Origin of the sequence: Gordonia sihwensis NBRC 108236 (assembly GCF_000333035.1) — a bacterium.
GTDB lineage: Bacteria > Actinomycetota > Actinomycetes > Mycobacteriales > Mycobacteriaceae > Gordonia > Gordonia sihwensis.
Genome location: NZ_BANU01000016.1, coordinates 57,672 through 115,342, shown reverse-complemented (window position 1 = coordinate 115,342; position 57,671 = coordinate 57,672). Strand labels below are relative to the sequence as shown.

51 protein-coding genes and 2 tRNA genes (1 of these 53 only partly in view) are annotated in these 57,671 nt (G+C 67.2%); 20 read left to right on the top strand and 33 right to left on the bottom strand.

The window, feature by feature from the left end:
- Positions 1–17: 17 nt before the first annotated feature.
- The 12 genes from GSI01S_RS11735 to dnaA form a co-directional block, all read right to left on the bottom strand.
- A complete protein-coding gene (locus GSI01S_RS11735) occupies positions 18–593 on the bottom strand; it encodes a dihydrofolate reductase family protein (protein ID WP_006896777.1) in 576 nt (191 codons plus the stop codon).
- Between the two features lie 97 nt (positions 594–690).
- Positions 691–1,032: a hypothetical protein gene (locus GSI01S_RS11730; RefSeq protein ID WP_006896776.1), complete on the bottom strand. Its 342-nt coding sequence runs from the start codon at positions 1,030–1,032 to the stop codon at positions 691–693.
- Between the two features lie 121 nt (positions 1,033–1,153).
- Positions 1,154–1,226: transfer RNA gene (locus GSI01S_RS11725), tRNA-Ala, on the bottom strand.
- A gap of 26 nt (positions 1,227–1,252) precedes the next feature.
- Positions 1,253–1,329 (bottom strand) — tRNA-Ile (locus tag GSI01S_RS11720).
- Positions 1,330–1,390: 61 nt separating this feature from the next.
- Positions 1,391–2,305 carry a DUF3566 domain-containing protein gene (locus GSI01S_RS11715; RefSeq protein WP_006896775.1) on the bottom strand — a complete coding sequence of 305 codons (915 nt, stop codon included), beginning with the start codon at positions 2,303–2,305 and terminating at the stop codon, positions 1,391–1,393.
- A 53-nt stretch (positions 2,306–2,358) separates the two neighbouring features.
- Positions 2,359–4,857 (bottom strand): DNA gyrase subunit A, encoded by a 2,499-nt coding sequence (gyrA, locus tag GSI01S_RS11710; protein ID WP_006896774.1) that lies wholly within the window; start codon positions 4,855–4,857, stop codon positions 2,359–2,361.
- Positions 4,858–4,948: 91 nt separating this feature from the next.
- On the bottom strand, positions 4,949–7,003 hold the full coding sequence (gyrB, locus tag GSI01S_RS11705) for a DNA topoisomerase (ATP-hydrolyzing) subunit B (RefSeq protein WP_006896773.1): 2,055 nt from the start codon (positions 7,001–7,003) through the stop codon (positions 4,949–4,951).
- A gap of 184 nt (positions 7,004–7,187) precedes the next feature.
- Positions 7,188–7,739 (bottom strand): DUF721 family protein, encoded by a 552-nt coding sequence (locus GSI01S_RS11700; protein ID WP_006896772.1) that lies wholly within the window; start codon positions 7,737–7,739, stop codon positions 7,188–7,190.
- The gene (gene recF / locus GSI01S_RS11695; protein ID WP_006896771.1) at positions 7,732–8,982 is read right to left on the bottom strand and encodes a DNA replication/repair protein RecF; all 1,251 of its coding nucleotides are present in this window, start codon (positions 8,980–8,982) and stop codon (positions 7,732–7,734) included. The genes GSI01S_RS11700 and recF overlap by 8 nt, the downstream gene beginning before the upstream one ends.
- 18 nt (positions 8,983–9,000) lie before the next feature.
- Complete coding sequence (gnd, locus tag GSI01S_RS11690; protein ID WP_006896770.1) at positions 9,001–9,969, bottom strand: phosphogluconate dehydrogenase (NAD(+)-dependent, decarboxylating); 969 nt, start codon at positions 9,967–9,969, stop codon at positions 9,001–9,003.
- A gap of 41 nt (positions 9,970–10,010) precedes the next feature.
- Entirely contained in the window at positions 10,011–11,213 is a 1,203-nt protein-coding gene (gene dnaN / locus GSI01S_RS11685; protein WP_006896769.1) for a DNA polymerase III subunit beta, read from the bottom strand.
- A 549-nt stretch (positions 11,214–11,762) separates the two neighbouring features.
- Positions 11,763–13,382, bottom strand: a complete 1,620-nt coding sequence (gene dnaA / locus GSI01S_RS11680) for a chromosomal replication initiator protein DnaA (protein WP_006896768.1) — start codon at positions 13,380–13,382, stop codon at positions 11,763–11,765.
- Between the two features lie 309 nt (positions 13,383–13,691).
- Here dnaA and rpmH point away from each other — a divergent pair, with 309 nt between their 5' ends.
- The 9 genes from rpmH (at position 13,692) to GSI01S_RS11640 (ending at position 20,680) form a co-directional block, all read left to right on the top strand.
- Positions 13,692–13,835, top strand: a complete 144-nt coding sequence (gene rpmH / locus GSI01S_RS11675) for a 50S ribosomal protein L34 (RefSeq protein ID WP_006896767.1) — start codon at positions 13,692–13,694, stop codon at positions 13,833–13,835.
- 25 nt (positions 13,836–13,860) lie between these two features.
- Positions 13,861–14,283: a ribonuclease P protein component gene (gene rnpA, locus GSI01S_RS11670; RefSeq protein ID WP_006896766.1), complete on the top strand. Its 423-nt coding sequence runs from the start codon at positions 13,861–13,863 to the stop codon at positions 14,281–14,283.
- Positions 14,280–14,597: a membrane protein insertion efficiency factor YidD gene (gene yidD / locus GSI01S_RS19825; RefSeq protein WP_006896765.1), complete on the top strand. Its 318-nt coding sequence runs from the start codon at positions 14,280–14,282 to the stop codon at positions 14,595–14,597. The genes rnpA and yidD overlap by 4 nt, the downstream gene beginning before the upstream one ends.
- A gap of 3 nt (positions 14,598–14,600) precedes the next feature.
- The gene (yidC, locus tag GSI01S_RS11665) at positions 14,601–15,776 is read left to right on the top strand and encodes a membrane protein insertase YidC (protein ID WP_006896764.1); all 1,176 of its coding nucleotides are present in this window, start codon (positions 14,601–14,603) and stop codon (positions 15,774–15,776) included.
- A gap of 45 nt (positions 15,777–15,821) precedes the next feature.
- Positions 15,822–16,376 (top strand): Jag family protein, encoded by a 555-nt coding sequence (locus GSI01S_RS11660; protein WP_006896763.1) that lies wholly within the window; start codon positions 15,822–15,824, stop codon positions 16,374–16,376.
- Positions 16,377–17,004: 628 nt separating this feature from the next.
- A complete protein-coding gene (rsmG, locus tag GSI01S_RS11655; RefSeq protein WP_006896762.1) occupies positions 17,005–17,709 on the top strand; it encodes a 16S rRNA (guanine(527)-N(7))-methyltransferase RsmG in 705 nt (234 codons plus the stop codon).
- Positions 17,709–18,725 carry a ParA family protein gene (locus tag GSI01S_RS11650; protein ID WP_006896761.1) on the top strand — a complete coding sequence of 339 codons (1,017 nt, stop codon included), beginning with the start codon at positions 17,709–17,711 and terminating at the stop codon, positions 18,723–18,725. Before rsmG ends, GSI01S_RS11650 begins: the two co-directional genes overlap by 1 nt.
- The gene (locus GSI01S_RS11645) at positions 18,722–19,807 is read left to right on the top strand and encodes a ParB/RepB/Spo0J family partition protein (RefSeq protein WP_006896760.1); all 1,086 of its coding nucleotides are present in this window, start codon (positions 18,722–18,724) and stop codon (positions 19,805–19,807) included. The genes GSI01S_RS11650 and GSI01S_RS11645 overlap by 4 nt, the downstream gene beginning before the upstream one ends.
- Before the next feature lie 111 nt (positions 19,808–19,918).
- Positions 19,919–20,680, top strand: a complete 762-nt coding sequence (locus GSI01S_RS11640) for a hypothetical protein (RefSeq protein WP_006896759.1) — start codon at positions 19,919–19,921, stop codon at positions 20,678–20,680.
- On the opposite strand, the gene GSI01S_RS11635 is transcribed toward GSI01S_RS11640, so the two are convergent.
- From GSI01S_RS11635 to sigM, 5 genes are all read right to left on the bottom strand, one after another.
- Positions 20,635–21,786, bottom strand: a complete 1,152-nt coding sequence (locus GSI01S_RS11635; RefSeq protein ID WP_006896758.1) for an N-acetylmuramoyl-L-alanine amidase — start codon at positions 21,784–21,786, stop codon at positions 20,635–20,637. The two genes, GSI01S_RS11640 and GSI01S_RS11635, sit on opposite strands and share 46 nt — an antisense overlap.
- Positions 21,787–21,949: 163 nt before the next feature.
- On the bottom strand, positions 21,950–22,285 hold the full coding sequence (gene trxA, locus GSI01S_RS11630) for a thioredoxin (protein ID WP_006896757.1): 336 nt from the start codon (positions 22,283–22,285) through the stop codon (positions 21,950–21,952).
- 48 nt (positions 22,286–22,333) lie between these two features.
- Positions 22,334–23,278 carry a thioredoxin-disulfide reductase gene (gene trxB / locus GSI01S_RS11625; protein WP_006896756.1) on the bottom strand — a complete coding sequence of 315 codons (945 nt, stop codon included), beginning with the start codon at positions 23,276–23,278 and terminating at the stop codon, positions 22,334–22,336.
- 154 nt (positions 23,279–23,432) lie between these two features.
- On the bottom strand, positions 23,433–23,708 hold the full coding sequence (locus tag GSI01S_RS11620) for an RsmA family anti-sigma factor (protein ID WP_101841504.1): 276 nt from the start codon (positions 23,706–23,708) through the stop codon (positions 23,433–23,435).
- A gap of 105 nt (positions 23,709–23,813) precedes the next feature.
- Positions 23,814–24,377 (bottom strand): RNA polymerase sigma factor SigM, encoded by a 564-nt coding sequence (sigM, locus tag GSI01S_RS11615; protein WP_006896754.1) that lies wholly within the window; start codon positions 24,375–24,377, stop codon positions 23,814–23,816.
- A gap of 179 nt (positions 24,378–24,556) precedes the next feature.
- Between sigM and GSI01S_RS11610 the strand changes: the two genes are divergently transcribed.
- Positions 24,557–24,877, top strand: coding sequence for a hypothetical protein (locus GSI01S_RS11610; RefSeq protein WP_006896753.1), 321 nt, complete (start codon positions 24,557–24,559; stop codon positions 24,875–24,877).
- A 27-nt stretch (positions 24,878–24,904) separates the two neighbouring features.
- On the opposite strand, the gene GSI01S_RS11605 is transcribed toward GSI01S_RS11610, so the two are convergent.
- Complete coding sequence (locus GSI01S_RS11605) at positions 24,905–25,594, bottom strand: TetR/AcrR family transcriptional regulator (protein WP_006896752.1); 690 nt, start codon at positions 25,592–25,594, stop codon at positions 24,905–24,907.
- Positions 25,595–25,715: 121 nt separating this feature from the next.
- On the opposite strand from GSI01S_RS11605, the gene GSI01S_RS11600 reads away from it, so the two are divergent.
- The gene (locus GSI01S_RS11600) at positions 25,716–26,603 is read left to right on the top strand and encodes a sterol desaturase family protein (protein WP_006896751.1); all 888 of its coding nucleotides are present in this window, start codon (positions 25,716–25,718) and stop codon (positions 26,601–26,603) included.
- A gap of 4 nt (positions 26,604–26,607) precedes the next feature.
- Here GSI01S_RS11600 and murJ read toward each other — a convergent pair whose 3' ends face one another.
- Genes murJ through GSI01S_RS11585 form a run of 3 tightly spaced genes read right to left on the bottom strand, consistent with a single transcriptional unit; the run spans position 26,608 to position 33,969 of the window.
- Positions 26,608–30,258 carry a murein biosynthesis integral membrane protein MurJ gene (gene murJ, locus GSI01S_RS11595; RefSeq protein ID WP_006896750.1) on the bottom strand — a complete coding sequence of 1,217 codons (3,651 nt, stop codon included), beginning with the start codon at positions 30,256–30,258 and terminating at the stop codon, positions 26,608–26,610.
- On the bottom strand, positions 30,255–32,885 hold the full coding sequence (locus GSI01S_RS11590; protein ID WP_174302290.1) for a DUF6049 family protein: 2,631 nt from the start codon (positions 32,883–32,885) through the stop codon (positions 30,255–30,257). Before GSI01S_RS11590 ends, murJ begins: the two co-directional genes overlap by 4 nt.
- Complete coding sequence (locus GSI01S_RS11585) at positions 32,875–33,969, bottom strand: NUDIX hydrolase (protein WP_006896748.1); 1,095 nt, start codon at positions 33,967–33,969, stop codon at positions 32,875–32,877. Before GSI01S_RS11585 ends, GSI01S_RS11590 begins: the two co-directional genes overlap by 11 nt.
- A gap of 104 nt (positions 33,970–34,073) precedes the next feature.
- On the opposite strand from GSI01S_RS11585, the gene GSI01S_RS11580 reads away from it, so the two are divergent.
- From GSI01S_RS11580 to GSI01S_RS11565, 4 genes are all read left to right on the top strand, one after another.
- Positions 34,074–35,525 (top strand): CCA tRNA nucleotidyltransferase, encoded by a 1,452-nt coding sequence (locus GSI01S_RS11580; protein WP_006896747.1) that lies wholly within the window; start codon positions 34,074–34,076, stop codon positions 35,523–35,525.
- Between the two features lie 32 nt (positions 35,526–35,557).
- Positions 35,558–36,649 carry an aminotransferase class V-fold PLP-dependent enzyme gene (locus tag GSI01S_RS11575; protein WP_006896746.1) on the top strand — a complete coding sequence of 364 codons (1,092 nt, stop codon included), beginning with the start codon at positions 35,558–35,560 and terminating at the stop codon, positions 36,647–36,649.
- A 56-nt stretch (positions 36,650–36,705) separates the two neighbouring features.
- The gene (locus GSI01S_RS11570; RefSeq protein WP_006896745.1) at positions 36,706–37,341 is read left to right on the top strand and encodes a DedA family protein; all 636 of its coding nucleotides are present in this window, start codon (positions 36,706–36,708) and stop codon (positions 37,339–37,341) included.
- Between the two features lie 293 nt (positions 37,342–37,634).
- Positions 37,635–38,780 carry an MBL fold metallo-hydrolase gene (locus tag GSI01S_RS11565; RefSeq protein WP_039867563.1) on the top strand — a complete coding sequence of 382 codons (1,146 nt, stop codon included), beginning with the start codon at positions 37,635–37,637 and terminating at the stop codon, positions 38,778–38,780.
- Between the two features lie 13 nt (positions 38,781–38,793).
- Here GSI01S_RS11565 and GSI01S_RS11560 read toward each other — a convergent pair whose 3' ends face one another.
- Positions 38,794–39,384: a YqgE/AlgH family protein gene (locus GSI01S_RS11560; protein WP_006896743.1), complete on the bottom strand. Its 591-nt coding sequence runs from the start codon at positions 39,382–39,384 to the stop codon at positions 38,794–38,796.
- A gap of 70 nt (positions 39,385–39,454) precedes the next feature.
- On the opposite strand from GSI01S_RS11560, the gene GSI01S_RS11555 reads away from it, so the two are divergent.
- Positions 39,455–40,753, top strand: coding sequence for an MFS transporter (locus tag GSI01S_RS11555; protein WP_101841505.1), 1,299 nt, complete (start codon positions 39,455–39,457; stop codon positions 40,751–40,753).
- Here the strand turns inward: GSI01S_RS11555 and GSI01S_RS11550 are convergent.
- From GSI01S_RS11550 to GSI01S_RS11540, 3 genes are read right to left on the bottom strand one after another with little or no spacing between them, the layout of a single operon-like run.
- Positions 40,696–41,157, bottom strand: coding sequence for a hypothetical protein (locus GSI01S_RS11550; RefSeq protein WP_006896741.1), 462 nt, complete (start codon positions 41,155–41,157; stop codon positions 40,696–40,698). The genes GSI01S_RS11555 and GSI01S_RS11550 overlap by 58 nt on opposite strands.
- A 47-nt stretch (positions 41,158–41,204) precedes the next feature.
- Complete coding sequence (locus tag GSI01S_RS11545; RefSeq protein ID WP_006896740.1) at positions 41,205–42,191, bottom strand: bile acid:sodium symporter family protein; 987 nt, start codon at positions 42,189–42,191, stop codon at positions 41,205–41,207.
- Positions 42,192–42,195: 4 nt separating this feature from the next.
- The gene (locus tag GSI01S_RS11540; protein WP_006896739.1) at positions 42,196–42,714 is read right to left on the bottom strand and encodes an SdpI family protein; all 519 of its coding nucleotides are present in this window, start codon (positions 42,712–42,714) and stop codon (positions 42,196–42,198) included.
- 128 nt (positions 42,715–42,842) lie between these two features.
- Here GSI01S_RS11540 and leuS point away from each other — a divergent pair, with 128 nt between their 5' ends.
- Positions 42,843–45,710 (top strand): leucine--tRNA ligase, encoded by a 2,868-nt coding sequence (gene leuS / locus GSI01S_RS11535; RefSeq protein WP_006896738.1) that lies wholly within the window; start codon positions 42,843–42,845, stop codon positions 45,708–45,710.
- 13 nt (positions 45,711–45,723) lie between these two features.
- Here leuS and GSI01S_RS11530 read toward each other — a convergent pair whose 3' ends face one another.
- The gene (locus tag GSI01S_RS11530) at positions 45,724–46,779 is read right to left on the bottom strand and encodes a DUF2804 family protein (RefSeq protein WP_006896737.1); all 1,056 of its coding nucleotides are present in this window, start codon (positions 46,777–46,779) and stop codon (positions 45,724–45,726) included.
- 67 nt (positions 46,780–46,846) lie between these two features.
- On the bottom strand, positions 46,847–49,000 hold the full coding sequence (locus GSI01S_RS11525) for an FUSC family protein (RefSeq protein ID WP_006896736.1): 2,154 nt from the start codon (positions 48,998–49,000) through the stop codon (positions 46,847–46,849).
- Positions 49,001–49,071: 71 nt separating this feature from the next.
- Here GSI01S_RS11525 and GSI01S_RS11520 point away from each other — a divergent pair, with 71 nt between their 5' ends.
- Positions 49,072–50,262: an acyl-CoA dehydrogenase family protein gene (locus tag GSI01S_RS11520; RefSeq protein ID WP_006896735.1), complete on the top strand. Its 1,191-nt coding sequence runs from the start codon at positions 49,072–49,074 to the stop codon at positions 50,260–50,262.
- A 23-nt stretch (positions 50,263–50,285) separates the two neighbouring features.
- On the opposite strand, the gene GSI01S_RS11515 is transcribed toward GSI01S_RS11520, so the two are convergent.
- On the bottom strand, positions 50,286–50,627 hold the full coding sequence (locus GSI01S_RS11515; protein ID WP_006896734.1) for a YnfA family protein: 342 nt from the start codon (positions 50,625–50,627) through the stop codon (positions 50,286–50,288).
- A gap of 134 nt (positions 50,628–50,761) precedes the next feature.
- Between GSI01S_RS11515 and GSI01S_RS11510 the strand changes: the two genes are divergently transcribed.
- Positions 50,762–51,157, top strand: coding sequence for a nuclear transport factor 2 family protein (locus GSI01S_RS11510; RefSeq protein WP_006896733.1), 396 nt, complete (start codon positions 50,762–50,764; stop codon positions 51,155–51,157).
- A 23-nt stretch (positions 51,158–51,180) separates the two neighbouring features.
- On the opposite strand, the gene GSI01S_RS11505 is transcribed toward GSI01S_RS11510, so the two are convergent.
- From GSI01S_RS11505 to GSI01S_RS11490, 4 genes are all read right to left on the bottom strand, one after another.
- Entirely contained in the window at positions 51,181–51,867 is a 687-nt protein-coding gene (locus tag GSI01S_RS11505; protein WP_006896732.1) for an SDR family oxidoreductase, read from the bottom strand.
- Positions 51,868–51,912: 45 nt separating this feature from the next.
- Positions 51,913–53,151: an MFS transporter gene (locus GSI01S_RS11500; RefSeq protein WP_006896731.1), complete on the bottom strand. Its 1,239-nt coding sequence runs from the start codon at positions 53,149–53,151 to the stop codon at positions 51,913–51,915.
- A complete protein-coding gene (locus GSI01S_RS11495; RefSeq protein ID WP_006896730.1) occupies positions 53,148–53,588 on the bottom strand; it encodes a MarR family winged helix-turn-helix transcriptional regulator in 441 nt (146 codons plus the stop codon). Before GSI01S_RS11495 ends, GSI01S_RS11500 begins: the two co-directional genes overlap by 4 nt.
- 147 nt (positions 53,589–53,735) lie before the next feature.
- Complete coding sequence (locus GSI01S_RS11490) at positions 53,736–55,760, bottom strand: TPM domain-containing protein (protein ID WP_006896729.1); 2,025 nt, start codon at positions 55,758–55,760, stop codon at positions 53,736–53,738.
- A 53-nt stretch (positions 55,761–55,813) separates the two neighbouring features.
- Here GSI01S_RS11490 and GSI01S_RS11485 point away from each other — a divergent pair, with 53 nt between their 5' ends.
- Positions 55,814–57,223: a phytoene desaturase family protein gene (locus GSI01S_RS11485; RefSeq protein ID WP_006896728.1), complete on the top strand. Its 1,410-nt coding sequence runs from the start codon at positions 55,814–55,816 to the stop codon at positions 57,221–57,223.
- 27 nt (positions 57,224–57,250) lie between these two features.
- Here GSI01S_RS11485 and GSI01S_RS11480 read toward each other — a convergent pair whose 3' ends face one another.
- Positions 57,251–57,671, bottom strand: the end of a protein-coding gene (locus GSI01S_RS11480; RefSeq protein WP_006896727.1) for a hypothetical protein. It continues 1,232 nt past the right edge of the window; 421 of the gene's 1,653 nt are visible here — the last part of the coding sequence; the start codon falls outside the window, past its right edge; its stop codon occupies positions 57,251–57,253.

Genomic DNA, 57,671 nt, shown 5'->3' with positions numbered 1-57,671 from the left:
GACTGAGGAGCGCGTCTCTACTGTCCGCCCGGATTCTCAACACGCCGGTAGCGCAAAGCCATCGCCCCCGACCGGAACTCCTCACGGTGCACCAGCTCGAGTCGGATGCGCTCGCGCAGACCCGACAGCAATGTCGGCCCGTGCCCGGCCAGGACCGGCTGGACGATGAACTCGTACTCGTCGATGAGGCCCGAGTCGGCCAAGGCCAGCGGGAGCGTCACTCCGCCGACCCACAGTCCCCCGCCAGGTTCCTGTTTGAGCCGCCGAACCGCTTCCCCGACATCTCCCGACACCAACTCCGCATTCCAGTCGACGGTGGCCAGGGTGCTCGACACCACGTACTTCTTCGCCCCGTCGATCGCCTCCGCGAACGGAACCTCCCACTGTTCCATCCAGTCCGGCCATACGCCGGTCGGCGGTCTCCGCCACGCCGACTCCATCATCTGATACGTCACCCGGCCGAGGAGCAGAGCATCGGCTCTCGCCATCTCGGCTGTCCAGTAGGCCATCGACTCCTCGTCCGGCGCGATCCCCGCCTCGTGATGACAGCACCCGTCGAGCGTCACGTTGATCGAGTATCGGAGTGGTCGCATCGCTCTCTCCTCAGCTCGTGAAGTTCCAGCTCAGTGCAGCGTACGACGGATCACCGGTCGGGAGACGGTCGACGGTGACAATGCGGCGGGAACTCGACTAGATCTCGGTGAGCACTTCTCCGGCAGGGAATGGGAGTGTGAATTCGTCGCCGACGTCACCGATGGCGTCGGAGACCGCGGTGGTGACAATGACGCGATCCGAGTAGAGCTGCCGGATCCGCACCGTGTATCCGCGGTAGTGAAACCGGTTGCGCAGGAACCCCAGCCCGCGCTCTTCGAGTGCTTCCTCGGCTGCGGACCAATCGGCCACTGGCTCCAGCGGCCGGCCCAGACGGTCGAACGGAATCAGGTCGGGCGCCTGAGACTCGAGGTCGATCCATCCGACGACTTCTCCGTCCTCACGACGGTGTGGGATCCAGTGACTGGGGATGGCGCTCATGGCTTCGCACGCTACCCGGGAGGTTGGCCATTCTTGGTGGTGTGGTGCCTCGGAATGTGCCCGAGGACGGAAAAGAGCTACCCCTCGTGAGAGGGAGTAGCTCTGACTTCTGTCGAAATTGTGGAGCCTAGGAGATTCGAACTCCTGACATCCGCCTTGCAAAGGCGGCGCTCTACCAACTGAGCTAAGGCCCCGTGCCGGGTCACCGGCCGGTGAATTCTGGTGGGCCTAGGAGGACTTGAACCTCCGACCTCTTCGTTATCAGCGAAGCGCTCTAACCGCCTGAGCTATAGGCCCTTGAACCGAGAATGAAGATTACCCGAACCGCGATACATCTCCAAAACGGCTGGTCACAGCGCTAGTCAAGATCCGCGAGCGTCACCTCGACACCACCGACCATGTCCGCGCACACGTTGTAGATGTAGGCCGAGATGGTGGCGAGGGCTGTGAGAAGAATCGCAGCGACGACACCGAAGAGCGCACTGAACATGAATACCTGGCCGCCGCTGATCAAGTCCTGACCGCTGGTGCTGCCGTCCGCACTGACGAGCGTGCCGAAGGAACTGTTGATCTGATCCCAGATGCCCATGCCGCCCAGCACGCCGTAGAGGATGGCGACGGCGATCATCCAGATGAAGAACCCCGCGACCGAGAGGACCCCGGTCACCTTGAACACCGACCACGGGTCGACGCGGCGGATCTGAACCGCGGCGCGCAGCGGCGTGCCGACGGCCCGGGCAGGGATCGTCTGACTCGCGGCGCGGGCGATGGCCTGTTCCTTCGCCTGCTCGGTGTGATGAATGGAGTCCAGATCGGGCAGCTCGTCCTTCGGTGCGAGATCCTCGCGCGGAATGTTCCGCGTCTCCGACTCGACGAAGGGGGCGGGCTTGGCCGCTCCCGCAGCAGCCGGAGCGGCCGGGGCCTGCGGCTTGGCACCCGGCTGGTTCGCACCCGGCTGGGCGCCGGCCGGCGGTCCCGCAGGACCGGGCTTTCCGGGCTGAGGCGTCGGCCCCTGCTGAGCCTTGACCGCCGGCATCGGACCGGAGGGCGGACTCGACGGGACCGGTGGCTTCGACTCCGTCCGCGGGGAAGCACCCGAGACAACGCCGCGCGGGGGCGGACCGCCGGGACGGTCGTCGCCGACCGTCCCGGCGGCCTTGGCCATCTCCCCCGCGGTCAGCCCGGTCGCGGCGGAGGTCTCCGCACGCTTCCACGGCGGGGGCACGACCCCGCGTTCGACGTTCTTGTCGTCCGGCTGATTCGGTGTGCTCACAGGCGATTCCTCACTGAACGGGTACTACCCCAAACCCTAACCGCTGAGATGGGCTAGTTGTCGTCTGCCGCGCCCTCGTCCTCATCGGGCTCGTCCGCATTGCGCGCGATCGCGATGAGGTTGTCGCCCTCGGACAGATTCATCAGGCGCACGCCCTTGGTCTGCCTGCCGGCCTTTCGGACCTGCTTGGCCTTGGTCCGGATCACGCCTCCGCTGGAGGTGATCGCGTAGATCTCGCTGTCGAGATCGACGACGAGAGCACCCACCAGGTCGCCGCGCTTGGGATCGTGCTGGATCGTCAGCACGCCCTTGCCGCCGCGGCCCTGCGCCGAATACTCCTCGATGTCGGTCCGCTTGGCGTAGCCGCCCGACGTCGCGACCAGCAGGAAGGTGTCGGGCCGGACGACGGTGAGGCTGAGCAGCTCATCGTCGGCATTGAACCGCATACCCTGCACGCCCGAGGTCTGACGTCCCATCGGCCGCAGCGTCTCGTCGTCCGCGGTGAAGCGGATCGACTGACCCTTCTTCGACACCAGCAGCAGGTCGTCGTCGGCGCTGCACAGCCGCGCGCCGACCAGCTCGTCGTCGCCCCGTAGATTGATCGCCGCGATGCCGCCGGAGCGGTTGGAATCGAAGGCGTCCAGCCGCGACTTCTTGACCAGTCCGTTGCGGGTGGCGAGCACCAGGTACGGCGCGTCGTCGTAGCCGGAGATCCGGATCACCTGCGCGATCCGCTCCTCCGGCTGGAAGGCCAGCAGGTTCGCGACGTGCTGGCCGCGGGCGGTGCGGTTGGCCTCCGGCAGTTCGTAGGCCTTGGCGCGGTAGACGCGACCCTTGGTGGTGAAGAACAGCAGCCAGTCGTGGGTGCTCGAGACGAAGAAGTGGGCGACGATGTCGTCCTGCTTCAATCCGGCGCCCTGGACTCCCTTGCCTCCGCGCTTCTGGCTGCGGTAGAGATCGGTCTTGGTGCGCTTGGCGTACCCGGTCTCGGTGATCGTGACGACGACGTCCTCGCGGGCGATCAGGTCCTCGTCGGTCACATCGCCCTCGGCCGGAATGATCCGGGTGCGGCGATCGTCGCCGTACTTGTCGACGACCTCCTTGAGTTCGTCCCTGACGATGGCGCGCTGGCGTTCCGGGCGGGCCAGGATGTCCTTCAGGTCGGCGATCTCGCGCTCGATCTCGGCGAGTTCGTCGATGATCTTCTGCCGCTCGAGAGCCGAGAGTCGACGCAGCTGCATGGCCAGAATCGCATCGGCCTGGATCTCGTCGATGTCGAGCAGATCCATCAGGCCGGTCCGTGCCGCCTCGGTGTTGGCCGACGCGCGGATGAGGGCGATGACCTCGTCGAGCGCGTCGAGCGCCTTCACCAGGCCGCGCAGGATGTGTGCGCGCTCCTCGGCCTTGCGCAGCCGGTACCGGGTGCGCCGGATGATGACGTCGATCTGATGCGCCACGTAGAGGCGGATCATCTGGTCGAGCCGCAGGGTGCGCGGCACACCGTCGACGATCGACAGCATGTTGGCGCCGAAGTTGGTCTGCAGCTGGCTGTGCTTGTACAGGTTGTTGAGCACCACGCGAGCCACGCCGTCACGTCGCAGGGTGATGACGATGCGCAGGCCGGCACGATCGGACGACTGATCCTCGATCTTGCTGATGCCCTTGAGCTTGCCGTCGTTGACCTGCTCGGCGATCGAACTGATCAGATTGTCCGGGTTCACCTGGTACGGGAGCTCGGTGACGACCAGCTGAGTGGTGCCCTTGACCTCCTCGATGTCGACCACCGAGCGCATCCGAATGCTGCCGCGGCCGGTCATGTAGGCATCGCGGATGCCCTGGCTGCCGACGATCAGTCCGGCGGTCGGGAAGTCCGGCCCCTTGACGGCCTCCATGCAGGCGGCGAGCGTCGCCTCCTCGTCGGCCTCCGGGTTCTCCAACGCCCAGAACACGGCGTCCGCGACCTCGCGCAGATTGTGCGGCGGGATGTTGGTCGCCATACCGACCGCGATGCCGCCGGAACCGTTGATCAGCAGATTCGGGACGCGCGACGGCAGCACCGTCGGCTCCTGCGTCTTGCCGTCGTAGTTCGGGATGAAGTCGACGGTCTCCTCGGTGATGTCGCGCAGCATCTCCATGGCCAGCGGAGTGAGTCGGGCCTCGGTGTATCGCATGGCGGCGGCGCCGTCGTTGCCTCGCGAACCGAAGTTGCCCTGACCGTCGATGAGCGGGTACCGCATCGACCACGGCTGCGCCAGACGCACCAGCGCGTCGTAGATCGAGCTGTCGCCGTGCGGATGGTAGTTACCCATCGTCTCCGACACCGGGCGGGCCGACTTCACGTAGCCGCGGTCGGGACGGAAACCGGCGTCGAATGATGCGTACAGAAGCCGGCGGTGCACCGGCTTGAGGCCGTCGCGGACCTCCGGCAGGGCGCGTCCGACGATCACGCTCATGGCGTAGTCGATGTAGCTGTTCTGCATCTCCTGCCCGAGATCGACGGGCTCGATGCGGTCCCCGCCGTTGTTCTCTGGCAGATCAGTTTCGTCGCTCATGAATCACTTTCCTGCGGCCAACGCCGCGTGCTGGCATCGGGTGCGGTCCCCGGCACTGCCGGGATCCGCGGAGTCGAAGTCGGTGGACGGATCAGACGTCGAGGAAGCGAACGTCCTTGGCGTTGCGCGCGATGAAGGTGCGGCGTGCCACCACGTCCTCGCCCATGAGGATCGAGAACAGTTCGTCGGCGGCAGCGGCGTCGTCGAGGGTGACCTGCTTGAGGACGCGGACCTCCGGATCCATCGTGGTCTCCCACAGCTCGCTGGCGTTCATCTCGCCCAGACCCTTGTAACGCTGGATGCCGTCGTCCGGGTTGATCTTCTTGCCCGCGGCGCGGCCGGCCTCGAGCAGCGCGTCGCGCTCGCGGTCGTTGTACGCGAACTCCGGCTCGGCGCCCTTCTGCCACTTGAGCTTGTACAGCGGGGGCATCGCGAGGAAGACGTGTCCCTGTTCGATCAACGGCCGCATGAAGCGGAACAGCAGCGTGAGCAGCAGCGTCGCGATGTGCTGACCGTCGACGTCGGCGTCGGCCATCAGCACGATCTTGTGATAGCGCAGCTTGCTGATGTCGAACTCATCGTGGATGCCGGTGCCGAAGGCGGTGATGATCGACTGGACTTCGGCGTTCTTGAGAACGCGGTCGATGCGGGCCTTCTCGACGTTGATGATCTTGCCTCGCAGCGGCAGGATCGCCTGGTACATCGAGTCGCGGCCCGACTTGGCGGAACCGCCCGCGGAGTCGCCCTCCACGATGTAGACCTCGCACTTGCTGGGGTCGTTGCTGCGGCAGTCGGCGAGCTTGCCGGGCAGGCCGCCGATGTCGGTCGCGGTCTTGCGGCGGACGAGCTCACGTGCGCGACGCGCCGCGAGTCGGGCCTGCTGCGAATCCGCGGCCTTGCGGATGATGGTCTTGGCCTCGGCCGGGTTCGCGTCGAACCACATCGCCAGGTGCTCGTTGCACGTCTTCTGGACGAAGCTCTTGACCTCGGTGTTACCGAGCTTGGTCTTGGTCTGGCCCTCGAACTGCGGGTCGGCCACCTTGACGGAGATGACGGCGGCCAGACCCTCTCGGATGTCGTCGCCGGAGAGCTTGCCGTCCTTCTCCTTGATGAGCTTCTTGTCGATCGCATAGCGATTGACCGTGCTGGTCAGCGCCGCGCGGAAGCCCTCTTCGTGAGTACCGCCCTCAGCGGTGTTGATGGTGTTGGCGAAGGTGTGGACCGACTCCGCGTATCCCTCGTTCCACTGCATCGCGATCTCGACCTCGTGGCCCTCACCCTTGGCGGTGAAGCCGACGACGGTCTTGTGGATCGGGGCCTTGGTGCGGCTGTTGAGGTGCTTGATGTAGTCGATGAGGCCGTCCGGGTAGTGGTACGTCCGCGTCTTGACCTTGGCGATGGCCGTAGCCTTCTGCTCTTCGGTCTTGATGCTGGCGTCGCCGTCCTCCGACTCCTCCACCTCTGCCTCGAGCACGGCCTCGTGGACCCGCTCGTCGGTCAGGGTGATGGTGAGGCCCTTGTTCAGGAAGGCCATCTCCTGGAGCCGCCGGGCGATCGTCTCGATGTTGTACTCGGTGGTCTCGAAGATCTTCCCGTCGGCCCAGAAGGAGACGCTGGTCCCGGTGCCGGACGCGGCCTCGCCCTCGACGAGCGGACCCGGCTCGGCGTTGGTGTACGTCTGCCGCCACACCGAACCGTTGCGCTTGATCTCCAGCTCGACCTTGGTGGAGAGCGCGTTGACCACCGAGATGCCGACGCCGTGCAGACCGCCCGACACCGCGTATGAATCGGAGTCGAACTTACCGCCGGCGTGCAGCTGGGTCATGATGACCTCCACCGCGGGCACACCCGTCGCATGCATGCCGACGGGCATGCCACGACCGTCGTCCACGACGCGGATGCCGCCGTCGGCCAGCAGGGTCACGTCGACGCGGGTGGCGTAGCCGGCCATCGCCTCGTCGACCGAGTTGTCGACGACTTCCCAGATCAGGTGGTGCAGACCGCGCTCACCGGTGGAACCGATGTACATGCCGGGACGCTTGCGGACAGCTTCCAGACCCTCGAGGATGCTGATCGAGTCGGCACCGTATTCGCTCGGCTTTGACTTGCCTGACTTCTTAGGTGCGTTGCCGCTGGTGTCTGCCACTCCGGTCAGCTCCCATTCGTGTTGGGGACAGTTACCGACCAGTGTACTTGGTAATCAACCCAGAGCCGCGTTTACCACGCCCCAGTAGCGACGGAGACCGACGAACTTGGTTCAAGCCGGGACCGATCATGGGTCGATCCGGTTTGAAGCCTCTCGTGTCGAAATCGGGCGATCGTTGCGCGGCTCAGCCGTACGTGTCGCGCGGACCGCGTCCGGAGATGTGCCGCGGCCCCTTCCGCCAGGACGGCGCCTGGGGGCCGGTGATCCGCAGACTCGTCACCATTCCGTGGCCGATCACCTTCGCGATCTTCGCGATGATCTGACCCTGCATGTACCGCAGCTGTGTGGCCCACGCCGTCGACTCGGCCCTGACGTGCAGGACGGTTCCCTCGAGCCTCGTCGGGTCGGCGTGGGAGGCGATGTCGTCGCCGACGATCGACGGCCACATGCCGAACAGCGCGCCCTCGGAGATGCGGGACTCCCAGCCGTGCTGCTTGGCGACCCTGCCGACCATGCTTCCCAGCGGTTGCGGGTCACGGGGGTCCGGACCTGCTCCTGACCAGCGCCGACGCGATCGATCACTGGTCCGGCGCCTGCTTCTGATGGGTGCTGACCGTCCCATGCCGACGGGTTTGCCCTGAGCGCGGGCCAGCGCCCGGGCCTCTTCCAGAGCAGCCCTCGCGAGGTCGTACCCCGACAGCCCCTCCGGCTGCACAGTGGGTTTCTCGTCAGTCATCATCACTCCCCTCGTCCGGAGCGGTATCCGCGCCGGACGCCCCGGCCGAGGTCGGTCCCCCTTCGGGCGCGTCGTCGGCGGTCACCACCGAGTGCCTGCGACCATCATCGTCGGTGACTCCGACACAGATCCGGCGTCCGCCGATCGATTCGGGGATGTCGTCGGCGACGGCGGCGGTGATCAGCAGCTGATCGGCGCCGGAGGTGAACTCGGCCAGCAGTCTGCGCCGGGTGACGTCGAGTTCGGCGAAGACGTCGTCGAGCATGATGATCGGTTCGACGCCGTCGGCCCGCAGCAGTTCGACACTGCCGAGCCGCAGCGACAGCGCGAACGACCAGCTCTCGCCGTGGCTGGCGAAACCCTTCGCGGGTTCGTCGCCGAGACCGAGCAGGAGGTCGTCGCGGTGCGGTCCCACCAGGCACATCCCCCGCTCGATCTCCTTGCTGCGCAGTTCGGCGAGACGCTCGGCGAGAATGTCGCGGATCGCGGGCACCGCGTCGTCACCGCCTGGGCTGGCGTCGACGGCGGCGCCGGCGGCGGACCGGTACGAGATGTGCGCGGGCCTCGAGTGCGGCGCGATCGACGAGTAGGCCTCGGTGACGAACGGGGCGAGCTGCCGCACCACCGCGATGCGGGAGGCGGTGACCTGCGCACCCGTCTCGGCGAGTTGGGCGTCCCACACGTCCAGGGTGCCGAGCACCGAATCGGCCTGTGACCCGCCCCGGCGCATCGCCGCACTCGCAGTCTTGAGCAGCGCGGATCGCTGTCGGAGAACCCGGTCGTAGTCGGCCTTCGCGCCCGCCGCGAGCGGTCGCAGCTGCGCCACCAGTTCGTCGATGAAGCGGCGACGCTCCCCCGGTTCGCCGCGCACGAGTGCGAGGTCCTCGGGTGCGAACAGCACCGCACGCAGGATTCCGAGCACTTCGCGGGTGCGCCGAACCGGTCGCGTGTTGATCGTCGCCTTGTTGGCGCCCTGGGCCGGGATCGTCAGCTCGACGGTGAGTTCGCGGCCGTCGTTCTCCACCGTTGCTGTCACCCGAGCCGCCTCGGCGTCGGTTCGCACCAGCGGAGCGTCCGACGAGACCCGATGCGAGCGCAGGGTCGCGACATAGAACAGCGATTCGAGGAGATTGGTCTTGCCGAAACCGTTGCGACCGACGAAGACCGTGGTCCCGGGCGACAACGTGAACTGCGCGTGCGGCCAGGACCGGAAGTCGCGCAGAGTCAGCTCGCGAACGAACAACGAACCGCTACCTCGCCGTCACGAGTTCGGCGTTGCGGTCTCGTCGATGCTCTGACCACCGGTCTCGTCGGAGCTCTGACCAGCGGTCTCGCCGACGCTCTGACCAGCGGTGTCGATCATCGCGTGGCCGCCGAACTGGTTCCGCAGAGCCGAGACGGCCTTCAGCGCCGGCGACTCGTCCTGCCGGGAGGCGAATCGGGCGAAGAGTGCCGCGGAGATCACATTCGCGGGCACCGCATGCCTGATCGCCTCCTCCACCGTCCAGCGACCTTCGCCGGAATCAGTGGTGTAATCCGAGATCCCGGCGAGGCCGGGATCGGCGTCCAGCGCCCGGACCAGCAGTTCCAGCAGCCACGACCGCACCACCGTGCCCTGGGTCCAGGCCCGGAGCGTGCCCGTCACATCTTCGATCAGCGGCTCGGCATCGAGCAGTTCGTACCCCTCGGCGTAGGCGTGCATCAGCCCGTACTCGACGCCGTTGTGCACCATTTTCGCGTAGTGACCGGCGCCGACGGGGCCGGCGTGCACGAAGCCGTCTTCACGCTCTCCATCCGGACGGAGAGCGTCGAAGATCGGCATCACCGTCTCGACGTCGGCCTTTGAGCCGCCGACCATGAGACCGTAGCCGTTCTCGAGACCCCACACGCCACCCGAGACTCCGCAGTCGAGGTACCCGATACCACGCTCGGCGAGCAGATCCGCGTGGGGCCGATCGTCGGAGTAGTGCGAGTTGCCGCCGTCGATGACGATGTCGCCCGGAGCGAGAAGATCGGCGAGAGCGGCGACGTTCTGCCTGGTGATGTCCCCGGCGGGAACCATCAGCCACACCGCGCGCGGAGTCGACAACGCGCCGACCATCGCCTCGAGGCTCTCCGCGTCCGACACCTCGGGCCGCGGGTCGTAGCCGACTACCTCGTGTCCGGCGGCCCTCAGTCGGGTGCGCATGTTGGCGCCCATCTTGCCGAGTCCTACGAGTCCGAGTTGCATGGCGTCCTCTCCGGGAAGGAATTCAGGTCGGCTGCAGAGGCTCAGCCCGGGAGACGGACCGGCATCAGCAGATAGCTGAATTCGCTCGCCGACGCGGCGTAAGCACCCGACTCGTCGGCGGCCGGCTCGTCACCGGAAGACGGCCGCAGCACCGCCGGGCGGATCGCCGCACGACGCTGGCCCGAGCCGTCCGGTTCCGGGTTGGTGAACCCGAACTCCACCGTGTCGGTGCCGATCGCCGCCAGTCCGTCGAGCAGATAGTGGGGGTTGAACGCGATGATGATCGGTTCGCCGTAGAACTGGACAGGCAGCTCTTCCTCGGCCTTTCCGGCTTCGTCGCCGCCCGCGGTGAGCAGCACCGAGTCGCTGGAGAAGTCGAGCCGCACCTGGGCGCCGCGTTCGGCCACCAGTGAGACGCGCTTGATGGATTCGATCAGCGGGGCGCTCTCGACCACCGCGATCGAGGTGTGGTTGGCCGGAAACAGCTGGCGGAACTTCGGGAACTCCGCGTCCAGGAGCCGGGTGGTGGTCTTCTTCGCGTTGTTGGTGATGCCGAGCATCCCCTCGGAGCCGATCGCGTTCACGGCGCCGAACGCGAGTTCGACGTTGCCGGTGGCGTCGGCGCCGGCCGACTTCGCGGCTTCGGAGAGGGTCTTGGCGGGAACGAGCGCCGCACCGGCCGCACTCGCATCCGCCGGGTTCCACTGCAGCTCGCGGACCGCGAGCCGGAAGCGGTCGGTGGCCGCGAGAACCACTTTGTCGCCGTCGATCTCGACGCGAACACCGGTCAGCATCGGCAGGGTGTCGTCCTTGCCCGCGGCCACGGCCACCTGCGAGACCGCTTCGGAGAACAGCTCTGCAGGAACCGATCCGGTGTTCTGCGGCACTTCGGGCAGCTCGGGGTAGTCCTCGACCGGCATCGTCGGCAGCGAGAACTTGGCACTGCCGCAGCTGATCGCGACGCGGCTGCCGTCGATCGTGACGTCGACCGGCTTGTTGGGCAGCGCCTTGGTGATGTCGGCGAGCAGCCGGCCCGAAACCAGGGCTTTTCCGCCTTCGGCGACTTCGGCCGAGATGGTCTGGGTGGCCGAGACCTCGTAGTCGAAACCGGCTACCTGGAGTCCGTGCTCGTCCGCGGTCAGAACGACGCAGCCGAGAACAGGGACGGGCGGCCGGGAAGGCAGGCTCCGGGCCACCCACGCGACAGCATCGGCGAACTCGTCACGCACGACACGAAACTTCATCGGTGGTGTAACCCCTTCTCGACATGCCGGGTCTGGCGCAGGGTGCAGCAGGGCCCGGCGGTGGTTGGTCGCAGAACCCCACTGTAGAGCGCTTCGGCCTCGGATGCGGAACCGGATCGATAACTCGGTCGCGACTTCGGAGCGTCCGGCGAAGCGGACGCGGTCGCGCGGTCGCCGCAGGCTGTTTATGCACACAGCTTCTTTTAAAAGATGTTCTTCAAAGAAGAAATCTTCTTAGTAATAGGCGGTGTGAGTTCTGTGGGTAACAGCTCGTCTGTGCTGGTCACGGCCTCCGACGAGGTGTGGACTCCCGGTGGACGACGGCGGTGGATGAATCGGGGCGGTTGTGGACGGATCGAACTGTTCAACCGACACGCACCTGTTGTCCACAGAAATCGCCCCTGTTGTCACCAGATCATCCACACGTGCGACGCACGCGCGTCCTGGGCTTTTCCATGGGGTCCCCCTCGCGGAGGAATCGTGAAAAAAGTCGGCGGCGGACTCGTCAGAGTCTGCCGCCGACGTCGAGAGTGCGCGCCAGTGTGCCGATCAGCGGTTCGCGCGCTGCTTGATGCGCGCGGTCAACTCCTGCACTTGGTCGTAGATGTTGCGGTTCTCATGCATCTCCTTGCGGATCTTCTTGTCCGCATGCATCACCGTGGTGTGGTCGCGATCGAAGGTCTCACCGATCTTCGGCAACGACAGATCCGTCAGCTCACGGCACAGATACATCGAGATCTGCCGCGGCAGCGTCAGTGCACGGACCTTGCTCGGACCGCAGAGATCGTCGATCGAGAGATCGTAGAAGTCCGCGGTCACCGCCACGATGCTCGCGGCGCTCACGTCCATCGGACCCGAGTCAGGGATCAGCGCCTTGAGCACCACCTCTGCCAGGGTGATGTCGAGTTCTGTGTTGTTGAGCGAGGCGAACGCGGTCACTCGGATGAGGGCGCCCTCCAACTCGCGGATGTTGCGCTCGATCTTCGACGCGATCAGTTCGAGGACGTCGTCCGGTGCCGCGAGCTTGTCCATCTGGGCCTTCTTGCGGAGGATCGCGATGCGCGTCTCCAGGTCAGGTGGCTGGACGTCGGTGATGAGGCCCCACTCGAACCGGGTGCGGAGCCGGTCCTCGAGTGTCGCGAGCTGCTTGGGCGGCCGGTCGGAGGAGACGACGATCTGCTTGTTCGCGTTGTGCAGCGTGTTGAACGTATGGAAGAACTCCTCCTGGATGCCTTCCTTGCCCTCCAGGAACTGGATGTCGTCGATCAACAGCATGTCGATGTCGCGGTACCTGCGCTTGAAGGCGACGCGGCGGTCGTCTCGCAGGGAGTTGATGAAGTCGTTGGTGAACTCCTCGGTCGACACGTACTTCACGCGCATGCCGGGGAAGAGTCGTTGCGAGTAGTGGCCCGCGGCGTGCAGCAGGTGGGTCTTGCCCAGGCCGGACTCGCCCCAGATGAACATCGGGTTGTAGGCGCGCGCCGGATTCTCGGCCACGGCCACGGCCGAGGCGTGTGCGAATCGATTCGACGCGCCGATGACGAAGGTGTCGAAGGTGTACTTCGGATGCAGTGAGGTGGTGCCGTTGTCCGGTGCGCTCGTCTCTCGCTGCTCGAAGTAGTTCGACCACTCGCGCGGTTCCACCGGACGCGACGGCGGCGCCGACTGCGGGTAGTTCAGCGCAGCGAGCTGCTCGTCGGACGGGATCGCGGGACTCGCGGGATAGGTCGGTGTCGGGATCGCTGGGCCGGCGGCGTTCGCGGCGTCGTACGGGGAGCTCGGAACGAATGGTTCCGGTGTGACGTTTGTTGCACCTGTGGCGCCTGAGTGTGGATGAGTATCCCCAGCCGCTTCCGCACCATCCACGGGCTGGGGAGAGATCTCCTCCGGCTCGGCGACGCGGACCGCGATGTCGACGCTCTGGCCGAGGTGTCGACTGAGTGTGAGGCGCACCGCGTCGCGCAGATTCCGTTCGATCTGCTCCTGCACGAGCGTGTTGGGGACGGCCAGCAGTGCGAATCCTTCGATCATCGTCAGCGGCTGGACCAGCGACAACCAGGCTCGTTGCTGTCGGGTGAGCGGCTCCACCTCGGCCGGACCGGTGTTGGCCGACAGATCAGCGACGACTGCGTTCCAGATGTCGGAGAATGACTCCCGGTCGCCGGCCACTGGCTCCCCCTCGTTTGGTCGAATCGGATCGTTTCAGACCTAGAGGGTGCCACGAACGCGGGTCTCGGCGCGAGTTGTCCACAAAGTTGTCCACACCTGTGGATTGTTCTGTGAACAAATCCCACAGGTGTAATTCGGGTCTGGAGATATCTGCAGGTAACCCGTCGTTTGATTTGGTTTCCGGGGGCCAGTACCCTCGAAAGGTCGCCTGTACATGGACTGCGGTAACGCGCGCTCATCACGAGCTCGGCCCCGGCCGATCCATGAGGGGCCGAAGACCGCCTGCAGTTCCAACACGAGGAGTTTCCAGTGGCCAAGGGGAAGCGCACCTTCCAGCCGAACAACCGTCGTCGCGCTCGCGTGCACGGCTTCCGTCTGCGTATGCGGACTCGCGCCGGTCGCGCCATCGTGAACGCACGTCGTTCCAAGGGCCGCGCCAAGCTGACCGCCTGAGTCGCGAATCCGGCCCGGGCAATCGGTGTCGGCCGACTCGGCGCGGATTTCTAGGAAGTCCGATTTCACCCGCACACTCTCCAAGGGTGTGCGGGTTTCGGCACGTGATCTGACAGTTCACGTGGCGCCGGTCGCACCGGCGTGGCCGGACGGGAGTGGATTGCGCCCGGACGTGGCCCTGCACGGTGGGCCGTGGCTCGGCCTGATCATCTCGAAGAAGGTCGGTAACGCCGTGATCCGTCACAGGACCGCACGACGACTTCGTCGTGCCTTCGCCGAGAGTGCGCCCTCGGTGCTCCCGCCGGAGACCTTCGTTGTACTGCGAGCGCACCCCGGGATCGTGGATCGTTCGAGTTCCGAACTGGCCGAGACGCTGCGCGGCGCGTTCGCCCACCGCAAGGTGGCCGCTGCCTGTGCGCGTGCGGACCGGGGAACGGTCGTCCCATGAGTCTCGGACAGCGGCTCTATCGTCTCCCGCGGGCGAGCTTGATCTTCGTCATCGAGCTCTACCGGACGTGGATCTCGCCGACTCGAATGCCCACCTGTCGGTTCGAACCCACCTGCAGCGGCTACGCCGTCGAAGCGCTCGACAGACACGGATTCGTGTGGGGCTCGGTACTCGCGACGTGGCGCCTGCTGAAGTGCGGCCCGTGGCACAAGCCCGGTTACGACCCGGTCCCCGAACGAGGACCTGTGGAGTGGCTGCGCAGCAAGACTTCAAACAGTGGTGCCACCGCACCAACTTCAGATAGGGGTAAGTGAGCCGTGCTCAACTTCATCTACTACCCGGTGTCCTGGATCATGTGGGTCTGGCACTGGCTGTTCGACAGCATCATGCCGAACTCCCCCGGCTGGGACGGAATAGCGTGGGCCCTGTCGGTGGTGTTCCTGGTCTTCACCCTCCGCGCGATTCTGTACAAGCCGTTCGTCAAGCAGATCCGCACGACGAAGCAGATGCAGGAAATCAACCCGCAGATGCAGGCGATTCGCAAGAAGTACGCCAACGACCGGGTCAAGATGACCGAGGAGATGCAGAAGCTCCAAAAGGAGCACGGCTTCAATCCACTCCTCGGGTGTCTGCCGATGTTCATGCAGATCCCGGTCTTCATCGGTCTGTTCCACGTGTTGCGTTCGTTCAACCGGATGGGTGCGGGCACCTCGATGCCGATCGGCGGTTCGGCCAGCGGCGGCATGACTGCCGAGCAGACCCGCAATACCGCCAACTACGTCTTCAGTGCCGACCAGGTGCAGAACTTCCTGGATGCGCGACTGTTCGGTGTTCCGCTCTCGTCGTATATCACCGAACCGGTCGACCAGTTCAAGGCGTTCGTCGATCCTGGCCAGCCCATCGACTTCTCGCGCTGGCAGATCGCCGCCGTGGTGATCCCGCTGATGATCGTGGCCTCGATCGCCACGCATATGAACTCGCGGGCCTCGGTCGCGCGGCAGAGTGCTGAGGCGATGGACAATCCTCAGACACGGATCATGAACAAGCTCGCACTGTACGTCTTCCCGCTGGGCATTCTGGTCACTGGTCCGTTCTTCCCGGTCGCCATCCTCCTGTACTGGGTCAGCAACAACCTCTGGACCTACGGCCAGCAGCACATCGTCTTCGGACGCATCGCACGTGAAGAAGAAGAGGCGAAGGCCGCGAAGGAAGAGCGGCTCAGGGCCGCAGCACCGAAGCCCGGCGCCCGACCCGACAAGACGAAGAGGGCACCGACCACGGTTGCGGTCGTCGACGGTGAAGTGGACGACGCGTCAGATGAGACGAAGTCCGCCGGCGGCAAGAAGTCGAGTCCAGCCAAGCGCCAGGGCACGACCAAGCCGGCGGCCAACAAGCCGTCTCCCGGGCAGAAGCCGAGTCAAGCGAAGCCGGGCGGAGCCAGGAAATCCGGCAGCAAGCGCAATAAGAAGAAGGGTCGGCCCGGCGGCCGTTGACGGCGCCGCGACTCATTCAGACGTTTCCATTAAGTGAGGTAGAAGATGACGGACCAGACTGTGTCGAGTGACGACACTGAACAGGTCGATCCTGTGGAGCCCATCGAGCAGGACGCTGATCTCGACGAGATCGATGAAGAGGATCAGTTGGTCGAGGAGGGCGAGATCGCCGGCGACTATCTCGAGCAGTTGCTCGACATTCTCGACTTCGACGGCGACATCGATCTCGACGTCGACGGTGACCGAGCGATCGTCAGCATCGACGGCGGCAAGGACCTGACCAAGCTCGTCGGTCGCAACGGCGAGGTGCTCGACGCACTCCAAGAGCTGACGCGACTGGCTGTGCAGCAGTCGACCGGTGACCGCAGCCGCTTGATGCTCGACATCAGCCGCTGGCGTGCTGATCGCCGCGACCGTCTCGCTCGCATCGGCAACGAGGTCGCCGAGCGTGTGCGGGATTCGGGCGAGAGTGAGTCGCTCGACCCGATGACTCCCTTCGAGCGGAAGATCGTGCACGACGCCGTCGCCGCGGTTGACGGAGTTTACAGCGAGAGTGAGGGGGCGGAGCCGAACCGCCGTGTGGTCGTCATCAAGGAATGACGACTCCCCTGATCCGGGGTTAGCCCCGATTGGATATCCGCAGACGATCCCCGCAACGCTCTGACAACAGGGTGTCGCGGGGATCGTCTTTTCGACACAGTGACTTTATGGGTCCAGGGTCTAAGGCCTTGTCTGAAGCTCTTCCATTCGGTTGTTTTGACTTACGTCAGTGTGGTTCTCCGGGTCGGCGTCATCAGATGCTCTGAGCGCGTTTCACGTGAAACCCGCGCCCGCGTCCGACTGTCCAGCTCGATCAGCGCTGTTCGCGGCTGGCCCTGTGTTTCACGTGAAACAAGACCAGGAGTGGAAGCTCCGGTCGACGGGTGGCGTCAGGTTGTGGGTTAGATCGGCAATCTGTGGAAATCGGTTCCCGACGTCGGGTGGCGGGTCGGTGCGGACTAAACTGAATGAGGCTGTCCGGCTACGGTGCGAAGTCTGTTCTCAGACGTGTGCTTGCCCTGAGCGTGTCCGCTCCCCTAGCAGGGTGGCCGGTAGTTGTCTCGATCGTGGATCTGCTGCGTGCTTCAGGATCGCGGCTCGCGAGCGGAGCGGGTTTCACGTGAAACCACTCAACCGATCGGGCACCACAACGGCCGTGTTCCACGTGGAACATCGAAGGGATGGATAGATGTCAGAGGATGACCCGACGCCGGCGGCTGCCGAATCGACGCCGGAGATCGCTGCGGCCATATTCGGCGAACGACTGCCGCTGGCCGAGAAGTACGCGCAGATTCTGTCTGAGGAGGGCGTGGTCCGCGGACTCATCGGTCCCCGTGAACTGCCGCAACTCTGGACCAGGCACCTGCTCAACTGTGCCGTGGTCTCCGAGGAGATTCCGGATGGTGCGAGCGTCATCGACATCGGGTCCGGCGCGGGCTTGCCCGGTATCCCCCTCGCGATCGCTCGTCCGGACTTGGCGGTCACTCTCATCGAGCCGTTGCTTCGCCGGACCACCTTTCTTGAGGAAGTGGTCTCCGGGCTTCCACTCGACAACGTGACGGTGGTACGCGGTCGCGCCGAAGAGAAGGCGGTGCTGAAGGCAGTGGAGCCGGCGGATGTAGTCACGTCGCGGGCTGTCGCGCCGCTGGAACGGCTGGCGAAATGGTCCGCTCCCCTGATCCGAGGAGGCGGCAGATTGGTCGCACTGAAGGGGCAGTCTGCGCCTGACGAGATCGCTCGCGATTGGGAGAAGGTGATGAGGTCCGGGATCCGGGATCTGGCAGTGGCTCAATGCGGGACGATGCTGGAGACGCCGACCACGTTGATAGTCGGGCGGCGCAATGAGACAGCACGTGATGCGCGGGCGGCCCGTCGGGCTGCCCGCCGGAACTGATGGAGGCTCAAGAATTGGTGTCATTTCGCCGGAGGGCGCACAATGGAAGCACTGACCGAAGGAGTTCCGGGGTGCCCAACCACGAGCCCAGCGTTTCACGTGAAACGCCACCAGTACCGCCAGTGCAGAGCTACGACGACACCCCGATAGCGACCGCGGCAGCCCGCGCGAGCCAGGTTTTGACCCCCGGCGGCACCGGCAGGCTCCCCCGACCACCACAGCCGCGGGTGATGACTATCGCGAACCAGAAGGGTGGAGTCGGGAAGACGACGTCCGCCGTGAACCTTGCGGCCGGCCTCGCGCTGCACGGCCTCGGGGTCCTGGTCATCGATCTCGATCCGCAGGGTAATGCGAGTACGGCCCTGGGCATCGACCATCGCAAGCCGGGAATCGCGTCTGTATACGAGATGCTTCTCGACGACGTGCCGCTGCGGGAAGCGATCCAGAAGTCGCCGGCCAACGATCGGCTGTACTGTGTTCCGTCAACTCTCGATCTCGCCGGCGCCGAGATCGAGTTGGTTTCCGTCGTAGCGCGCGAGAGCCGCCTGCGAAATGCCCTCGATCCGGCCGTGCTGGCCGAGCTCGAGATCGACTACGTGCTGATCGACTGCCCTCCGTCGCTCGGGCTGTTGACGGTCAACGCGATGGTCGCGGCCCGTGAAGTCCTCATTCCGATCCAGTGCGAGTATTACGCGCTCGAGGGCGTGGGCCAGCTGCTGCGGAATATCGAACTCGTCCAGGCACATCTGAACAAAGAACTGCATGTGTCGACCATTCTGTTGACCATGTATGACGGCCGCACCAAGCTCGCGGATCAGGTGGCTGCGGAGGTTCGGAATCACTTCGGCGACAAGGTGCTGTCGACGATCATTCCCCGCAGTGTGAAGGTCTCCGAAGCTCCGGGCTTCGGTATGACGATCATCGAGTACGACCCGGGTTCACGTGGATCCATGAGTTATCTCGACGCCGCCCGTGAGTTGGCGGAGCGAGGCGCTGCTGTAGGAGGAACGGTATGAGTCAGCGAGACACTCAACGTCGCGGAGGTCTGGGACGAGGTCTGGCAGCGCTGATTCCTACGGGGCCGAGCGATGACGATCACGGTGTGAATACCACGAAGATGGGTTCCGCCGCCGCGGACGTCGTCATCGGTGGCGGATCACCGAAGGTCGGTGCTGCGGTGGCGGAGAAGCCATCGTCGGATCTCCTCGCGCCGACCGGTCCCGCGCCCTCAGCGTCACAGGCCTCTTCCGCGAGCGGTGGAGCAGACGAGATCGGCGCCGTCTACCGTGAGATCGCACCGAGCGATATCGAGCCGAACCCGAAGCAGCCGCGCACAGTCTTCGACGAGGAGGCGCTCTCCGAACTCGAGCACTCGATTCGGGAGTTCGGTCTCATGCAACCGATCGTGGTGCGGGAGCTCCCCTCCCCCGGCGCGAATGGCGCGCGCTATCAGCTCATCATGGGCGAACGACGGTGGCGCGCCGGCAGCAATGTGGGCCTGGAGACCATCCCGGCCATCGTTCGGGAGACCCCGGATGGCGATCTGCTCCGAGACGCTCTGCTGGAGAACATTCACCGAGCACAGCTGAACCCACTCGAAGAGGCCGCCGCCTATCAGCAGTTGCTCGAAGAGTTCGACGTGACACACGAAGAGCTCGCCACTCGGCTCGGTCGATCACGCCCGGTGATCACCAACATGATCCGGCTGCTGCGGCTCCCGATTCCGGTCCAGCGCAGGGTTGCGGCCGGTGTCCTCTCCGCCGGGCATGCTCGCGCACTCCTCGCTCTGGAAGCGGGTGCCGACGCACAGGAGGCACTGGCGGCGCGGATCGTCGCGGAGGGACTGTCGGTCCGAGCCACGGAGGAAGCAGTCACTCTCGCGAATCGGGACGGCGTCGACGACAAGCCCGCCGCGAAGAAGCGGAAGCCGATGGAGATGCCGGGGCTGCAGGATGTGGCGAACCGGCTGTCCGATCGTCTCGATACCAAGGTGACGGTGAGCCTGGGTAAGCGGAAGGGACGCGTATCGATCGAATTCGGATCGGTCGACGATCTGGAGCGGATCGTCAATGTGATCGCCGAACAGACCGAAAAGTAGTCCCGCAAAGGGGTATACGAGAATACGTGGCTGTTTCGTCACTGTGACGGCGTCCATGTGTGGCGCTAAACCTTGACGATCTTCCGCCGCGAGAAGGAGGAGACCGCAGCGATGGGTTTGTCTGTGGTGCCACTGGAGCTCGAAGACTTCGAGACTCTGCCGCTGCATTCCCGTCGTTGCGTCTTCTGGGAGGTCGATCGGACCGGTGGGTCGCCCGCGATCGACACGGTGATCACCGGAGGTGATAAGCGCACGGACTCCGCCGGACCCGAGAGTGAGTTCGACAAAGAGGCTTGGCTGTCGGGACTGCTGCTGGAATGGGGTGTGTGCTGTCAGGTCGCTGTGGAACCCACGACCGGACGAGTCGTCGGTGCCGCCTTCTACTCCCCGCCGGGACGGGTGCCCCGCGCGCAGCACTTCCCCACCGCCCCGGTCGGTGCGGATGCCGTTCTACTCACTACGATTCGCATGGAACCGGGCTTCGAGAGCGAGTCGACGGCACTGCTCGACGCCGTCGTGGCCGACCTCGTCCGGCGCGGAGTGCGCGCGGTGGAGGCGTTCGGTTTCAGCGGCGACGACGAGTCCCTCGCGATGGATCTGGTGACGTTGCTTCTCGGCAGCGGCCTGGCCGCTGACGTGTGCCGCCGGTGCATTCTGCCGACCCGACTGCTGACGGACTTCGGGTTCGAGGTGGTCGCCGACGACCCGTACCTGCCGCGTCTGAGGCTCGAACTCGACGAGGGCCTGGGTTGGAAGAGCCAGGTGGAGCGTGCGCTCCGGAAACTGGTGGAGACCCCGCCGGCGGAAATGCTGGCGGACCCGATCAGTCAGCCGGTGACCTGTTCTGCCGCAAGCAGTTCGGCGAACGTGTAAGTTCCGGTCGGCCGGTCGTTCTCACCGAGCAGGTACAGCCGCTTGACTGCGACCAGGACGGCTTCGGCGATGGTGTCGCGGATGGCGGGGTCGCTCAGCTGCGCGGCGTCGTGAGGATTGGTGATGTAGCCGGCTTCGATCACGATGACCGGCATCCGCGTGGAGCGCAGGATGTTCCAGGTCCGTGGGTGGCTGCGGCAGTCGAGGAAGCCGGTGCGTGCCACGATCTCCCGCTGGATGTACCCGGCGAGATTGCGCCCGATCGTGGAGTAGGAACCGTGCGTGTTGCCGAAGTAGAACGTCGCGAGCCCGCTGGCCTTCTCGTTCGGGTAATGGCCGGTTCGCAACGAGATCATCAGGTCGACATCGGCGAGATTGGCCACCCGCACACGGTCGTCGTCGGTCGGGGTCGTCTTCGCGTCATGCGACAGGAATGTCTCCATACCCGCGGCGGACATCCGGCCCTCGAGACGGGCCGCCAGATCCCAGAGCAGGGTGTTCTCGTTCCCGATGGGGCTCTCGTCGCCGGGATCGATCAGAATTCGCTTACCGGTGAGCTGCGGACCGGACTTGCGAACGTGCTCCTCCTCGCGGATCGCGTGCGGCGAGCCGCCGGTGACGCGGGTGCCGAGACGTTCCAGTGATCGCAGCGTCGCGGGCCCGCAGATGCCGTCGGACGAGAGACCGTACTCGGTCTGGTACAGGCAGACGGCGTGGTGCGTCACCTCGCTGAAGATTCCATCCACCAGTCCGTGGTAGTAGCCGAGATTCTGCAGGCGCGACTGGAGCGTGGCGACGTCGTCGCCCGTCATCGGCGCGGAGAGCCGGTAGAGCAGAATGCGGGCGCCCAGACGGTACGAGGCTTCGCGCAGGGCGGTGTAGGTGGCGTATCCGACGATCCCGTCGACGATCAGTCCGCGTTCCTGCTGGAAGGCGCGCACCGCACGGTCGCAGGCCTTGTCGAAGACCGCCTCGGGCGGCGACCAGGGGCCCTGCGTGGTGGACGGCGGGGTGGGTGCAGCGTCGGGCAGTAATCCACGGGTGGCCAGAATGGCCCTGATCTCGGCTACCGCAGAACCGTGGTCCCCCAGACGCAACACCTGCATACGTACTTCCCACTCTCTCGATACCGCCGACCCGGACCGAGGCATTGCTGATCCGAGACTCGCACCATTCTCTCAGCCAGCGCCGGGCGCGACAAATGATCGCGCCGTTCTGTGACGATCGGCCCACGGCCCGGGTGCGGGCGTGGGCCGATCGGCAGCGATGTCAGGCGAGGACGTCGGACAGTTCGCGAAGCAGAGCCGCCTTGGGCTTGGCGCCCATGATGGTCTTGACCGGCTTACCGCCGGAGAAGAGCATGAGCGTGGGAATGCTCATGATCTGGTACTCGCGGGCGACGTTCGGGTTCTGGTCGACGTCGACCTTCGCGACGGTCAGCTTGTCGCTGTTGTCGCGGGCGATCTCCTCGAGCACCGGAGCCACCATTTTGCAGGGGCCGCACCAGGTGGCCCAGAAGTCGACGAGGACGGGCTTGGACCCGGAGGCCTCGATCACGTCGCCGGCGAAGGTCGCGTCGGTGACTGCAACGGTGTTCTCAGACATTCTTCCTCCTGAATGGTCGTCGGCTCGGATGGCCGGCGTGAGGTTCGGTCAGGCGTGGGCCTGGTCGGCGAGCCATCGTTCGGCGTCGATAGCGGCCGAACAGCCGCTGCCGGCGGCGGTGATCGCCTGTCGGTAGGTGTGGTCGACGAGATCGCCGCAAGCGAAGACGCCGGGAAGGTTGGTGTACGTGGTGCGGCCGACGACCTTGACGTAACCGTCGTCGTCGAGCTGGACCTGTCCCTTGACGAGATCGCTTCGCGGATCGTGACCGATCGCGACGAACATTCCCGTCGCGTCGAGCGTCCGGACCTCTCCGGTCTCGGTGTCGGTGAGCTCCAGTTCGGTGACGGTGTTCTCGCCCTTGACCGCCGAGACGGTCGCATTGGTGATGAATCGGATCTTCTCGTTCTCGCGAGCGCGTTCGAGCATGATCTTCGAGGCGCGGAACTCGTCGCGGCGGTGGATCAGCGTGACCGACTTCGCGAACTTGGTCAGGAAGGTCGCTTCCTCCATCGCTGAGTCGCCGCCACCGACCACCGCGATGTCCTGGTCCCGGAAGAAGAAGCCGTCGCAGGTGGCGCATGCGGAGACACCGCGGCCGAGCAGTTCCTGCTCGCCCGGGACGTTCAGATAACGTGCCGCCGCCCCCATCGCGAGGATGACGCTGCGGGCCCGGTGGACTTCGCCGGCGACCTCGACCTCTTTGATCTCGCCCTCGAGCCGCAGGGCGTCGACCTCCTCCATGCGCAGGTCGGCTCCGAAGCGGAGCGCCTGCTCGCGCATCTCGTCCATCAGTTCGGGACCCTGGATCCCCTTCTGGAAGCCGGGGAAGTTCTCGACCTCGGTCGTCGTCATGAGGGCGCCGCCGAAGGAGATGCCCTCGAAGACCAACGGCGACAGTTCGGCCCGGGCAGCGTAGATCGCCGCCGTGTAGCCGGCAGGCCCCGACCCGACGATGATCACGTCATGGATCTGGTTCTGGTTGTCGCTCATCAATCCTCCGTTGTCGCGTAGTCCGCTCGGTGCGGCCTGCATCGTGCGATGACGCCGGGCAGACGCATCAGTCAACACCAGAGTATGGCGCGATGTTCCCGCGTGTGCGTTCCGGTGCGGCGCACCTCACCGAGGAGCCGTTCGGCGCGACGGTTCAGCCACCGGTGAGTCGGTCGATCACGGAATCGAGACGGGCCGCGATCGCATCGGGCATCGGCGCCGCCGACTGCCCGCGTTCTCGCAGCTCCGTCTGCACGCGATCGAGCGCGGCGAGCACTTGAGCGGCGTGCGGATCGGCGGCGAGCCGACTCCGGACGTGTGCGGCGACTTCGGGCTCGAGTGCGTCCGCGTGCAGATCCGCCAGCAGCTCCGTCGAGTACGGCGGCTCAGGCGCGGGGCGGCCCGCCCGGTGCTTCGCTGAAGGAACCATGATCTTTGAGAATCGCCTATCGTCCGTCGTCGCCATCCACACTACTTAGACGCACGTGCCGACGAATCGGTTCCGGCGATGATCTCCGGTGAGTCGGCCGGAGCCCTAACAGTCATCGTCCAGATACTCGAGAACCATCGCGAGCTTGGCCCGGCCGCGGGAGCAGCGGCTCTTGACCGTCCCGCAGGCCACCGACAGGATCGCCGCGGCGTCGCGGATCGAGTATCCGTGATAGTCGACGAGAATGACGGCGTCCCGCTGGTCGGGCGGCAGTACGTCGAGAGCTCGGCCGATCGACAGTCCGACGTCGATCCCGACCGTGTAGTCGCGTTCGTCGGCGAGCAGTGCCGACTCGAACTCGATGAGGGGCATGGTCTCGTGACAGCGGATGCGGCGCAGGCGGTCGAGGCAGGAGTTCACGACGATCTTGTGCAACCAGCTCGACACTGATGCGTCGGCTCGGTAGGAGGTGGCCGTGCGGTAGATGGAGATCCACGCGTCCTGCATCGCGTCCGCGGCGTCGTCCTCATTGCCTGTGGTGCGTAAGGCGATGGCCCAGAGATGATTCCGGTGCCGTTCGTACAGTTCGCGGAACGCTCCGGCGTCGCCCCCGATGTGTGCGCGAAGCAAGTGCGCATCGGTCTTCTGATCGATGATCCCCCGAGTCATGCGACGACACTAAGCGCGAAACAGTGCCGGATTCGAGCTTTTCCTCACTTTGTGGATGGTTGTTGGCGAACCTGTGGACGAATCGCGCGGTGAAGCCGACTTATGCACATCAGAGTGTGTTCTCGAGGCTCTGTCCGCCTCGGTGCCGTTGTCGCCGCCGCTCTTACTAGGCTGGTCTCATGAGCGACGACAAGCCCTTGGCCGCTTGGCGGGCCGCCCGATCGATGGGCCGGATGGCCGTTCCCGGTGAGCTGGCGCTGACCAAGACGCACGTCGTCTTCGAGCCGAAGTCGAAGCGAGCCGCCGGCGCGCGCTTCTCGGTCGCGCTGAAGTTCGTGGCAGCCGTCGGGTCGGCGCCGGGAACCGGCAGGCTGCTCTCCGGCGGCAAGGCCGATCGTCTGTGTCTCACCCTCGGTGACGGTTCGGAGTGGTTGTTCGTGATCGCGGAACTGGACGACGCGTGCACACGGATCCGTGAGCGTCTCACGGCGAACCGCTGACCGTCGCCCGGTGCGACGGCGGCCGGCTCAGCCGAAGATCTTGTCGTAGGTGGCGACGAACATCTCGGTGACCACATCGTGGACCGAGTCCACCTGGAACAGATCGGGGCCGGCCTGCTCGTTGATCGGGTCGGTCAGTGCCATCTGCCAGTCGACGAGCAACTGCGTGATGGCGCCGACGAGGCCGATGGCCGCGAGCTTCTGCTTCGGAGTGGTCGGCCGTCCGTTGCTCGCGAATCCGGCGATCAGATCGGCCCAGTCGTGAATGGCGCCGAGCCGCAACTTCTCGATCTCGGGTGCCACGCCGACCACCTCGATGAGGATGACCCGCGCCCGCCGCGGATCTTCCACGAGACTGTTGATGAAGCCGCCCAATGCCTCCTCGGCGAGGATCGGGATGACAGCCGCCGGAACCGGTCCGTCGGCCACGCCGGCGCGATCGATGACCTCGGTGGCCGCCGCGATCGTCGCGCTGCGAGCGATGTCGACGCAACGCTGGTACACCGCTGCAAGAAGATTCACTCGGTCGGGAAACGACTCGTAGAAGTACCGCTGCGTCAGACCGGCTTCGTCGCAGATCTTCTTGACCGAGACGTTGACGTATCCCTCGGTGCCGAACAACTCCACACCCGCTTCCACGAGCGCGGATCGTCGTTGTTTCTGTCGCTCCGCGGCGGACACACCCCCGTATGTTCGCCCACCACTGTTTTTGTTCATCGAATCAGATTCTACCGCCGAGGCGATTCGGGCCAGGGGTTGGCACCGCATATCTGACACGGTACTGTGTCAAATAAATCGGACGAGAACAATCCGTCCGTGCGTTCTGGAGGGGTGGAGATTGCTGGACTTCCTGCCCGAACCGATGCGGGAGCCGACGGTGCTCGCGATCCCGTTCTTCGCGGTTCTGCTGCTGTTGGAGACCTACGCCGCGGCCAAGTTGGAGCGGGAGGACGGCGACGGCCGGCCGCCCAAGGGCTCCTATGAGCGCAGGGACGCGCGGACGTCGATCCTGATGGGGCTCGTCTCGATCGGGACGTCGGCCTTCTGGAAGTTCGTCGCTCTGTTCGGGTACAGCGCGCTGTTCGCGTACGTCGCGCCGTGGCATCTGCCGGTCGACGCCTGGTACACCTGGGTGATCGGCTTCATCGCTCTCGACTTCCTCTTCTACTGGGAGCACCGGATCGCCCACCGGGTACGCCTGGTCTGGGCCACTCACCAAGCCCACCACTCCAGCGAGTACTTCAATTTCGCGACGGCGCTCCGGCAGAAGTGGAACAACAGCATGGGTATCATCATGTGGGCGCCCCTCCCCCTGCTCGGCTTCCCGCCCGCGGTGGTCTTCGCCGTGTACTCGCTGAACCTCGTCTATCAGTTCTGGATCCACACCGAGCGGATCGACAAGATGTGGAAACCCTTCGAGTTCGTGATGAACACGCCCTCGCACCACCGAGTGCATCACGGCAGCGATCCGGAATACCTCGACCGCAATTACGGCGGCACCTTCATCGTCTGGGACCGGCTCTTCGGCTCGTTCCAGCCCGAACTCGACCGGCCGCACTACGGGCTCACCAAGCCCGTCGAGACCTACAACATCTGGACCCTGCAGACGCACGAGTACGTGAACATCGCCCGCGACGTCCGCGAGGCCCCGTCTCTGCGCGCCAAGCTCGGCTACGTCTTCGGTCCGCCCGGGTGGGCGCCGGCTCCGGAGAAGGTCTCGTCGTGAGCCGTCAGGAGACGCTGACCTTCGAGATCACGGCCTGGTAGTCGCCGCTCGGCCCCACGGGCAGAGTGGTGAGCCAGACGATGAAGTACGGCGCCGACGCCGGCTCGTCGACCTTGATCGTCGTGGACTTGGAGTCCACGGTTCCGCCGCCGACCTGCGTGGTCTGATCGAGGCTGGTCGGAGACCTCTGGTCCGACGTCCGCAGCTCCACTTGGAAGCCGGGAGTGGTGGTCGTGATCGTCACCGATCGCACGGTGTTGTCGCCGCCGGTGGCGAAGAGCAGCCCCATCCCCGACTTGAGACCGCCGAACTGCGGACTGCCACGGTAGGCGTCGGTCCGCCAGGCCGGCGGGGTGCCGGTGAGCAGGTTCTGGATGTTCGGTGCGGAGTCGGGCGGTTCGCCGGACACGTCCAGGAGCGTCACCGACTTGAGGCTCACCGCCGGAGCCGCGGGAGTGCGAGCGGGTGCCGACGTCGCCGATGCGCTCTCACTCGGCAGGATCGAGTCGATATCGGACTCGGTGTTGCCCGAGCCGCCGAAGACGTTGGTCATCGCGACCACCACGGCGACGATCAGGAAGAGCACGAACAGACCGGCGCCCGCCAGCAGCGCGGTGTTGCGGCGACCCGCCTCACCCTCGCCCAGCAGGCGTTCCTTGCGCGTCCTCGACAGCGGCGCCACGGAGACCGGAGCCTCCCGGGACTCGACGCGCGGGATCATGTCGGTCTTGAGATCGACCACGGTCGCCTGGTCCAGGACGTGCTGGACGGTGGCCGCGGTGCGGATGCCCCGGTCGCCCTCGAGAGCGCGCGAGGCGACGGCCGAGATCTCGAACGGGATCTCGGGCTTCACCGCGCGCGGTGCGATCGGACGCGACGGATGCTCGGGATCGGGCTCGGCGGGCGGAATCCCGCCGACCGGCGCGGAACCCGCTGTCGCGACCGCACCGGTGGCGGCGTCGAGCGGCCAGCGGTTGAGCAGCAGCGCGTACAGGACCGCTCCGAGACCGCGGACGTCGCCGGTCCGGTCGTCACCGGGGATGACCGCCGGGAAGGCGAGGACCGCATCACCGTCGGTGCTGACGCGGATCCGGTCCGGGTGGTCGATCGACAGAGTCGCACCGGTGCGGTGCGCTGCTTCGGCGCCCGCTGCCAGAGCCCGGACCGCGCGCGCGGCACCCATCGCCGACGGCGACGTGGCCGCGACCTCCTTGAGCGAGGAGCCGTGAATCCATTCGGTGACGATCACGCCGCCGGAGGCGCTGCGGACCACGTCGAGCACCCGGGCCACGCCGGCCGAGTGGAGCTGGCCGAGCCGACGGGTGCGATTCAGAATCGCGCGGGGACCGGTGTCGTCGTCGCGGTCGCCCGGCCGGATCGGCGGCGCCTTCTGTTCGGGGTCGACGAACGTGAGGCCGACTTCGCGGTCGAGTCCGGTGTCCTTGGCGCGCCAGAACTCCAGGCCGCGGGTTCCGCCCTCCTTCTCGAGGAGGCGGTAGCGCCCACCGGCGATGGCGGCGCCCGGAACCAGGCGAGGTCCGCGCGGCGGTCCCATGATGCGGGTGGCCTCACTGGACGGACCAGTCGGCGAACCGGCGGCCGGGCCGGTCGGACGGCCGCCCTTGTTGCCGTTCTGGCCCATCGGCGGAACTCCTCGTTGACGTGGTGGCCCGTAGGGCCGAGGTCGAGGACCGGGACCTCCCACAACCGGGAGGACCATGGTCTCGCCCACCGCCCCGCCGGACAACACCGAATACTCCTGCCACGTCGCGGTGCCTCGATCGAACCGGCGACGGACGTCTACTTGACCAGCGTACGGGACCGAATCGTCCGAGGTGATCCGCGGGATCTGGATGGTCATCGTCCGCGAGTCGGAGTCGTCGGCCGACGGTGTGGGTGCAGGGGCGAGTGCCGGAATGAACCGTCCGAGGAGACGCTGCACCGTGTTGCTGATGGTGACCATCTCGGGGATCTTCAGTGCGGTCAGCAGCAGGTAGGTGACGCCCAGGACGATGATCGCGGTGAATCCGAGATAGACCACCGAGCCGATCTTGCCCGCCTGCGTCGACATCTCGTCGAGTCCGGTGAGATCGGCGACGAGCCACACCGCGAGTGCGACGGCGAGCGAGACCCCGATCGCCTGATATGTCGTCCGAGTGACGTCGGAGAGCCGGGTGATGCCGAGGCGCTTGTGCAGCAGCATCTGACCGACGATCGCGCCCACCAGATAGCCCAGACCGTTGGAGAGCGAGAGCCACCGGACGATGAGCTCGGGATCGTCGAAGATCACCGGACCGAGATACGACGACGCGACCTTGACGGCCGTGATCCCGACGACCATGAGGGTCGGGGTCCAGGCGTCCTCGCGCGCATAGAACACACGCAGCTGCACGAGCGTCATCGCGTACGGAATCAACGTGAACGCGCCCCACGACAGCACCGACCCCAGCTGGGACGCGGTATCGGCGTCGAACTTGCCGAAATTGAAGATCGCGATGCCGATGGCCGGGCCGAAGAAGGTCATGAAGGCCACCGTCGGTACCAGCGCGATCATCGTCAGTCGTGTCGCGAGGGACATGTCGTCGATGACGGCGTCGGTGTCGTCGGCGGCCGCGTTGCGCGAGAGGCGCGGCATGATCGCGGTCAGGATGGTGACGCCGAGGACGCCGTAGGGCAGCTGGAGCAGTTGCCAGTGGGTCGCGTACACCGAGATTCCCGACGCGGTGGCGTGGGCGGCGATCCGGTAGGTGATCACGAGCCCGACCTGCAGTACCAGGACGTACGCGACGATCGCGACGGCCATGCCCCCGAACTGCCGCAGCCGGGCGTCGATACCCCACTCGAGCTTCAGGTGGACGCCGACCTTGCGGAGGAAGGGCATCAGGATCGCGGCCTGCATCACCACGCCGAGCGTGGTGCCGATGCCGAGGACGAGCAGTTTCGGCTCCGACATCCGGACCGGGTTCAGCGTCATCTCGCCCGGCATCGCCCAGTACAGCACCAGCGTGGTGATCTGAACGATGTTGTTCAGGACCGGCGCCCACGCACCGGGTTTGAACAGGCCCTTCATGTTCAGAATCGCGATGAACAGCGCCGACAGTCCGTAGAAGAGGATCTCGGGCAGCAGCAGATACGCGAGTGCGGTGGTCAGTGGCCGGTTCACCTGGCCGTCGCCGACGTTCAACAGGGTCAGCAGGGGCGCCGCGACGATCGCGATGAGACTGGCGACGCCGAGCAGCACCAGCGTCAGGGTGAAGATGCGGTTGATGAAGCCTGCGCCGCCGTCGGCGTCCTCGTTCTCGGCGCGCACCAGCACCGGGATGACGATGGCGGTCAGCACCGCGCCGAGGACCACTTCGGCGATCATGCTCGGGAGCACGTAGGCGGCCTGGAAGGCAGACGCGACCGCGCCGCCGAGCATCGCCAGGACCAGGACGGTCCTGATGAATCCGGTGATCCGGCTGATCAGGGTCGCGATGGCGATGGAGCCGCCGGTGCGCATGATGCCGACGTCGGAGTCGTCGGGCTTCACCGCCGGAGCGTCCGCTCCGCCGCCGTTCGCCGCCCCGGGGCTCACCGCCGCCGGCTCAGCCCTGGCGGCGCCCGGCCCGGCGTCGCGCGGATCTCCGGTGCGCTGGTTCGGACGATTGCTCATTCACGCTCCCCGCTGTCCCTCGGCCCACTGTCCCACGGCCCAGAGTCCCCCGCCGCGCGTTCTCCGGGCAACTCGCCGTCGAGTTGCCCCTCCGCGGCCCGTTCCGCCTCAAGTCTGTCCTGATAGCTCAGCGTCGCCTGTTCCAGGTCCTCCTCGTCCGGCTCCGGCCGGTCCTCGTCGGCGGGGTCGGGCTCGCCGCGGAACCGATGCCACAACCGGCGTGCGGTCAGCAGGATCAAGATGACGGCCGCACCGACGGTGATCCAGAACAGCGGCTTGCCGTACGCGTTCGCGTAGATCGAGAGTTCGATGGGCGTGCTCAGCGGCACGTCGCTGGAGGTGACCAGCGAGATGTGCACCGTCGCCGGTTCCGAGCTCGACGCGTGGGTGGGGATCTGGAGTTGCCGGGTTCCGGCGGCCGGGATCTCGACGGTGCCGACGTCGCCCACCTCCAGGGCGCTGGGTGCGTCGATGTCCAGCCGTACCCGGATCGGAAGCGCCAGATCGTTCCGGACCACCAGGAGCAGCGGGCTCCGCTCGGAGGCCAGGGTGTATCGGCCGCTGGGATCGAGCAGGGAGACCGCTTGCTGCATGTTGCCGAGAGTGATGCCCACCGCGGTCAGCCGATCGGTGCGCTGGCCGCGCGCCACCGCGTTATCGGTGGTCGACGCGCTCGACACCGCGCGCAGCAGGTCGTCGCGCAAGGGCGCCAGGTATTCGGCCGGCGTGGTGACGGTCTCGGCGTTTCCGACCAGGGCGGCCTGCATGTGGTCGATACGGTCCAGCCGCTGACGCACCGTCTCGGCGTCGCTCTGCGTGATCGGGTATCCCGCCGCCGCGTCGGGCGAGATGTCGCCGGGCACGTCGAGTTCGGCGGGGGTGGCAGCGGCAGGCAGCTCGTCCACCACGGTCGCGAGCGGCACCGGGCGGGCGGTGCCCGAAGACAGCATGAGCTCGGCGGTGTCGTGCAGTGCCTGTGCGTCCTGCACGGTCGGTGACCAATAGGTCGGCGGCATGATGAACGCCGACCGCCCGGTGGTCGGGAGCCTGGTCGAATCCGCTTCGGCCGACGCGGTGGGCGCCGGAGCGTCGAGCATCGGGAAGGCCAGGGCGGCGGCGGCCGCCTGCCTGCGGCTCACCGCCGACTCGCCCGAGAGGTTCGGCTGCTGCCAGTTGGGAACGATCGCAGGCACCACCGGCGTGAGCCCGGCGCCTCCGATGGCCGCGCTGATCGCGATGTCGTAGCTCTGCAGATGCGTCGCCTGGCTCCGGTAACGGCCGGACGCCGATCCCGAGGTGGGTGCGCGGTCGGCGCCGAGAGGAGTCAGCGACGTGGCTGCGATGGCCGCCGAGGTGACGCCGAGTTCGGACAGCAGATCGCGGCCGGCGTCGGTGAGCGTTCCGGTGGCGGGAATGGTGAGACCGCGCACGGTCTTGACGCCGAGGATCGCATCGACGGTGTCGTACGGATTCAGCACGGCGCGCCGCGCGAGCCCGGCGTCGTTGACGGTGCGGAGGGAGTCGAGGCCGGCCTGTGCGAAAGGCAGTGCGGTGACGCACATTCGGCTCGCGACCTGCGTGAGGCCGCGCAGCCACGACTTGGCCGCCGAGGCGCCCTGCCCGTCGTGGGTGCGGGCCTCGGGGTCTGCCGGATCGTCGGTGACGACGTAGCCGTCGGCCATTCTCGTGACTGTGAGCAGCAGGTCGGGGTCGACGGCGAGACAGGTCGAGTCGCGCACCGGGTCGTCGGGACTCGCCGCCGGTTCGGTGGTTCCGGGGCCGACGGTCGGCGGAGTGTCGGAGGACGCGGTGCCCGCGAGTTGCTCCAGCGCTTGCAACGACATCCCGAGGCGGCCGTCGGGCTGCAGGGAATGGCCCAGGGCGTCGCTCGTGAGCCGCAGCTCCGCGGTGCCGCCGCCGAGGATGCCCGCGGCTTCCTGCGGTGCGGCCGCGAGCGGCCAGATCATCGTGAACGGTGCGGGGCGGGAGGTGTTCGGCGCGATCGATCCGTCCCGGCCGAGCAGTGGAGCGCCGGGCGCACCGGTGGCCGGGTCGACGTAGTTCTGCGCGCGGGTGCGGCTGGCGGGCAGCGACAGCACCGGGAGCAGCGTGCGCGAATCCGCGATCGACACGGTGCCCGCGTCGCGCGGAGTGCCGATCACGTCGACCATCAGCGGATACACCCCGGCCTCGGTGAGATCGAGACCGGTGGGGCCGTTCACGGGGACCGAGATGGTGAAATCGGCCGACTCGCCGGTTCCCAGGGTGCCGGTGACGTGCCGCGAGGTGCTGCTCACCGAGTAGTCGGCCGAGGGTGAGGTCAGTGAGCTGCGCAGCTGGAAGGACTCGGTGAGCGCGTGACCGCGCTGCAGCCGCACGCTGACGTCGCTGATCGGTTTGCCCGCGGTGTTGACCACGCGACCGCGGACAGTCACACGATCGCCGGTGGAACTGGTGACGGTGGTCGGAGTGACCTCGGTCAGTCCGAGTGTGGCGTACGACGAGGTGGAAGCCGAATCAGCGTGCGCCACAGGCACTGCGCCGACGGTCAGGGCCAGCAGGACGGCGACCGCCGACAGCACGAACAGAAGTGACGAACGCCGCGACGGGATTCGGTCAGCTGTCACCGGATGCGGTGCGACGCGGGCGCCGCCGGCGTCGACGAGGTTTCGGCGCCGGCGGCGGCTCGTTGCGTCGCTGGTTGCGTGCGGCTGCGGCTTTCTCATAGTCGTTCGGCTCGGTGCGGAGGCAGCTGGCTTCTGACTGCGCCAACCGGTGTGGGTCGCTCTGCAGATCAGCGATCACCGATTCGGCCATCCGCGCCAGACGTCGCTCGTCAGAGTACGTCAGTCGACGGGGCAGCTCGCTCAACGGGACCCACGCCACGGCGCTGACCTCGTAGTCGGCGTCCGACAGCTCGCCGCCGGTGAATCGCAGGAGGTAGTGATGCACCGTCTTGTGGATGCGGCGACCCTCGCTGACGAACCAGTAGTCGATCTTGCCGAGCGGCGCGACGATGGTGCCTTCGATGCCGGTCTCCTCGGCGACCTCCCGGATCGCGGTCTGCTCAGCCGTCTCGCCGGTCTCGATATGCCCCTTCGGAAGCGACCACATCATGCGCCCGCGCCTGTCGATGCGGCCGATCAGCGCGGCCGACAGCTCTCCGAACGGAGCGTCGATGTCGGAGAGCACCAGGCCGCCGGCCGACGTCTCGCGGACCGTGTGCAGCCGCGGTCCGCCCTCGGCCTCGGGCTTGCGTGCGGTACGGCGCTTGGTGCGGGGCATGGCCGCGGGACTGTTGGACCCGCTGCGGCGCGCCCGGCTGGCGAGATCGGACGGCTTGGTCCGCCCGTCGTCGGCGCTCTGCTGCGACCCTGCCTTCGAAGTGAGGTTCTTCGGCGCCGCGTTCTTGGCGCCGCCGTTGCCCTTCGACCCCGCGTTTCGCGGTCCCGGTTTCGGTTTCGCCGATTCGCCGGACCCCGCTTCGGCCGCAGAGTCCGTGTTCTGCTGCTGCCCGCCTCCGCGTCCGGAACGCCTGCCGCGCCGGCGTCTGCCGCGACGATTGTGCCGGGAACGTCCGGCCTGGGTGCTTCCGCCCGCGGCCTGCGCCGCATTATCCTGAGAGCCGGAGCCGTTCGGCCCGGAGGCACCCTCGGACACCGGAGCGTCGGAATCGACGTCCGGGCGCTGCAGCGAGGGTTCAGCGGACACACCCCGATGCTAGCCGCTCGTAACCGGGTGTTAGCCGAACAGGTTGAGCGGGTCGGCAGTCGGTAGTCTGTCATCCCATGACCGACACAGCGCCACGTGGACAGATGAGCGCCGCCGAGCGCTCCGAACGGCGTACGCGACTGCTGGCGTCGGCGGCGGTGACCTTGAACTCTCTCGGCGACGTCCTGACTCCGCTGGCGGACCGGTTCGCCGAGCGCGGGCACGAGCTGTACCTCGTCGGCGGCTCGGTGCGCGACGCCGTCCTCGGCCGACTGGCGGGCGATCTCGACTTCACCACCGACGCCCGGCCCGAGACGATCGCCGAGATCCTCTCGACCTGGGGGGACGCGGTATGGGACACCGGCATCGAGTTCGGCACGGTCAGCGCCGCGCGCGGGGGCGAGACGGTGGAGATCACCACCTTCCGCTCCGACATCTACGACCAGCAGAGCCGGAACCCCGTCGTGACCTTCGGCGACACGCTCGAAGGCGATCTGGTCCGCCGGGACTTCCGCATCAACGCGATGGCGGTCCGGCTGCTCCCGGGGGGCGGTCAGGAGTTCTGTGATCCGCTCGACGGCATGGCGGATCTGCTCGCCGGCGTCATCGACACCCCGGCCGCGCCGGAGTCGTCGTTCAATGACGATCCCCTCCGAATGCTGCGCGGCGTGCGTTTCGTCTCACAGCTGGGCTTCCGGCTCTCCGACCGCGTGCGCCGCGCCATCGGTGAGATGGCCGGGCAGATCGAGCGGATCACCGCCGAGCGGATCCGGGTGGAACTCGACAAGATGATCTGCGGCGAGCATCCGATCGAGGCCGTCGACCTGCTGGTGGACACGGGTCTGGCCGAGTTGATCATTCCCGAGATCCCGGGGATGAAGCTCACCATCGACGAGCATCACCAGCACAAGGACGTCTACCAGCATTCGCTCACGGTGCTCAAGCAGGCGATCGACCTCGAGACCGGCGACCCCGACCCGGTTCTGCGCTGGGCCGCGCTGCTGCACGACATCGGCAAGCCCGCCACCCGCAGGCACGAGGAGGGCGGCGGCGTCAGCTTCCACCACCACGAGGTGGTCGGCGCCAAGATGGTCCGCAAGCGGATGCGGGCGCTCAAGTACCCGAAGGCGGTCGTCGACGACGTCTCGCAACTGGTCTTCCTGCACCTGCGCTTCCACGGCTACGGCGACGGCAAGTGGACCGATTCGGCGGTTCGCCGGTACGTCAACGACGCCGGTCCGCTCCTCGACCGGCTCCACAAGCTGGTGCGCGCCGACTGCACCACCCGCAACAAGCGCCGTGCCCGGCGTCTGCAGGAGACGTACGACGATCTCGAGCACCGCATCGCCGTGCTGCGGGAGGCCGAGGACCTCGATCGGGTCCGACCGGACCTCGACGGCAACGCGATCATGCAGCTGCTCGGTCTCCCGCCCGGCCCGGTGGTCGGTGAGGCCTGGCGGTACCTGAAGGAGCTTCGGCTCGACAGCGGGCCGATGAGCCGCGAGGACGCCGAGGCGGCTCTGCGCGCATGGTGGGCGGACCGCAACGGCGACTGATCGGGCCCGGAGCCACAGGGTAGATTCAAGGCATGTACTGCAGCGAACTCGGTGAACAGTGGCATGCAGCGAGAGTGGAACCCTCGATCGGGCATCTCGACGCAGCCTCGGCCGGGCGTTCGTCGAACGCGGTCATCACGACTCTGCACGAACACCTGATCCGCGAGGCCAGGAACGGTTCCTACATCGCCGCCGACGAACGCGCAGAGGCCCTTGAAGCCGGCCGCCGCGCACTGGGCTCGCTGATCGGCCATCGCGCCGAGGAGATCGTCTTCCGAGACAGCGCGCGGTCGGCGCTGCGGGCGCTGCTCAACACCATGGCGCTCCCGCTCTCCCCCACGGTATGGGTCGCGAAGAATGAGTTCGGTCCCAACCTGCTGGAGTTCGAACGCCGCGACTTCGCGGTCCGCACCATGCCCGAGGGCGACGTGTACGGGCACGTCGACGTCGACTCGCTGGAGAACATGCTGCAGTTCGAGCAGCCCGACTTCATCCATGTCTGCCACATCGGTTCGGCGAGCGGACTGGTGCAGCCGGTGGCGAAGATCGTCGAGGTGGCGCACAACGCGGGCGTTCCGGTGATCGTCGACATGGCGCAGTCGGTGGGGCATGTGCCCACCGTGACCGGCGCGGATGTGGTCTACGGCACCTCGCGCAAGTGGCTCACCGGACCCCGGGGCGTCGGATTCATCGCCATCCGGCCCGACTCGCGCATCGACGTGCGACTGCTGCCGTCGGAATCGTTCATCGCCGGTCAGCTGGCACTCTCGACGGCGGTCGCCGAGTTCCTCGACATCGGACAGCAGCGTGTGTACACCGAGTTGGCCGGTATCGGACGGATCGCGCGCGAACGACTGCACGGGATCGGCAGTTGGGAGGTCATGGAGCCGGTCGACGAGCCTTCGGCACTGGTGACCCTGGCGCCGCCGCCCGGATGGCGACCGGCCGACGTGCAGGCCGCGCGCGACCGACTGCGGGAGATCGGGCTTCTGGTCACGGCGGCGGATTCCTGGCGCGCGCCCCTCGCCGGTGAAGATTCGCTGCTGCGGATCAGCCCTCACCTCGATGTGCGCCCGGAACAGCTGGATCAGCTCGCCAACGCCATCCGGACCATGGGGTACTGAGCCGCCGGACCATTCGGCCGCTCGTCACGCGCGGTCTCGCCCCGAAAAGCGCGGATATGCACACATTGACCGATCGGCTGACCGATCTCGTCGACTCCGCCCCGGCATGGGCGGTCTACCTCATCGCGGGCGGGGTCGTCTATCTCGAGACGGCGGTCGCGGTGGTGGGACTGGTGGCCCCGAGCGAGGCAGTGCTCATCGCCGCGGGCGTGGTGGCGGCCGTCGGCAAGCCCGTCATCGGTGTGCTGATCGCGGTCTGCGCCGTGGCGGCCATCGCCGGCGACTCGACCGGCTACGCGGTGGGCGTGGTCACCGGCCCGCGGCTGGCCCGGACGCGGCTCGGCCGCAAGGTGGTCCGCCGCGCGATCGCCTCCGGCTATCGGGCGCCCGAGTCGGGCGACGCGGTCCTGGCGATCGCCTCGGCGCGCTGGGTGGGATACGTCCGGAGTGTGACGCCACTGCTCGCGGGGTCCCGGCGGATGAGATACACCCGGTTCGCTCTCGCTTCCGCGATCGGCGGAATCAGCTGGACGATGACCGTGCTGCTGGTCTCGTACGGCGTGGGCGCCACTCTGGGCGCCGAGGTCGCATTGATCGTGGGTGTCGCCGTCGGTGTCGCGGCGTTCGGATTCCTCATTTTCCGCCGCGTCCGGGCCGGCCGGGCCGAACGCCGTCGGGGCAGCGGCGGCTAAGACATGGCTGACGATCGGAACTCGGCGGTGGGTCACCCGGCTCAGCGGTGATGCGGAACCGCGCCACAACATCGAAAACATCGGAAACTTTAGAAAGTCTATTGACTATTCTAATTGTGACCGGGTACACATCATATGGGCGGCAGTACGGCGTCGAGGCCCTCCTCGTCCGCCCGGCACAGCACGCCCGCGACGCACGGACGCCGCTGTGACTCACGCCGTCTCTCTTCGCCACTGATCGAAAGGAATCCGCAATGAATTGCGGTTCACATCACGAGCACGTTAGCCGGCCTGTGGCCGAGAAGGCTTCGTCGAATCTCGGCCGCCGGAACTTCCTCCGCGCCGCGCTCGCAGGCGGGGCGGCGCTTACCGGGGCCGGTCTGGTCGCCGCATGCGGATCGACCCAACCGGTGGCCAGTTCGCTGACGCCGACGGCGATGCCACCCGATCTGCAGCAGTCGAAGTTGACGCTCGTTCCGCTCGGCACGAAGGCCGGACCGCCGCCGGCGACCGAGCGAGTGGGCATCTCGACGGCCCTGGTGGTGGACGGGAAGACCTACCTGATCGACTGCGGTCGCAGCTCGGTGACGCAGTACAAGAGGTCCGGACTGCACTACCGGGAAATGGCGGGAGTCTTCCTGACCCATCTGCACGCCGACCATGTCGCCGACTACTACAACTACTTCATGATGGCCGGTACCACCGGCGAGAAGAACGGAGACGTCGTCCCGACCGGTATCCCGGTCTACGGACCCGGATCCGCCGGAGGGCTTCCGGAAGCGCTGGGTGGCCGGCGGGTGACCACTGTCGCCCCGCAGAGTCCGACGCCCGGAACCCGCGAGATGACAGACAGGCTCCACGAGGCCTTCGCATACAACGGCAACGTCCTCATGCGCGATGCGGGTTTCCGTGACCCCCGCGACATCCCGGACATCCACGAGATCGCCATCCCGGCGGCAACCGGTGCGCGGTGGGACAACACTGCCCCCGACATGGCACCGTTCACCGTGATGGAAGACGATCGGGTCAAGGTGACGGCCACGCTCGTTCCACACGGCCCGGTGTTTCCCTCTTTCGCCTTCCGATTCGACACCGACCACGGCGCCGTCACGTTCTCCGGCGACACTCGACACTCGGAGAACCTCATCAGGCTGGCGAACTCGTCGGACGTTCTCGTCCACGAGGCACTCCGCATCCCGCCGGATGCCGGGCTCACCGAGGACGTGATCGATCACCACCGCAAGTCTCACGTTTTCGTGAACGAAGTCGGTCCCATCGCCCAAAAGGCGAACGTGCCGTCTCTGGTCCTGTCACACATCGAAGAAACCGGGGGACGCACGATCGACCCCAAGGTATGGACCGAGGAAGCCCAACGCGGATACGACGGCCGGGTCACCGTCGGCGAGGACATGATGGTCGTTCCGGTGGCGAAGCGGTGACCGGCGACCTGCCCTAGTTCTCCTCGGGATGGCGAGGGTAGGTGGACAGCAGTGGCAGGGGCCACGGCTGCCGGGCGAGCACTCGCTGCCATACGTCGACGGAGGGTTCGGCCAGCAGATCGGTGGGCAGGCCCTGGGCGACGATCCAGCTGCCCTCCGCCAGTTCCTCGTCGAGCTGACCGGCATCCCAGCCTGCGTAGCCGGCGAAGATCCGGACGCCGGTGAGCACCTGTGCCAGTTCGTCCGGATCGGCGTCGAGGTCGACCATCGCCACCGGACCGAGCACCTGGTGCAGACGCGGCTGCTTGGTGACGTCGACGCCGGTCTTCGCGACTCCGAGGCAGAGCGCCGACGAGGTCGCCACGGGACCGCCGACGAAGACCGCGCGAGGACTGGCGGCGAGCTCGGTCCACGCGGGCAGCACGTTGTACACCGCGGCGTCCGACATCCTGTTCAGAACCACGCCGAGAGTGCCCTGCTCATCGTGTTCGATCACGTAGATCACCGTGCGGGCGAACGTCGGCCCGGTGAGAGCGGTGGACGCTATCAGCAGGCTTCCCGCACTCACCTCGGGTTGATCGGTCAGATAGTCGGCGCCGGACACACCTCAATAATGACACTCAGCGCCCGGTGACGCCGCCACCCCGGCTCAAGATGAGCCGTAAACTCGACTGGTGAAGAGTTTGCAGTCGGTAACGCATGCCCCGGGGCTGTTCCGGCTGTTCGCGGTCCGTCTGCTGAGCCAGCTGAGCGACGGCGCTTTCCAAGCCGCGCTGGCCTTCTCGATCCTCTTCAACCCCGACAGGCACACCGATCCGATGGCGATCGCCGGCGGCTTCGCCGTACTGCTGCTCCCCTACTCGCTCCTCGGTCCCTTCGCCGGCGCCCTGCTCGACCACTGGGATCGTCGACGCGTGCTCGTCTTCGTCAACCTGCTGCGGGCCGCGGCTGTGGTCGTGGTGGCGATCACCATGAGCACCGACACCGCCGAACCCGTCGTCCTGCTGTCGGCGCTGCTGGTGACCGGTTGCAGCCGGCTGGTGGCGTCGGGCCTGTCGGCGAGCCTGCCGCACGTGGCGCCGCCGCAACTGATCGTGGAGACGAATGCGGTGTTCACGACGGTGGGCGCCGCGATGCTCGCGGCCGGAGCGGGTGTCTCCGGGGTGCTGCGGATGATCTTCGGGGCCGACAACGGCGGTTCGGGCGCCACCCTGCTCGCGGGAGCGGTCTTCGCCGTGTGCTCGGCGCTGCTGGCCACCAGGTTCGCGGTTCGTCAATTGGGACCGGACCATCCGGACGGAGTCGGTCACACGGCGGCGTATTCGGTGGTCCGGGGGCTCTCGCACGGACTCGGCGCCGTGGTGCGCACGCCGAGTGTCGCCATCGTGCTGAGCGCGATCGGGACGCACCGGCTGGTGTTCGGGCTGAACACGCTGATGTTCCTCATGCTGGTGCGGAACACCGAACTCGGAGACGCTCTCGGCGCCGACGTTCGGGCCATCGCCATGATCGGCGCCTTCGTCGCTGTCGGAGCGCTGATCGCGGCCGGGACGACGCCGGTGTCGGTCCGGCGCGCCGGGCGTCGGGGCACAGTGGTCTGGGCCCTGCTGATCGGGGCGTTCGCGGAACTGATGCTGCTCTCGGTCCGTCCGGTCCCGGTGCTGATCGCGGCGCTGCTGGTCGGTCTCGCCGGACAGACGATCAAGCTCTGCGGCGACGTCGCGATGCAATGCGACATCGACGACTCTTATCGCGGGCAGGTGTTCGCGGTGCAGGACGCGCTGTTCAACACGGCCTTCGTGGCGGCGATCTTCGTGGCCGCACTCGTCATTCCGCCCACCGGCTTCAGTGTGCAGCTGATCTTCGCGGGTGCGGCGCTGTACGCCGTCGCCGCCGCCGGCGTCTGGCGGTCCGGTCAGCGGGCCGAGGGATCGGCTCCGCCCGTACTGCTGTCGGAGCCGGTGGCCCGGTAGCCGACGCGCCGGTAGGCATCGGCGAAACCGTCGCCGTCGCCGTCGAGCAGGACGGTGTCGGGTCTGCCGTCGCCGTCGGTGTCGAGCGGTGTCTCGGCGGGAGGCCGGGCGGAGACGGCGCCGGTATCGGGCGGCGGGTCCGCGGCCGTCTCCCACAGCCCCCCGCCGCCGTCGGCGTAGAAGCTCTCGCGGACGCCGTCGTCGTCCAGATCGAGGGCTGCCAGATCGGCGACGCCGTCTCCGTCGGTATCCCACATCGCATCGTCGCTACGACCGTCGCCGTCGAAGTCGAGAGCGACGGCATCGAGCCGGCCGTCACCGTCGAGGTCGAGGTCGGGCGCGGTCCACCAGTGCGTCGGCGGTGCGTGTCCGGTGCCGAAGTAGTACTCGATGGCGGTGTCCATACCGATTGGACGCACCGGCGGCGACGCCGGTTCCGGGACACGCCGCCTCAGGCCTCGGTGACCGCCAGTGCCTGCTTCTCGTAACGGCTGGCCAGCATCGAGCACAGGATCAGCTGGATCTGATGGAAGATCATCAGCGGCAGCACGATGAAGCCGACGGCGCTTCCGGCGAACATCACCGATGCGAGCGGAAGTCCCGTCGCCAGTGACTTCTTGGTCCCGCAGAACTGGATCGCGATCGTGTCCTCACGGGAGAAGCCGAGACGTTTGGGCAACCAGCCGGTCAGAGCCAGCATGGCGATCACGAACACCAGCGACAGCAGGCAGACCGCGATCACGTCCCAGACGCTCACGATCGACCACATCCCCGAGACCACGCCCTCGCTGAAGGCGACGTAGACCACCACCACGATGGAACTGCGGTCCACGTACTTCGTCGGTGCCGCGTATTTCGTCAGGAATCCGGCCACCAACGGCCGGCACAGCTGACCGGCGATGAAGGGGACCAGGATCTCGAGCACGATCTTGGTGACCGACGCCGCGGTGATGTGGACGCCGGCCTCCGAACTCATCAGCAGTACCACCAGCAGCGGCGTCACGAAGACGCCGAGGAGGTTGGACGCCGAGGCGCTCACGATCGCGCCGGCGACGTTGCCCCGGGCGATGGAGGTGAAGGCGATCGACGACTGCACGGTCGAAGGCACCAGGGTCAGGTACAGCACGCCGTGTGCGAGCTGATCGCCGATGACCGGTGTCAGCGCGGGCAGCAGAACGAGCCCGATGATCGGGAACAGGACGAAGGTGAAGCTCAGAATCGTCAGGTGAAGCCGCCAGTGGGTGAGACCGTCGAGGGCCTCCCGCGGATGCAACCGGGCGCCGTAGAGGAAGAACAGCAGTCCGATCAGAATGGTCACGACCCAGTCCATGACGTCGGCGAAGGCGCCCCGCGCCGGGAAGACCGCGGCGACGACCACCGCGAGCAGTATCGACAGGACGAAACCGTCGATCGGGGAACGATCGAGAAGTCTGCGCATCGAGCTACCCGGCGTTGTGCGGGTTGTCCTCCGACAGGCACATGCCGCTCAGTGCGCACGTACCGCAGCTCGATTCGCCGCAGTCCGCGGCCGCCGCGTCGTCGTCGCCCGCGGTCTCCGAGCAGCCTCCCGCCGTCGTATCGGCGGCGCCGGAACAGCAGCCGCACCCGCCCGCGTCGGGCACCGGCACGCTCTGCGCGGCCTGGATGGCCATGCCCCCGACCGCCGAGATCACCCCGACCGCGACCACGATGCCGAACACCGCGAACAGCAGGCCCCAGCCGCCGAAGGCGAGTCCGAGACCGCCGGTGACGGCGAGGATCAGAGCGGCCCCGAGGAAGCCGGGCGCCGCGACCTTGTTGGCGACGGCGAAGGTCTCCTCCGACCGCAGCGTCTCCGGAGAACGCACACCGAGCCAGCGGTTGCGGCGGAGCGCACCGGTCAGGCCGGCGACGCCGACTCCGAGCCATCCGGCCGCAAGCACCAGCGCGAGAACTGAGACGACGGTGGACGCGATAGACACACGGTCACTGTACGACGGGCTCGTCGTCCGGGCGAAATGGATAACGGCGAGCGGGCCGCAGCGGGTTCACCTCGCGGTGGGCACTGGTCGCTTTTGGGCACCGGGACGCGAGGATTTACGCTGGTCGGGTGACTTCTGCTGATTCGACGAATCGTCCGGCCGACAGCGCCGCCCACCGGTACACCGCGCAGACCGCCGGCGAGATCGAGGCGCGCTGGCAGGAGTTCTGGACGCGGAACCAGACCTTCGCCGCCCCGAACCCGGTCGGCCCGCTGGCGGGCGACTTCTCGCACTTCTCCGGCGACTCCCCCGATGCCGAGGACAAGCTGTTCGTTCAGGACATGTTCCCGTACCCGTCGGGCGCCGGTCTGCACGTCGGCCATCCGCTCGGCTTCATCGCCAGCGACGTCTTCGCCCGCTACCAGCGGATGACCGGCAAGAACGTCCTGCACACCATGGGCTTCGACTCGTTCGGCCTGCCGGCCGAGCAGTACGCCGTCCAGACGGGCACTCATCCGCGCACCACCACCGAGGCGAACATCGAGCGGTACCTGCAGCAGATCCGCCGCCTCGGTCTCGGGCACGACGAGCGCCGCCGCGTCGCCACCACCGACATCGACTTCTACCGGTGGACGCAGTGGATCTTCCTGCAGATCTACAACTCCTGGTTCGATCCGGAGGCGAAGAAGGCGCGTCGCATCTCGGAGCTGATCGAGGAGTTCGAGAACGGTTCGCGCGAGCTCGAGGACGGACGCGACTGGGTGGCGCTCAGCGCCGCCGAGCGTCGCGAGGTGCTCGACGAGTACCGCCTGGTGTACCTCAGTGACTCATTGGTGAACTGGTGCCCCGGCCTGGGCACGGTGCTGGCGAACGAAGAGGTCACCGCCGACGGTCGCAGCGAACGCGGCAACTTCCCGGTGTTCCGGAAGAACCTGCGTCAGTGGATGATGCGGATCACCGCATACTCCGACCGCCTGCTCGACGATCTCGAGCTGCTGGACTGGCCGGAGAAGGTCAAGACGATGCAGCGGAACTGGATCGGCCGCTCGCGCGGTGCGCAGGTTCAGTTCCCGGTCCCGGGGACGGACGCCTCGATCGAGGTGTTCACCACGCGGCCCGACACCCTCTTCGGTGCCAGCTACATGGTCCTGGCGCCCGAACACGAGCTGGTCGACGAGATCGTCGCCGACCAGTGGCCCGACGAGGTGGACGAGCGATGGACCGGCGGCGCGGCAACGCCCGCCGAGGCCGTCGCGGCCTACCGCGCGTCGATCGCCGCCAAGAGCGATCTGGAGCGTCAGGAGAACAAGGAGAAGACCGGCGTCTTCACCGGTGCGTTCGCGACCAACCCCGTCAACGGTCGTCCGGTGCCGGTCTTCATCGCCGACTACGTGCTCATCGGGTACGGAACCGGCGCCATCATGGCCGTTCCGGCGCACGACACCCGCGACTACGAGTTCGCGCGCACCTTCGGGCTGCCGCTGCTCGAGGTGATCGGGTCGGAGCAGGGCATCGAGGAGTCGGCGTTCACCGGCGACGGTCCGCTGATCAACTCAGGCTTCCTCGACGGGCTCGGTGTGGACGAGGCCAAGGCCGCGATGATCGAACGGCTGGAGACCGACGGCACCGGCACCGGCACCGTGCAGTACAAACTGCGCGACTGGCTGTTCGCCCGGCAGCGGTACTGGGGCGAGCCCTTCCCGATCGTGTACGACGCCCAGGGCGCCCCGCACGCGCTGCCCGAGTCGATGCTGCCGATCGCGCTGCCTGAGGTGGCCGACTACCAGCCCGTCTCCTTCGATCCCGACGACGCGGACAGCGAGCCGTCTCCCCCGCTGGCCAAGGCCACCGACTGGGTCACCGTGGAACTCGATCTCGGCAACGGTCTGCAGACGTACACCCGCGACACCAACGTGATGCCGCAGTGGGCGGGCAGCTCGTGGTACCAGCTGCGCTACATCGACCCGACCAACGACGAGACCCTGTGCGCCAAGGAGAACGAGGCGTACTGGATGGGTCCGCGACCGGCGATCCACGGGCCGGACGATCCCGGCGGCCTCGACCTGTACATCGGCGGCGTCGAGCACGCGGTCCTGCACCTGCTGTACTCGCGCTTCTGGCACAAGGTCCTGTTCGACCTCGGCTACGTCACCAGCAGCGAGCCCTACCGCCGGCTGTTCAACCAGGGCATGATCCAGGCCTACGCGTACACCGATTCGCGCGGCGTCTACGTTCCGGCGGAGGAGGTCTCCGAGCGGGACGGCAAGTACTTCTACCAGGGCCAGGAGGTCACGCAGGAGTACGGGAAGATGGGCAAGTCGCTCAAGAACTCCGTCGCTCCCGACGACATCTGCCGTGACTACGGCGCCGACACCCTGCGCGTCTACGAGATGTCGATGGGCCCGCTGGACCAGTCGCGCCCGTGGGCCACCAAGGACGTGGTCGGTGCGCAGCGCTTCCTGCAGCGCGTCTGGCGCCTGGTGGTGGACGAGGAGACCGGCGGAGTCCGCGTCGTCGACGAGGCGCCGTCCGACGAGGCCAACAAGGCGCTGCACCGGACGATCGAGGGCGTGCGCGACGACTTCGCGAACCTACGGACCAACACCGCCGGTGCGAAGCTGATCGAGCTGACCAACTTCCTCACCAAGAACTACCCCGGCGGCGCGCCGCGGGAGACGGTGGAGTCGCTGGTCCTGATGCTCGCTCCCCTCGCTCCCCATCTCGCCGAGGAACTGTGGAGCCGCTTGGGCCACGACGGTTCGCTGGCGCGGGGACCCTTCCCCGAGGTCGACGAGCAGTGGCTGGTGGAGGAGAGCATCGAGATCCCGGTGCAGGTCAAGGGCAAGGTCCGCAGCCGTATCCAGGTGGCCGCGGACGCCGACGAGCCGACGGTCGTCGGCGCCGCGCTGGCCGACCCGAAGATCGCCGCGCTGCTCGACGGCGAGCCGCGCAAGGTGATCTATGTGCCCGGCAAGATGGTGAACGTGGTTCCCTGACCGCGCTCGACGGTCACACCGAGATGCGCTTGGACTCCCCCACGCCGAACATGCCGTCGACCCTCAGCGTCGCATGCTGCGCGTGGATGGTGCCCTCGTACCACCCGTACGGCGCGTAGTATTCGGCGAGGATCTTGCGTGGTCCGACGTGCATCGTCGACTGCACGGTGGGTGTGAACGTCACGTCCACCGCGCCCCCCGAGTCGCGGATGTACCAGGTGCCCCATGGGCCGTCGGGGCGGTCGACGGTGACCGCGGGCAGGCGGTGCACCTGATCGCCGATCCAGATGGCGTTCTCGTTGTAGACACCCGGATTGTGGACCTGATTGTCGGTGAGGTTGAAGCCCTCGACCACGCCGGCGGGCGTGCGCCGGACACCGGTGACCCAGTCGTACTTCATCGGCCGGGGGTAGTCGCCGTGGTGGTCGTCGAGGATCAGGAAGCCGCGACCGGCGGCGAGACCCACGTCGGCTCCGCCGATCAGCAGCGAGCCCGACGCGGGCATCATCGCCTTGTGCGAGTACAGGGCCCGGTTCTCGTCGAAGGGATGCACGATCACCAGATGACCGGCCGCACCGGGCTCGCAGTCGCCCGTGATGTGCAGGTCGAGTTCGGGTGTCAGCGCGGTGCCGCGGTGCGTCGCGTCGACGGTGACCCGGCCGCCGGGGAGCTGGTTGCCGATCTCGATCTCCAGTCCCGCGAACTCCCCCTCGGAGACGGTGCCGTCGAGTCCGCGCGCGACCGTCAGCAGCGGCGACGGGAGTTTGGTCTCCCAGCGCCGGATGGTCGCCGCGTGCTTGTCCACCACCAGGACCTGGAGCAGACCGAGGGTCTTCGCGTTGTAGACCGCACCCAGGACGAAGAGGTCGTCGTCCCCCAGTTGAAAGGCCTCCCACTCCTTCAACCCGAGGTTGCGCACGGCGCGCCGGGTGCCGGCGAGCGGACCGGAGCCGGCGGCGTCGAGCGGGTTGATGTCGGCGATCGGGCCGTCGTAGGTGCCGAAGTTGTATCGGCCGCGGGTCACCAGGGACGCGGGCGGCTCGGTGGCGACGGGCGGAAACAGTGTCATGGTCACCGATGATCGCGCAGTCGCCGATTCGTGGCAAAAGCCGCGACCCGATGATGCGGCCGAGGCGTCAGTCGCGCTCCCGCAGTCGTTCGATGTTCGCCATGGTGATGCTCAGATTCGACAGCGCCAGCATGGCCCGATACTGCGGGGTGTGCGGTCGGCACGGAACCCGACGGACGGCGTCGAAGGTCTCGGACGCCTCGCTCTTGGCCGGATTGTCGCGTCTGCGGTGCAGCAACGAGCGGCATGCGGCGTCCGACTGGGCGACCACTGCGTCGATGCCGCGCCGCACCGCGTCGGCGGCGTCGCCGTGGAAGGCCGCGGTACCGCCCTCCTTTCCGAGGATCACCGATTCCTGGGCCAGCCGGTCGGCGTGAACACCGGCGTTCTTGAGCAGCGCGGTGGCCGATCGACGGAGGGTGCGGCGTTGACCGCCTGCGAATGAGACCGCCATCGACGAGACGAAGGTCTCCAGTTCGCGGTGATCGGTGTCGAGCCGATGCGCCGCGTCGAGCACCGCCGTGGTCGGCCCGTGGCCGATGAGGACGTCGCCGGATCGGGTGAGGACCTCCTCGAGCGAGGCGAAGTATGCGCGGATGCGGGTGATCAGCTCGGGACGGGAACTGCTGGAGAAGATCAGGAAGGCGCACGCGACGCCGATCACCGCTCCGGTGAGGGTCTCCTCGAGCCGCAGTTCGAGGATGTGCCGGTTGAGGATCCCCAGAAGGCCGTACATGGACGACAGCAGGACGGTGACGAAGAAGGCCATCACCGCGTAATTGAGGGGCCCGAGGTACACCATGCAGAAGACGCTGACCGCGCACAGCAGCATGAGGGGCAACTCCGCGCCGTCGATCGCGATGCCGAAGCCGAAGCCGACGAAGACTCCGCAGACGGTGCCGATCACTCGGCGATAGGCCCTGGTCAGGATCGCGGCACGGGTGTTGACGCCCACGAACACCAGAAACGCCGTCAGCACCGACCAGTACCAGCGTGACGCCGAGATGGCCTCGCCGGCGACGGTGGCGAGGGTGGCCGCGAGCATCACCTGCACGGCCATCCGCGTGGTCGGAGTCCACTCGTGCCAGAAACGATGCGTACCGCCTCCGGCGTCTGGAGCCTCAGCGATCTCGGCATCGCGCGCGACCGCCGGTTCGGCGTCCGTCGGCTCGTCGCTCGAGACGTCCGTGTCGGGTTCGGCAGTCGCCGCCGGATGCGGTGACTCGAGCGCCTCGCGCAGAGCGATCTGCGATTCGACCGCGCGGGCGAGGAGCGCGACCGCGAATCGCCCGGGGACGTCGGGATCGACGGCCTCCAGCGTCCGGCGCGCGCGGGCGGACGCGGCCGACCGCTCGGACGCCGGCAGGTCCGTGTCCAGCACGCGATGCATGGCGTCCAGCAGTGCGGTCAGTTCCCGGTCGGCGTTCGGCTCTGGGACCTGCGCCAGATGCAGACATGCCTGCACAAGATCGGTGCGGGCGTCGAAGACCAACCGGGCCAGTTCGTGTGCTGTCAATCCGGTGCGGGCGGCGGTGTCGTATCGGCTCTGCCAGTCGGTGATCGCCATGGCGACGTCGCCGAGGCGGTCGAGCCGGGCCTGCAGTGTCGCGCGGGGCCGGCCGACGGAGCCTTCCGCCGCGCGCACGGCCGCGTCCCCGGCGCCGCGGAACTGGCGCATCAGCAGTCGCAGCGACCGGTCTGGTGCGTGCAGCAGTATGGTCGACTTGACGATCAGACTCGCCGCCACAGCGCCGACGCCGATGAGCAGCAGCGGGCCGAGATCGTCGACCGTCGGCCGCAGGAACAACGCGAAGAAGCTGGAGAAGAACGCGATCATTCCCACCGCCGACCAGCGCGGACCGAAGCGTCGCATCCAGGTGGCGACGCCGCCGATCATGACGAAGGCGGCGATCTCGACGTACCTGTTGTGTGCGAGCAATGTGGTGCCGGCGAGGCCGCCGACCACGGGAATCACCAACAGGGCCGTGGTGACGACCCGGGCCGGCGCGGTGGCGTCGCGCACGCTCAGACCCGCTTGCATCGCGAGAAACGCTCCGACCGCCAGGTAGCCGCCGTCCGCGTGGGTCGCGTTCACGATCAGCCAGGCGCACCCGGTGCTGATCAGCACAGCCACCGCTACCCCGCTCGCGTTGAGCAGCCGGGTACGGCCGGGATCGGTCCCGGCGAGTGCACGCACGGGATTCGCCGTGAATCGGACCATTTCACGATTGTGCCGAAACGGGGAGCCTGCAGACGCTTGGCAACGAACTTACTCAGTAGTAAGGTAGCGCCATGGCTATCAACCTTGAGCTCCCGGAGAAGCTGAACTCCACGGTCGAGCGCGCCCGTCTCGCTGCCGAGCACATCTTCCGGCCGATCTCCCGCAAGTACGACAAGGCCGAGCACGAGTACCCCGTCGAACTCGACGAGCTCGGGAAGATCGCCAAACAGGCCCGCGGGGGCGATAAGGACGCCGACAAGGCGGACGAGTCCGCGGAGGAGACCGTCAACGGCGCCAACCTCCGGTCAGTGCTCAACGCCCGCGAACTCGGTTGGGGCGACGTCGGTCTGATGCTGTCGATTCCGTACCAGGGCCTCGGAAACGCGGCGATCGCCGCGGTGGCGAACGACGAGCAGCTCGAGCGTTTCGCCGATGTCTGGGCCGCCATGGCCATCACCGAGCCGGGCTTCGGATCGGATTCGGCCGCCGTCTCCACCACCGCCGTCCTGGACGGCGACGAGTACGTGATCAACGGCGAGAAGATCTTCGTGACCGCCGGAAGCCGCGCCGACCACGTCGTGGTGTGGGCGACGCTCGACAAGAGCGTCGGCCGCGCCGCCATCAAGAGCTTCGTGGTGCCGATGAACGCCGACGGCGTCACCGTCGCGCGGCTCGAGCACAAGCTCGGCATCAAGTCATCCGATACCGCGGTGGTCCGGTTCGAGGACGTTCGAGTGCCGGCCGAGAACCTGCTCGGCACGCCGGAGATCCAGGTGAAGACGGGTTTCGGTGGCGTCATGCAGACGTTCGACAACACCAGGCCGGTGGTGGCCGCGATGGCCGTCGGCCTCGGGCGGGCCGCTCTCGAGGAGTTGCGCCGGATGCTCGAAGAGTCCGGTCACCAGGTCGACTACGACCGTCCGGTCGCCGCTCAGCACGCTGCCGTCGCCGAGTTCATCCGGCTCGAGTCCGACTGGGAGTCGTCGTGGATGCTCACGCTGCGCGCGGCGTGGATGGCCGACAACAAGCAGCCCAACTCCACCGAGGCGTCGATGTCGAAGGCGAAGGCCGGCCGCACCGTCACCGAACTCACCAACAAGGCCGTCGAGATCGGTGCCACGGCCGCGTTCTCCGAGACCGAACTGCTCGAGAAGTGGGCTCGCGACTCCAAGATCCTCGACATCTTCGAGGGCACACAGCAGATTCAGCAGCTGATCATCGCCCGTCGGGTGCTCGGAAAGACCAGTGCCGAGCTGAAGTAGACCTGTTCCGGCTGTGCCCGGGGCTAACCGTCCACCGCGCGCGGCATGTACATGATCACGGCGACGCCCACGAGACAGATGAGCGCGCCGATGACGTCCCAGCGGTCGGGCCGGTAGCCGTCGGCAACCATCCCCCACAGCAGGGAGCCCGCGATGAAGACGCCGCCGTAGGCTGCGAGGATGCGGCCGAACTCGGCGTCGGGCTGCAATGTGGCGACGAATCCGTACACGCCGAGTGCGGCGACTCCGGCACCGATCCACAGCCAACCGCGGTGTTCGCGCACGCCCTGCCATACGAGCCAGGCCCCGCCGATCTCGGCGACGGCCGCTAGCGCGAACAGAATGAGCGAACGGGCGACGGTCATGGCAGTCGATCATGCCAGCGGACCGGAATCGGGGCTCGCGGACGCGGTCGCGGCAATCTTTCGCGGACCCTCGCGCCAGTGGGGCGCTCCTGTTAGCCTTCCCACTAGAACATGTTTCAATTCAGGGAGTGGAAATGACTGCTGAGCAGCAGGAAACCGGACTTTCCGACAAGATCGCGGCCACCGTCGAGGCCTACATCGACGGCCTCAACTCGGGGTCGGCGGAGGACATCGTGAACCTGTACGCCGACGGCGCGACGGTGGAGGACCCGATCGGCGCACCCGTGCGCAGCACGCGTGACGAGCTCGTCGAGTTCTACAGCATCATCACCGGCCTCGAGAGCCGCGAAGCGACGCTGAAGTGGACCAAGATCGCCGGCGACACCGCGGTCTTCGAGTTCACGCTCGTGACCGGCACCGCGGGGATGAAGTTCGAGATCACCCCGGTCGACATCATGGTCTTCGACGACGACGGCAAGATCGCCGGCATGCGGGCCGTGTGGGAGCAGTCGGACCTCAAGCAGCTGTAGGTCGGACGGTCGGCCGACGCCCGCTATCGGTTGCGTGAGCCGCGCGGCCGGAGCACCACTTCGGTGGGGTGGGCGTCGGCCGGTGCGTTCACCGCTGACGCCACCGCCGCGGCGACGGTCTCCGCGCGCAGGTACTTCGACGGGTCGTACTCGGCGCCCTCGAAGGCGACGATGTCGCGCTGCATATCGGTGTCTATGCGTCCGGGGAAGATGGACGTGACCCGGAGTGCGGGTTCTTCGGCGCGCAGCCCGTCGGCCAGGGCCCGGAGCGCGAATTTGCTTGCGGCATAGGGCGTCCAATTGGCCCGCACGTTCATTCCCGCGCCGGAGTTGAGGAAGACGACGTGCCCGTCGGCGGCCCGCAACGCCGGGAGCAGCAGTCGAGTGACCTCGGCGGCCGCGATCACGTTGACATCCATCACCTGCCGCCATTCCTCGACGGGCGTGTCGGCGACGGCCTCGAGGCTGCTCGCGACTCCCGCGCTGTGAATGAGCACATCGAGACGGGCGACGGTCTCCAGAGCGGTTTCCAGGGCGGCGTAATCGGTGAGGTCCACCGGAAGAGTCACGGCGCCGTCCAATTCCGTTGCTACACGGTCGAGTTCGGCCGACCCGCGGCCGCCCAGAATCAAGTCGTGGGTCGGTGCGAGCGCTTTCGCGATCTGCGCACCGACCCCACGACTGGCACCGGTGATCAAAGCGGTAGGCATACCGTCGATCCTATTGAATGCCGGCTCTGCATGACGTCTCTCGGCTCAGTACTCCTCGGCGCCGACCAGGACGGCCTCCGGGTCCACCGTGTGCTCGTCGGGCTTGCTGCCTCCCGCGAGCACCAGGGCGGCCACGGCCACCGCGCAGTAGCCTGCGGCGAACCAGAACGGGGCGGCCATGCCGAACCACTCGGCGAGGTAGGCGACCATCACCGCAGAGGCGGCGGCGCCCATCCAGCGCAGGAAGCTGTATCCGGCGCTGGCCACCGACCGCGGGGTGGAGTCGTCGGCGGCCGACATCGCGACGCCGGTGAACAGCGTGTTCAGCACACCGGAGGGAATGCCCGAGAGCACCACGGCCAGACCGATCAGCCACACGTGATGATCGACGACGCCGATCGCGGCGAGCACCATCGTCACCAGGTAGGCGCCGATGGCGGAGAGGACGCCGCCGCGAGCACCGATGGCCGAGGCGATGCGCGGCCCGACGAAGACGCCGGAGAGCGCGGTCAGCAGACCCCATCCGAAGAAGACCATTCCGGCGTAGATGGGGCGCAGGCCCATCGCGATCGGTGCCCAGGCGATGACGGTGAACAGTGCGCCGGTGTAGAAGGCCGAGCCGATCGAGTTGATGAGCAGGCTGCGGTTCTTCAGCGCCTTGATCGGATCGAGTAGTTTGACTGGTTGCCGCTGTTCACGAGGTCCGTCGGCGGGGAGCATGACGGCGCACAGGACGGCGCCCGCGAGCATGAGCAGTGCGGTGCCGGCGAACGGTGCGCGCCACGTCCACTCGCCGAGGACGGCGCCGAGCAGCGGACCGACGGCCAGTCCCGCTCCCAGTGCGGCCTCGTACAGCAGGATCGCTCCCTGCTGGCCGCCTGTGGCCTGTCCGACGATGAAGGCGAGCGCGGTGGCGATGAACAGTGCGTTGCCCAGACCCCAGATGACGCGCAGGGCGATGAGTTGGTCGATGTTTCCGGCGAAGGTCGACAGGCCGGCCGCGATGACGATGCACACCAGTCCGGTGGTCAGGGTCCGCTTGGGGCCGAACCGGTACGCCGACCATCCGGTCAGCAGCATGGCCACCACCTGGACGCCCATGTAGACGCCGAACAGCAGCGTGAGCTTGGTCTCGGGCGCGCCGAGCGCCTCGCGGATGGTGTTGAGGATGGGGTCGACGAGGCCGATCCCCATGAACGCGATGACCGCGGCGAACGCGGTCACCCAGACGGTCCGCGGTTGCCCTTTGAAGGCCGCGGTGAGGGAGTGGGAGTCAGTGCTCATGAAAGCTCCATTCGAGTCTGCAGTTCACGCAGGGCGGGCAGGGCGGCTGCCAGGGCTGCGCGGTGATCGTCGGACAGGGTCTGCAGTGCGCGCGTGACACTGTCGTCTCGACGGGTCCGGATGTCGCTGACGATCTCGGAGCCGGTGTCGGTGGCTGCGATGATCACTGCCCGGCGGTCGTCGGGATCGGGTTCGCGGGATACGTATCCGCCCCGGTGCAGGCCGTCGATCAGTGCGGTCGCGGTCGGCATCCGGATCGATTCGCGTTCGGCGAACTCGCCCATCCTCATCGGGCCGTAGTCCTCGAGCGAGGCCAGTCCCGAGGCCTGGGCGGCGCTGAGCTCACTGATGGGCGAGTTGCGTCGCAGGGTCAGGTACAACCGCGTCACCGTGTGCCGCAGTCCTGAGGCGAGGTCGGGGGCGTTCTCATCGGTCATACTTCGTAAGCCTAATACTTCGTAAGCCTAAATAAAGGACCGCGGAGCCATCGATCGCCCTGTGAACAGGGAGTTCACGTCAGGAAAATGGGGAACGTCACACGTCCGGGATACCTCGACCACCGGAGTGAGACGGACCGACGCCGGTCAGAAGCGACCGCCGGTCCCGATGCGGCCCGAACTCGACGACCCGCCGTAGGAACCGGGACTGCGTCCGCCGGAGCTGTAGCCGCCGAACGATCCCGGACGCATCGTGCCGCGCAGAACGCTGTCGACGAGGATGCCGGTGAGGACGGCACCGGCGATCGGAGGACCGGTCCGGTCGGCCGCGCCGGCAGCCCGTTGCTGGTCCTGCCAGGCGACGACGTCGTTCTGTGCCGCCATCAGCGCCTCGTCGGCGTTCCGGGACGCCTGCCGCGCCTGCTCCAGAGCCCGGTCGGGGTCGGTGTCGGAGAGCCGAACCGCTTCGGCGCCGAGTTGCTGCGCCCTCGACAGGCGGGTCCGGGCGACGGAGCCGACGGCACCGCGCCGGGTCTCGATGAAGTCGGCCGCGGCCTGCGTCTTGGCTTCGGCCGTCTCGAGCGCATTGGTTATCAGCTGGGTGCGCCGCGACGTCTCGTCGACGGTCCGATGTGCGGCGGCCAGTGCGGCATCGAGATCCGCGTCGGCCTCCGAGAGGGCAGCGAAGGCGCCCAGCGGGTCGGTGTCGGCCTCCGAGTCCGCGGTGGCGAGCGCCGCCTTCGCCTTCCCGATCGCAGCCGTGAGATCGGGTGGGGGAGCCGGCAGTCCCTCGGCCTGCGCCACCGCGGCCGTGACATCGGCCGTCAGCGGCGACAGGCCGTGACGAGCGCGGGCCAGGGTCGCGTCGGCCGAGTCGATCGCGTCGAGCAGTTTGGCGGCGGTCTCCAGCGCTCCCTCGGCCGACCGGATGTCGGCCACGACGGGTCCTTGCTGTCCGGCGGGCAGGGCGATCGCCTCGCGGCCCTGATCGGTGCTGTCCTCGGCGAACCGGAGTTGCTCACGCGCCAGGGCGACGTTCTGGCTGATCGAGGAGACCACGGTTCCGCCGTGCCGCTCGGTCAGCTCGGCCAGGGTGGCTTCGGATCGGGGCAGGCGGGCCGTGGTCTCCACGATCCGCCGTGTCAGCTCGTCGAGCCGTTCCGCGGCGTTGATCAGCAGGTTGCGCATGGCGTCGAATTTCTCCACCTGCTCGTCCAGCAGCGCATCCGCGTCCGAGCACGAGGTGATGATCTGAACCAGCATCGACCGCTGCTCGTCGGCGGTCTCCGGGATGTGATCGTCCAATCTCTGACGGAGCGCGAACGACGACGCCAGCGCGCGCTGGGCGGCGCCGAGCGCCGCGGTGAACGGCGCGGCGTCCGCCTCACCGAACTCGTCGATCGCGAGGACGAGTTCGTCGGCGCTGGTCTTGACGGCATTGTCGGTGTCGGTGAGCACCTCCCGCGACCATGCATGGAGTACTTCGAGGGGCTGCTCGGACAACTGGTCGACGGTCAACGAGTCGCCGGCTTCACGCAGATCGTCCACGTGCGCGGCGTGAGCCCGGCGTCGCCGCCTGCGGAGGTAGAGGAAGCCGCCGCCCGCGATCACGGCCGCGCCGCCGACCACCCCCGCGGCGATCGCTCCGGCGTGGGACTCATCGCCGGCCGCCGCCGCGTCGATCTCGTCGACGGTGTCGAGCGCCGACGCCGCCCACCGTCCCCGCTTCAGATCCGGGACCAACGTGTCGGTGGCGATGCTGTTGATCTCGTCCTGGGTGAGACCGTCGATCGCGGCCGGCGCGGTGAGCCGGTAGCCGCGGTCCCCGGTGGCCACCGCCAGCAGTACGTCGCGGTCGCCGAAATCACTGAGGTCTTCGGTCTGGCGGGCCCAGTCGGCCGCCTTCATGCCGTCGAAGGAGTCGACGTAGACCACCCACATCTGGATCTTGTGGTCGTTATAGAGAGCGTCGATCGCGGAGGCGATCTTGTCGTGGTCGGCCTCACTGAAGACGCCGGCGGTGTCGACCACCTGATCGGCCATGCGCAGCGGCGCCTGAGCCCGAGCGCTGCCGGCCCCGGTGAAGAGCAGTGCCGCGAGGACCGCGAGAGCCGAGACCGTCACCATGAGTAGGCGGGCCCGGATCAGACGCTGGATGCTCGCGAAAACCATGGACTCAATCTAGCTTGTGAGTCTGACGGTTCTGGGTCGGTGAACGGGGCACGGTGGGTAACGAATGGGACGCGATCGTGATCGGTTCCGGTCCGAACGGATTGACCGCGGGAGCGGTGATGGCGCGTGCGGGCCGATCGGTGCTGGTCATCGAATCGGAGGACACGATCGGCGGCGGTTCGCGGACTGACGAGGCGTTCGGAACCGGAATTCGGCGCGACGTCTGCGCGGCCGTCCATCCGACCGGGTACGCGTCGCCGGCGTTCGCCGAACTCGGCCTGGCGGACCGGGTCGAGTGGCTGGTGCCGGAAGTCTCTTTCGCCCACATCTTCTCGCGAGGTGATGCCCTGGGCGTGTACCGCGATCCGGTGCGACGGGCGAGTGAGCTGGGCGACGATGCCCGGGCGTGGCGTCGGACGGTCGCGCTCGGCACCGGGGCGGCGCATGACGCGTTACGGATGCCCGCGTTTCCCCGGCATCTGCCGCGAATGGCGCGTTTCGGTCCGCAGGCCCTGATGCCCGTCGACGCGTTGGTCCGGTGGGCTTTCCGTACCGAACGGGTGCGCACCGCGTTCGCGGCGGTGGCCGCGCACGCCATCCGGCCCTCGGACGCGCTCGGTTCGGCCGCCCCCGGACTTCTGCTGGGAACGCTGACCGAGGCGGGTTGGCCCGTTGCCGCCGGCGGATCCCAGTCCGTCGTCGACGCGCTGGCCGCGATCATCCTCGGCAACGGCGGGCGGATCGAGACCGGCCGGCGAGTGCGCTCGGCTCGCGAATTGCCGACCGCCGGGCAGGTCTTCTTCGACGTCTCGCCCCGCGCGCTGGTGCAGATCATGGGGGAGCGGCTGCCGTCCCGGTATGTCCGGCGTCTCGAGCGTTTCGAGTACGGCGGCGGTGTCTGCAAGGTCGACTTCCTGCTGCGCGAGCCGATTCCCTGGTCGGGGGCGGGCGCCGAGGAATTGTTGTCGACGGCTACCTTTCACATCGCGCGCGACCGCGCGCAGATCAGCGGCGCGGAGGCCGACGTCGCGGCCGGCCGGGTGCCCGACCGACCGTGGGTGCTCGGCGGCGAACCCACGCGGGTCGATCCCTCGCGTGCGCCGGCGGGAACTCACCTGGCATGGGCGTACTGCCACGTCCCCGCGGGCTGCGGGAGCGACGTCTCCGACCGGATCGTCGCCGAGATCGAACGGTGCGCACCGGGTTTCACCGACACGATCGAGGGTCGGATCGTCACGACCGCGTCCGGCTACGAGGACTACAACGCCAACTGCGTCGGAGGCGACATCAATTGCGGCGCAGCCAATCTGCGGCAGCTGTTGGCACGACCGGTGCTGTCGGCGCGGCCGCATCGGACTCCGGTACCCGGCGTGTACCTGTGCTCGTCGGCGACGGCCCCGGGTGGCGGTGTCCACGGTATGTCCGGCTACCGCGCGGCGAAGACGGCGCTCCGGGACGGCTGATCCGGCGTCGCGGACCCGTGCGATGCCTCAGCGCACCACCAGGTCGGTGGTGGTGGCGCTCAGCGTGATCGGGGCGATCGACTTGCCTCGCATCCACGTGTCGACGAAGCGGCGCAGCTCCGGGTCCCGGTCGCGATTCGCGAAGGCCTCGCGGGGGATCTCCACGGCGCCGACCAGATGGCGCGGGGTGCGGGTGAGGCCGACGTGCCCGGGCGTCATCCGCATACCGTCGGCGGTGTGCAGGAGCACCGGAATCCGATGGCCGTCGGGAGTGGTGACGGTGGCCGGCCGAGTGGTGACCGCGGGATCGAAACTCGACACCGACAGTCGGTAGCCGGACGGCGCCGCGGTGAGTCCCACCTCGTCGAGCATCCGCGGGTCGATGACGCTGTACGGGATACCGATATCGATGAGTGTCTGCCCGTCGACGAGCGCGGAGCGGGAGGGG

Bases quoted from the DNA above. Each gene is read 5' to 3' on its own strand.
- GSI01S_RS11495 (WP_006896730.1), bottom strand. From the start codon at position 53,588: ATGACCGATGAGAACGCCCCCGACCTCGCCTCAGGACTGCGGCACACG.
- GSI01S_RS11550 (WP_006896741.1), bottom strand. From the start codon at position 41,157: ATGGACACCGCCATCGAGTACTACTTCGGCACCGGACACGCACCGCCG.
- GSI01S_RS11490 (WP_006896729.1), bottom strand. From the start codon at position 55,760: ATGGTTTTCGCGAGCATCCAGCGTCTGATCCGGGCCCGCCTACTCATG.
- GSI01S_RS11500 (WP_006896731.1), bottom strand. From the start codon at position 53,151: ATGAGCACTGACTCCCACTCCCTCACCGCGGCCTTCAAAGGGCAACCG.
- trxA (WP_006896757.1), bottom strand. From the start codon at position 22,285: ATGTCTGAGAACACCGTTGCAGTCACCGACGCGACCTTCGCCGGCGAC.
- GSI01S_RS11575 (WP_006896746.1), top strand. From the start codon at position 35,558: ATGTACTGCAGCGAACTCGGTGAACAGTGGCATGCAGCGAGAGTGGAA.
- GSI01S_RS11610 (WP_006896753.1), top strand. From the start codon at position 24,557: ATGAGCGACGACAAGCCCTTGGCCGCTTGGCGGGCCGCCCGATCGATG.
- GSI01S_RS11510 (WP_006896733.1), top strand. From the start codon at position 50,762: ATGACTGCTGAGCAGCAGGAAACCGGACTTTCCGACAAGATCGCGGCC.
- gnd (WP_006896770.1), bottom strand. From the start codon at position 9,969: ATGCAACTCGGACTCGTAGGACTCGGCAAGATGGGCGCCAACATGCGC.
- GSI01S_RS11570 (WP_006896745.1), top strand. From the start codon at position 36,706: ATGCACACATTGACCGATCGGCTGACCGATCTCGTCGACTCCGCCCCG.
- GSI01S_RS11520 (WP_006896735.1), top strand. From the start codon at position 49,072: ATGGCTATCAACCTTGAGCTCCCGGAGAAGCTGAACTCCACGGTCGAG.
- GSI01S_RS11650 (WP_006896761.1), top strand. From the start codon at position 17,709: ATGGAGGCTCAAGAATTGGTGTCATTTCGCCGGAGGGCGCACAATGGA.
- rsmG (WP_006896762.1), top strand. From the start codon at position 17,005: ATGTCAGAGGATGACCCGACGCCGGCGGCTGCCGAATCGACGCCGGAG.
- GSI01S_RS11735 (WP_006896777.1), bottom strand. From the start codon at position 593: ATGCGACCACTCCGATACTCGATCAACGTGACGCTCGACGGGTGCTGT.
- GSI01S_RS11660 (WP_006896763.1), top strand. From the start codon at position 15,822: ATGACGGACCAGACTGTGTCGAGTGACGACACTGAACAGGTCGATCCT.
- GSI01S_RS11580 (WP_006896747.1), top strand. From the start codon at position 34,074: ATGAGCGCCGCCGAGCGCTCCGAACGGCGTACGCGACTGCTGGCGTCG.
- dnaN (WP_006896769.1), bottom strand. From the start codon at position 11,213: ATGAAGTTTCGTGTCGTGCGTGACGAGTTCGCCGATGCTGTCGCGTGG.
- GSI01S_RS11645 (WP_006896760.1), top strand. From the start codon at position 18,722: ATGAGTCAGCGAGACACTCAACGTCGCGGAGGTCTGGGACGAGGTCTG.
- GSI01S_RS11640 (WP_006896759.1), top strand. From the start codon at position 19,919: ATGGGTTTGTCTGTGGTGCCACTGGAGCTCGAAGACTTCGAGACTCTG.
- GSI01S_RS11505 (WP_006896732.1), bottom strand. From the start codon at position 51,867: ATGCCTACCGCTTTGATCACCGGTGCCAGTCGTGGGGTCGGTGCGCAG.
- gyrA (WP_006896774.1), bottom strand. From the start codon at position 4,857: ATGAGCGACGAAACTGATCTGCCAGAGAACAACGGCGGGGACCGCATC.
- GSI01S_RS11700 (WP_006896772.1), bottom strand. From the start codon at position 7,739: ATGACTGACGAGAAACCCACTGTGCAGCCGGAGGGGCTGTCGGGGTAC.
- yidD (WP_006896765.1), top strand. From the start codon at position 14,280: ATGAGTCTCGGACAGCGGCTCTATCGTCTCCCGCGGGCGAGCTTGATC.
- GSI01S_RS11545 (WP_006896740.1), bottom strand. From the start codon at position 42,191: ATGCGCAGACTTCTCGATCGTTCCCCGATCGACGGTTTCGTCCTGTCG.
- GSI01S_RS11620 (WP_101841504.1), bottom strand. From the start codon at position 23,708: ATGGTTCCTTCAGCGAAGCACCGGGCGGGCCGCCCCGCGCCTGAGCCG.
- GSI01S_RS11605 (WP_006896752.1), bottom strand. From the start codon at position 25,594: ATGAACAAAAACAGTGGTGGGCGAACATACGGGGGTGTGTCCGCCGCG.
- GSI01S_RS11525 (WP_006896736.1), bottom strand. From the start codon at position 49,000: ATGGTCCGATTCACGGCGAATCCCGTGCGTGCACTCGCCGGGACCGAT.
- trxB (WP_006896756.1), bottom strand. From the start codon at position 23,278: ATGAGCGACAACCAGAACCAGATCCATGACGTGATCATCGTCGGGTCG.
- murJ (WP_006896750.1), bottom strand. From the start codon at position 30,258: ATGAGCAATCGTCCGAACCAGCGCACCGGAGATCCGCGCGACGCCGGG.
- sigM (WP_006896754.1), bottom strand. From the start codon at position 24,377: ATGACTCGGGGGATCATCGATCAGAAGACCGATGCGCACTTGCTTCGC.
- GSI01S_RS11635 (WP_006896758.1), bottom strand. From the start codon at position 21,786: ATGCAGGTGTTGCGTCTGGGGGACCACGGTTCTGCGGTAGCCGAGATC.
- GSI01S_RS11530 (WP_006896737.1), bottom strand. From the start codon at position 46,779: ATGACACTGTTTCCGCCCGTCGCCACCGAGCCGCCCGCGTCCCTGGTG.
- GSI01S_RS11515 (WP_006896734.1), bottom strand. From the start codon at position 50,627: ATGACCGTCGCCCGTTCGCTCATTCTGTTCGCGCTAGCGGCCGTCGCC.
- GSI01S_RS11730 (WP_006896776.1), bottom strand. From the start codon at position 1,032: ATGAGCGCCATCCCCAGTCACTGGATCCCACACCGTCGTGAGGACGGA.